This is a genomic window from Vallitalea longa, from assembly GCF_027923465.1.
Lineage (GTDB): Bacteria > Bacillota > Clostridia > Lachnospirales > Vallitaleaceae > Vallitalea > Vallitalea longa.
On sequence record NZ_BRLB01000010.1, the window covers coordinates 57,672 to 115,342 of the forward strand.

The 57,671-nt window shown below is 29.1% G+C and carries 45 protein-coding genes and 1 tRNA gene (2 of these 46 cut by a window edge); 6 read left to right on the forward strand and 40 right to left on the reverse strand.

What is annotated here, in order from left to right; translation table 11 throughout:
- The 6 genes from QMG30_RS15215 to purR form a co-directional block, all read right to left on the reverse strand.
- On the reverse strand, nt 1-385 hold the 5' end (the start) of the coding sequence (locus QMG30_RS15215; protein WP_281816823.1) for a ribose-phosphate diphosphokinase. 581 nt of this gene lie to the left of the window's left edge; 385 of the gene's 966 nt are visible here — the first part of the coding sequence; its start codon is at nt 383-385; its stop codon lies beyond the left edge, outside the window.
- 78 nt (nt 386-463) lie between these two features.
- The gene (glmU, locus tag QMG30_RS15220) at nt 464-1,825 is read right to left on the reverse strand and encodes a bifunctional UDP-N-acetylglucosamine diphosphorylase/glucosamine-1-phosphate N-acetyltransferase GlmU (RefSeq protein ID WP_281816824.1); all 1,362 of its coding nucleotides are present in this window, start codon (nt 1,823-1,825) and stop codon (nt 464-466) included.
- A gap of 275 nt (nt 1,826-2,100) precedes the next feature.
- Nucleotides 2,101-2,403, reverse strand: coding sequence for a septation regulator SpoVG (spoVG, locus tag QMG30_RS15225; RefSeq protein WP_113673174.1), 303 nt, complete (start codon nt 2,401-2,403; stop codon nt 2,101-2,103).
- Nucleotides 2,404-2,566: 163 nt separating this feature from the next.
- A complete protein-coding gene (glgD, locus tag QMG30_RS15230) occupies nt 2,567-3,685 on the reverse strand; it encodes a glucose-1-phosphate adenylyltransferase subunit GlgD (RefSeq protein ID WP_281816825.1) in 1,119 nt (372 codons plus the stop codon).
- A complete protein-coding gene (locus QMG30_RS15235) occupies nt 3,685-4,959 on the reverse strand; it encodes a glucose-1-phosphate adenylyltransferase (RefSeq protein ID WP_281816827.1) in 1,275 nt (424 codons plus the stop codon). The genes glgD and QMG30_RS15235 overlap by 1 nt, the downstream gene beginning before the upstream one ends.
- 291 nt (nt 4,960-5,250) lie before the next feature.
- Nucleotides 5,251-6,111: a pur operon repressor gene (purR, locus tag QMG30_RS15240; RefSeq protein ID WP_281816828.1), complete on the reverse strand. Its 861-nt coding sequence runs from the start codon at nt 6,109-6,111 to the stop codon at nt 5,251-5,253.
- Nucleotides 6,112-6,683: 572 nt separating this feature from the next.
- Between purR and murC the strand changes: the two genes are divergently transcribed.
- The 4 genes from murC (at nt 6,684) to QMG30_RS15260 (ending at nt 10,755) form a co-directional block, all read left to right on the forward strand.
- On the forward strand, nt 6,684-8,063 hold the full coding sequence (gene murC / locus QMG30_RS15245; protein ID WP_281816831.1) for a UDP-N-acetylmuramate--L-alanine ligase: 1,380 nt from the start codon (nt 6,684-6,686) through the stop codon (nt 8,061-8,063).
- 429 nt (nt 8,064-8,492) lie between these two features.
- Nucleotides 8,493-9,572 carry a DnaD domain protein gene (locus tag QMG30_RS15250; protein ID WP_281816833.1) on the forward strand — a complete coding sequence of 360 codons (1,080 nt, stop codon included), beginning with the start codon at nt 8,493-8,495 and terminating at the stop codon, nt 9,570-9,572.
- 21 nt (nt 9,573-9,593) lie between these two features.
- Nucleotides 9,594-10,583 (forward strand): ATP-binding protein, encoded by a 990-nt coding sequence (locus QMG30_RS15255; RefSeq protein WP_281816835.1) that lies wholly within the window; start codon nt 9,594-9,596, stop codon nt 10,581-10,583.
- Between the two features lie 98 nt (nt 10,584-10,681).
- A tRNA-Arg gene (locus QMG30_RS15260) sits at nt 10,682-10,755 on the forward strand.
- 156 nt (nt 10,756-10,911) lie between these two features.
- Here the strand turns inward: QMG30_RS15260 and QMG30_RS15265 are convergent.
- From QMG30_RS15265 to QMG30_RS15290, 6 genes are all read right to left on the reverse strand, one after another.
- Nucleotides 10,912-13,638, reverse strand: a complete 2,727-nt coding sequence (locus QMG30_RS15265; protein ID WP_281816837.1) for an ATP-binding protein — start codon at nt 13,636-13,638, stop codon at nt 10,912-10,914.
- The gene (locus tag QMG30_RS15270) at nt 13,639-14,730 is read right to left on the reverse strand and encodes a metallophosphoesterase family protein (RefSeq protein WP_281816838.1); all 1,092 of its coding nucleotides are present in this window, start codon (nt 14,728-14,730) and stop codon (nt 13,639-13,641) included.
- Between the two features lie 219 nt (nt 14,731-14,949).
- Nucleotides 14,950-16,023: a 6-phosphofructokinase gene (locus QMG30_RS15275; protein ID WP_281816839.1), complete on the reverse strand. Its 1,074-nt coding sequence runs from the start codon at nt 16,021-16,023 to the stop codon at nt 14,950-14,952.
- Between the two features lie 122 nt (nt 16,024-16,145).
- Nucleotides 16,146-16,682 carry a hypothetical protein gene (locus QMG30_RS15280; protein WP_281816840.1) on the reverse strand — a complete coding sequence of 179 codons (537 nt, stop codon included), beginning with the start codon at nt 16,680-16,682 and terminating at the stop codon, nt 16,146-16,148.
- The gene (locus QMG30_RS25155) at nt 16,673-17,278 is read right to left on the reverse strand and encodes a DnaJ domain-containing protein (RefSeq protein WP_281816841.1); all 606 of its coding nucleotides are present in this window, start codon (nt 17,276-17,278) and stop codon (nt 16,673-16,675) included. The genes QMG30_RS15280 and QMG30_RS25155 overlap by 10 nt, the downstream gene beginning before the upstream one ends.
- Nucleotides 17,279-17,304: 26 nt before the next feature.
- On the reverse strand, nt 17,305-18,162 hold the full coding sequence (locus tag QMG30_RS15290) for a DUF5685 family protein (protein WP_281816844.1): 858 nt from the start codon (nt 18,160-18,162) through the stop codon (nt 17,305-17,307).
- A gap of 497 nt (nt 18,163-18,659) precedes the next feature.
- Between QMG30_RS15290 and QMG30_RS15295 the strand changes: the two genes are divergently transcribed.
- Nucleotides 18,660-19,418 carry a GntR family transcriptional regulator gene (locus QMG30_RS15295; protein ID WP_281816846.1) on the forward strand — a complete coding sequence of 253 codons (759 nt, stop codon included), beginning with the start codon at nt 18,660-18,662 and terminating at the stop codon, nt 19,416-19,418.
- A gap of 119 nt (nt 19,419-19,537) precedes the next feature.
- Here QMG30_RS15295 and QMG30_RS15300 read toward each other — a convergent pair whose 3' ends face one another.
- The 4 genes from QMG30_RS15300 to asnS form a co-directional block, all read right to left on the reverse strand.
- Entirely contained in the window at nt 19,538-20,563 is a 1,026-nt protein-coding gene (locus tag QMG30_RS15300) for a M42 family metallopeptidase (protein ID WP_281816849.1), read from the reverse strand.
- 82 nt (nt 20,564-20,645) lie between these two features.
- Nucleotides 20,646-21,500 carry a mechanosensitive ion channel family protein gene (locus QMG30_RS15305; protein WP_281816851.1) on the reverse strand — a complete coding sequence of 285 codons (855 nt, stop codon included), beginning with the start codon at nt 21,498-21,500 and terminating at the stop codon, nt 20,646-20,648.
- 185 nt (nt 21,501-21,685) lie between these two features.
- Nucleotides 21,686-23,524: a transcriptional regulator gene (locus QMG30_RS15310; RefSeq protein WP_281816852.1), complete on the reverse strand. Its 1,839-nt coding sequence runs from the start codon at nt 23,522-23,524 to the stop codon at nt 21,686-21,688.
- 277 nt (nt 23,525-23,801) lie between these two features.
- Nucleotides 23,802-25,193: an asparagine--tRNA ligase gene (gene asnS / locus QMG30_RS15315; protein ID WP_281816853.1), complete on the reverse strand. Its 1,392-nt coding sequence runs from the start codon at nt 25,191-25,193 to the stop codon at nt 23,802-23,804.
- 296 nt (nt 25,194-25,489) lie between these two features.
- Here asnS and QMG30_RS15320 point away from each other — a divergent pair, with 296 nt between their 5' ends.
- Complete coding sequence (locus tag QMG30_RS15320) at nt 25,490-26,605, forward strand: aminopeptidase (protein ID WP_330680754.1); 1,116 nt, start codon at nt 25,490-25,492, stop codon at nt 26,603-26,605.
- A 56-nt stretch (nt 26,606-26,661) separates the two neighbouring features.
- Here QMG30_RS15320 and QMG30_RS15325 read toward each other — a convergent pair whose 3' ends face one another.
- The 24 genes from QMG30_RS15325 to QMG30_RS15440 all read right to left on the reverse strand — a co-directional run.
- Entirely contained in the window at nt 26,662-27,153 is a 492-nt protein-coding gene (locus QMG30_RS15325) for a QueT transporter family protein (RefSeq protein WP_281816855.1), read from the reverse strand.
- A 161-nt stretch (nt 27,154-27,314) separates the two neighbouring features.
- Nucleotides 27,315-27,827 (reverse strand): hypothetical protein, encoded by a 513-nt coding sequence (locus QMG30_RS15330; RefSeq protein WP_281816856.1) that lies wholly within the window; start codon nt 27,825-27,827, stop codon nt 27,315-27,317.
- A gap of 226 nt (nt 27,828-28,053) precedes the next feature.
- Complete coding sequence (locus QMG30_RS15335) at nt 28,054-28,326, reverse strand: hypothetical protein (protein ID WP_281816858.1); 273 nt, start codon at nt 28,324-28,326, stop codon at nt 28,054-28,056.
- 100 nt (nt 28,327-28,426) lie between these two features.
- Nucleotides 28,427-28,666, reverse strand: a complete 240-nt coding sequence (locus tag QMG30_RS15340; RefSeq protein ID WP_281816860.1) for a hypothetical protein — start codon at nt 28,664-28,666, stop codon at nt 28,427-28,429.
- Between the two features lie 623 nt (nt 28,667-29,289).
- Nucleotides 29,290-29,481 (reverse strand): helix-turn-helix domain-containing protein, encoded by a 192-nt coding sequence (locus QMG30_RS15345; RefSeq protein ID WP_281816862.1) that lies wholly within the window; start codon nt 29,479-29,481, stop codon nt 29,290-29,292.
- Nucleotides 29,482-29,574: 93 nt separating this feature from the next.
- On the reverse strand, nt 29,575-29,847 hold the full coding sequence (locus tag QMG30_RS15350; RefSeq protein WP_281816864.1) for a hypothetical protein: 273 nt from the start codon (nt 29,845-29,847) through the stop codon (nt 29,575-29,577).
- A 75-nt stretch (nt 29,848-29,922) separates the two neighbouring features.
- A complete protein-coding gene (locus QMG30_RS15355; RefSeq protein ID WP_281816867.1) occupies nt 29,923-30,540 on the reverse strand; it encodes a nucleotidyltransferase domain-containing protein in 618 nt (205 codons plus the stop codon).
- Nucleotides 30,541-30,550: 10 nt separating this feature from the next.
- Nucleotides 30,551-31,234 (reverse strand): DUF1287 domain-containing protein, encoded by a 684-nt coding sequence (locus QMG30_RS15360; RefSeq protein ID WP_330680755.1) that lies wholly within the window; start codon nt 31,232-31,234, stop codon nt 30,551-30,553.
- Between the two features lie 15 nt (nt 31,235-31,249).
- A complete protein-coding gene (locus tag QMG30_RS15365; RefSeq protein ID WP_281816871.1) occupies nt 31,250-34,021 on the reverse strand; it encodes a C39 family peptidase in 2,772 nt (923 codons plus the stop codon).
- 238 nt (nt 34,022-34,259) lie between these two features.
- A complete protein-coding gene (locus QMG30_RS15370; RefSeq protein ID WP_281816872.1) occupies nt 34,260-35,075 on the reverse strand; it encodes a ZIP family metal transporter in 816 nt (271 codons plus the stop codon).
- A gap of 170 nt (nt 35,076-35,245) precedes the next feature.
- Nucleotides 35,246-35,428, reverse strand: a complete 183-nt coding sequence (locus tag QMG30_RS15375) for a hypothetical protein (protein ID WP_281816875.1) — start codon at nt 35,426-35,428, stop codon at nt 35,246-35,248.
- Nucleotides 35,429-35,685: 257 nt separating this feature from the next.
- Nucleotides 35,686-36,450 carry an N-acetylmuramoyl-L-alanine amidase gene (locus tag QMG30_RS15380; RefSeq protein ID WP_281816877.1) on the reverse strand — a complete coding sequence of 255 codons (765 nt, stop codon included), beginning with the start codon at nt 36,448-36,450 and terminating at the stop codon, nt 35,686-35,688.
- A gap of 126 nt (nt 36,451-36,576) precedes the next feature.
- Nucleotides 36,577-38,355, reverse strand: coding sequence for an ABC transporter ATP-binding protein (locus QMG30_RS15385; RefSeq protein WP_281816878.1), 1,779 nt, complete (start codon nt 38,353-38,355; stop codon nt 36,577-36,579).
- Nucleotides 38,356-38,385: 30 nt separating this feature from the next.
- Nucleotides 38,386-40,104: an ABC transporter ATP-binding protein gene (locus QMG30_RS15390; RefSeq protein WP_281816881.1), complete on the reverse strand. Its 1,719-nt coding sequence runs from the start codon at nt 40,102-40,104 to the stop codon at nt 38,386-38,388.
- Between the two features lie 592 nt (nt 40,105-40,696).
- On the reverse strand, nt 40,697-41,980 hold the full coding sequence (locus QMG30_RS15395) for a peptidylprolyl isomerase (protein ID WP_281816883.1): 1,284 nt from the start codon (nt 41,978-41,980) through the stop codon (nt 40,697-40,699).
- A gap of 131 nt (nt 41,981-42,111) precedes the next feature.
- Complete coding sequence (locus QMG30_RS15400) at nt 42,112-42,558, reverse strand: adenine nucleotide alpha hydrolase family protein (protein ID WP_281816886.1); 447 nt, start codon at nt 42,556-42,558, stop codon at nt 42,112-42,114.
- Between the two features lie 349 nt (nt 42,559-42,907).
- The gene (locus QMG30_RS15405; RefSeq protein ID WP_281816887.1) at nt 42,908-43,204 is read right to left on the reverse strand and encodes a hypothetical protein; all 297 of its coding nucleotides are present in this window, start codon (nt 43,202-43,204) and stop codon (nt 42,908-42,910) included.
- 155 nt (nt 43,205-43,359) lie between these two features.
- Nucleotides 43,360-44,130 carry a hypothetical protein gene (locus QMG30_RS15410; protein WP_281816889.1) on the reverse strand — a complete coding sequence of 257 codons (771 nt, stop codon included), beginning with the start codon at nt 44,128-44,130 and terminating at the stop codon, nt 43,360-43,362.
- A gap of 67 nt (nt 44,131-44,197) precedes the next feature.
- The gene (murA, locus tag QMG30_RS15415) at nt 44,198-45,454 is read right to left on the reverse strand and encodes a UDP-N-acetylglucosamine 1-carboxyvinyltransferase (RefSeq protein WP_281816890.1); all 1,257 of its coding nucleotides are present in this window, start codon (nt 45,452-45,454) and stop codon (nt 44,198-44,200) included.
- Nucleotides 45,455-45,526: 72 nt separating this feature from the next.
- Entirely contained in the window at nt 45,527-46,279 is a 753-nt protein-coding gene (locus QMG30_RS15420) for a YwmB family TATA-box binding protein (RefSeq protein WP_281816893.1), read from the reverse strand.
- A gap of 113 nt (nt 46,280-46,392) precedes the next feature.
- Nucleotides 46,393-47,244, reverse strand: a complete 852-nt coding sequence (locus tag QMG30_RS15425; protein WP_281816895.1) for an S-layer homology domain-containing protein — start codon at nt 47,242-47,244, stop codon at nt 46,393-46,395.
- A gap of 30 nt (nt 47,245-47,274) precedes the next feature.
- A complete protein-coding gene (locus tag QMG30_RS15430) occupies nt 47,275-51,696 on the reverse strand; it encodes a fibronectin type III domain-containing protein (RefSeq protein ID WP_281816897.1) in 4,422 nt (1,473 codons plus the stop codon).
- Nucleotides 51,697-51,707: 11 nt separating this feature from the next.
- Nucleotides 51,708-56,714, reverse strand: a complete 5,007-nt coding sequence (locus tag QMG30_RS15435; protein WP_281816898.1) for a hypothetical protein — start codon at nt 56,712-56,714, stop codon at nt 51,708-51,710.
- A 280-nt stretch (nt 56,715-56,994) separates the two neighbouring features.
- Nucleotides 56,995-57,671: the final stretch of an aldehyde dehydrogenase family protein gene (locus QMG30_RS15440; protein ID WP_330680756.1), read on the reverse strand. The gene runs 745 nt beyond the window's last position; the window shows 677 of its 1,422 coding nt (coding positions 746-1,422); its start codon lies beyond the right edge, outside the window; its stop codon occupies nt 56,995-56,997.

A 57,671-nucleotide genomic window follows, 5' to 3' on the forward strand; every position in this document is an offset into this window, starting at 1 on the left:
CTGCACCAGCTGATTGAATTAGATCAGCAATTAATCTAGCACTGATAGGATCCCTAGCTCTTGTCTTTCTATCTTGTCTTGCATAACCATAATATGGAAGCACTGCAGTTATTCTGCCTGCTGAAGCTCTTCTTAAGGCATCAATCATAATTAACAGTTCCATCAAATTGTCGTTTACAGGGCTTGATGTAGGCTGAACAATGTAGCAATCCACACCGCGAACAATTTCGTCAATCTTCACATATGTTTCGCCGTCACTAAATTGCCCAACATCAGCTGCTCCTAAAGTTAATCCTAAATCAGCTGCAATAGCCTCTGCTAATTGGGGATTAGCATTACATGAGAAAATCTTAATGCCGTCATTGTTCCTTATTGTACTTGTCATATGAATCCTCCTATAATATTTTTAAAACAAGGAAACCATTTCTAAAATTTCTATATAGAAATAATTTCCTTATATGAATTACCGTTTTTTTCTTACCCAATCTTGTATATTGACCTGTCTAGCTCTTCCTATACCCAATGAGTATTCTGGCACGTCTTTCGTTATAGTAGAACCAGCAGCTGTATAAGCATTGTTATGGACTTTTACAGGAGATACTAAATTAGTATTGCATCCTATAAATGCATTATCTTCTATTACTGTTCTATTTTTATTAACTCCATCATAATTAACTACAACTGTTCCACATCCAAAATTAACATTGCTTCCTACATCGGCATCTCCAATATAAGTCAGATGACTTGCCTTTGTATTATTTCCGATATTTGAATTTTTGATTTCTACAAAATCGCCTATTTTGACATTAGAACCTATTCTAGAATTTGGTCTAATATAAGCGTATGGTCCCACATTAGTATTACTATCTATAAAACTATCTAGTATAGTTGAAGATTCGACATTAACATTATTAACAATTCTTGAATTAACAATTTTTGAATTTGGACCAATTATACAATCGCTACCTATTGTAGTTTTGCCTTCTATAATGCAATTAGGATAAATAACTGTATCAGAATCAATAGAAGCATCTTTGCTAATATAAGTATTAGTAGGATTCATTAGTGTGACTCCGTTTTCCATATGCTTATAATTAATCCTTTTTTGCATAATTCGAGAGGCTTCATATAATTGTATCTGTGAATTAACTCCTAATATATCTTCTGGCATATTAGTAATCATAGCATTCACACTTAATCTCTTAGCTATAATAGTCTTTAATGTATCTGGAAGATAATATTCCCCTTGAGAATTATCATTGGTCAAATTATCTAATGCCATATTAAGTTCATGGGAATTAAAACAATACATACCAGAATTGATTTCTTTTACTGTTCTTTCTTTTTCTGAAGCATCTTTATGTTCAATACTCTTTATGAAAGTATTTGATTCGTCTCTAATGATTCTACCATATCCAGTAGGATCTTCCACTATTGTAGATAAAAGTGTTGCAGCATTATTATTATTACTATGATAATTGACCATATCAGTCAATGTGTTTCCTGTAATCAATGGTGTATCTCCAAATAATATAAGTACATTACCTTCATTACCAACAAAATCCTTAGCCATCATAACTGCATGACCAGTTCCTAATTGTTCTTCTTGAAGCACGAATTCTACATCATAGGAAATTTCTTTTTTCACAATCTCGCTTTTGTGTCCAACAACCACACAAATCTCTTCAGCGCCTGCTTCTTTAGCTGCTTCAATAACATAATCTATCATTGTTTTGCCAAGTATTTTATGAACTACCTTAGGTAATTTTGATTTCATTCTTGTTCCTGCACCTGCTGCCAATATAACTGCTTTTAATCTGCTCACTTTTCACACCACCTCTAGGTATTAATTAACCCTAATCATTTTACACCACTTATTAAATATATGCAAGTTAAATAACCTACAAATTAATAAATTAAACTTTGTCCTTTACTGTTATTTTTACTAAGCAAAAAAACATCAAGCAGTAATAATAATAAAGCAACTTATCAACAAGGAAACTTGCGTGCATTTAATTGTTATATCCAGATGGTATTAACTAATCAGCAATATATTACTACATACAAAAAGGCACTTCATATAAGAAGTGCCTAGAAGAATCATTCCTCAAACGATACTGCAATTTCGTCAGCTGTATCATCGTTAGTAAGTACTAGAGTTTCATATTTTTCCAATACGCATTTCTGAATTTTTTCTCTAGTTTCAGAATTGATTGGATGAGCGATGTCTCTAAACTCACCATCAAGCGCTTTGCGGCTTGGCATAGCAATAAATAATCCTTTTTCTCCTTCAATCACTTTGATATCATGAACAACAAATTCATTATCAAAAGTAACTGATACAACTGCCTTCATTTTCCCATCTTTTGCAACCTTACGTATTCTCACATCTGTAATTTGCATGTGTTAACCCCTTTCCGTAACTTGTTGTTAAGGGGAAGAATCCCCCTCCACCTTTACACATAAATTTTTGCTTTAGTGATAACTCACAATAATTATATTACATATTTCAAAAAAGTTCAATGTTTTTTTGTATAATTACAGCTTTTTTAATTATTTATCTGAACTACATATATTTGAATTCTCTATTCACAATTATTTTGATATTTCCTCTATCTATATACGTACAATCATCACCTATAACTGTATCAGTATTAACTATAGAATTTTCAATGCAACAATTATTATCTATATAAGCTCCATCTAATATAATAGAGTTATTAATAAAAGTATTTTTACCAATAAAAACTTTTCTGAAAAGTATCGAATTATTTACTTTTCCATTTATTATACATCCCCCTGATATCAGACTATTACTGATAACGGAGCCCGAATTATATTTAGCAGGAGGCTCATCTTGTACCTTAGATGAAACATATGGAAAGTTCCTGAAAAAATATTTTATATTATTTGGGTCCAGAAAATCCATATTACATTTATAATATGATTCAATATTTGCAATACTGTTGAAATATTCATTATGCATATATGCATATATCTTCTTCTTTTTTCTGTATCTTATGATAATATCATTTACAATATCGTATCTTTCTTGTTCTAGTATTTCTTCTAAAAGTTCAATCAATAATCTTCTTCTAACAACATAAATACCTGTTGATATAATAGTTCCCTGCGGTTCTAAAGGTTTCTCTTCAAAATTGATTATTCTGTTATCATCATCTATCTCAACTATACCAAATCTCCTTAGGTCATCTATTTCATCCTTTTTATCTTTACATACTATAGTTATATCTGCCCTTTTATCTACATGATATTCCAGTATTTTATTATAATCCACCTTACAAATAATATTTCCTGAAGAAATGATAGCATATGGTTCATGACTATTTTTCAGATAATCTATATTCTGATATATGGCATCCGCTGTTCCTCTGTACCAAAAATTGCTATTAGGAGATCTATTAGGACTATAGATAAACATTCCCCCTTGTTTTCTTCCAAAATCCCACCACTTAGAAGACCCTAAATGTTCTAAAAGAGCTCGTGAATTATACTGAGTAATGATTGCCACTTTCTTTATTCCTGAATCTGTCATATTGCTTAATGAAAAATCTATTGCCCTGTAGCATCCTGCAATAGGCATAGCAGCTAATATTCTATTATTAGTCAACTCATGGAGTGTTTGATTTTTACCACCTGTTAAAATAATGCCTATAGCCCTCATTAATCTACCTCTTTCTTAATTACTGATTCGCCACTTGATAAAGCGTTATACCTGAAATCTTCATTCTTTAATTTTCCATATATTGCACAGTTCTTTCCTATATTAATGTTGTTAGGTATACTTGTTCTTTCTCCAACTACAGAAATTCCTGTATTATAAAGTTCTGGATACTCTCTACTGATAATATTTTCTCCTATTCCCAACTTAACGTTTTCTCCTATCATGGAGTCTTCTGATAATATACTTTTATATATTATGGAGTTATTGCCGATTACAGTATTACTCATAATGATAGAATCTTTTATTATCGTATCCTTACCGATACTGACATTAGAACCAATTACAGAATTATATATCTTACCTTCTATTATAGTACCTTCTCCTATGATACATTTTTCGATGTAAGCCTCTGATGATATATATTGAGGAGGTTGGATTTCATTCTTTGTATATATTTTCCAATATGTTTCGTATAAATTGAAATCAGGAATTAATTTTATCAGTTCCATATTCGCTTCCCAATAAGCATGTAATGTACCAACATCTTTCCAGAATCCTTGAAATTTATATGCATATAGATTATTCCCTCCATTTAACATATATGGGATAACATGTTTACCGAAATCATTTTTCGGGTAGATGCTATTAGTGTTTGCTAAAGCGTTTTTCAATATCTTCCAGTTAAATATATAAATTCCCATGGATGCTAAATTATTTTTAGGAATTTTCGGTTTTTCATCAAATTGGTTGATTTTATTGTCTTTATCAGTATTCATAATTCCAAATCTATGAGCTTCATCTATTGGAACTTCAAAAACTGCAATAGTGGCATCTGCATTTTTTTTAATATGATAGTTTAACATTTTCTCATAATCCATTTTATATATATGGTCTCCAGAAAGTATAAGCACATATTCGGGAGAATAGTTATTTATAAAATCTATATTCTGGAAAACAGCATTTGCTGTACCCGAATACCATTCTCCGGTTTTTGTTTTTACAAAAGGTGGTAGTATGCTAACTCCCCCATAATTTTTATCTAAATCCCAGGGTATACCTATTCCTATATGATTATTCAATCTTAAAGGCTGATATTGGGTTAGAACACCAACAGTATCGATTCCTGAATTAATACAATTACTTAGAGTAAAATCTATAATCCTATATTTGCCACCAAATGCTATAGCAGGTTTAGCCACATGTGTTGTTAGAATCCCTAGTCTACTTCCTTGACCACCTGCTAGTAACATAGCTATAATATTTTTTCTTTTCACTACTTCACTCCTAACAACCATTTCTAGATGATTTTTTCACTATTATATTAATACCACTTTTGCTTCAAGTTTATTACTATTTTTTTTAATTCTAAATTTCACTACTATAATTGAATATAATAAAAAAATTTTCTATACTAAAAATAGAGCTGTTCTATTTACCAAACAGCTCTATCTTATATTTAAACAATGTAATATTTATATTCTATTAAACAGTACCTTTATATAGCTTTTTTACACATATATATGAACCAAACACGATTATATTGTAGCTATGCTCTAATATGATATTTAATTATTATCACTATCCATATTATCTTTATGGTTAAAAATCAATTTATTATCTTTTCTATATATGTTGATCTTTTCTTCTTTTTCGTCAATACCATCAAATTCCAATAAAGAATAATAATCATTAATCAATTTTTCTTGTGGTTCTTTTGTTGACATTACTACAGCATTTCCAACCACTTCTGCCTCAAATTCTTTCATCAAGTCTGTGATTCCTTTGGCTGTACCTCCTGCTTTCATGAAATCATCGATGAAAAGTACCTTAGCACCTTTTGGTACTGAACGTTTAGCTAAAGCCATAGTGTTAATCCTTCTTGATGAACCGGTTATATAGTTCATTTGAATAGTAGTACCTTCAGTAAGCCTAGCTGATTTTCTTACTACTATCATAGGTATATTCAATATATTCGCAGTCATAATCGCTAATGGAATGCCTTTGGTTTCTATAGTCACAACAAAATCTATTTTCATATCCAAATATGGTGCTGCCAACGACTTAGCAATCTTCTGTAATATATTTGGATCATAGAAAATATCGTTCATATAAACATATCCACCAGGAATTATTCTTTTTTTATCATTTATTAATGTACATAACTCATCACATATATCTTCAATCTGTTCATCTGACAATCTAGGATTATAGTAAATCCCTCCCGCGGCTCCAGGTATGGATTTTATTTCCCCTAATTTGAAATTATCAAAAACTTCTTCTATTACATCAATATCTTCGCTTAATGTTGATTTAGCATAACTTAATATATCTACAAAATTATTTAATGTGAAAATTTTATTTGGATTCTCTACTAACATCTTAGTAATCACTGCTATCCGATCTGTTCTATTTATTTTTTTACCCACAAAAAATTCTCCTTATCTATTAATATTCTAAAATTATGAACTCATATTTAAATAATAAATCTTTTTTAGGTAATTAGAAATAGTTATGTAAACCTAATTGTAGTTTATTATATTTTATATCTTATAGTATACCACAAAAATCAAAGAATCTGATGATTTTAATATTTTTTTATATTTCCCTTTTAAAACCTATCTTATATAGTTATAATAAGAATTGGGTGAGTAACGATTAATTTAATATTATGTAGAAATTTACTTGAATATATATTAGATTTTAGTATAAGTATTATAATATTCTTACCTATAAAAATAAATAGGAGTATTAAATTATTTTAGTGCCAATTTTTTTATCTATATTATATACTATATATTAAATAAGAGTTTTTTATAAATGATTGTACCACCCTAAAAATCAATTGAACAACCATATAGGATACTATAGAAATTGAATAAGTAAATATATAAATAACTCAACTTTCTTACCTTTTAATTATCTTACCTGATAGAATATTGAAGTGGATAGTTGAATAACTAATGTTTTCATATTATATAAATAAGGAGTGTTTAGTATAATGTATACGATTGACTTTGATAAACCATTGAACGTTCATTTTATTGGAATAGGCGGCATCAGCATGAGCGGATTAGCAGAAATTTTGCACCAAAAAGGTTTTACTGTAACTGGGTCTGATCAAAAAGGTACTCAAATAACTAAAAAATTAGAAAGCCTAGATATAAATGTATTTATAGGACACAGAGCTTGTAATATCTCAGATGATACGGGGTTAGTAATTTATACTGCTGCTGTGAAAGAAGATAACATAGAGTATATAACTGCAAAAGTGAAAAATATTCCTATGCTTGGTAGAGCTGAACTACTTGGACAGATTATGAAAAACTACAAATATCCTATTGGTGTTTCTGGTACTCACGGAAAAACAACTACAACATCAATGATTTCCCATATATTATTGGTCGGAGAAAAAGATCCTACAATTTCAATAGGAGGAATATTAAACGCAATACATGGAAATATACGGGTTGGTCATTCTGATTATTTCGTTGCAGAATCATGTGAATACTGTGATAGCTTTTTGCATTTCAATCCTTTTGTATCCATAATTCTTAATATAGAAGAAGACCATCTTGATTATTTCAAGGACATCAACCAAATAAGACGTTCTTTCAAAGCCTTTGCCAATAAATTACCAAATGATGGATATCTGGTTATCAACACTGAAATAGATAATTATGAAGAGATAATTTCTGGATTGGATTGTAATATAATCACTTATGGTAACGATGAACGTGCTAATTTTTATGCTGATAATATTACTTATAATGAATTGGGTTATCCAACATATGATCTAATATATAATGGTAAAAAAATTGAGGAAATAAGTCTACAGGTAAACGGTATTCATAATGTATACAATTCTTTGGCTGCCATTGCTGCAACTTATTGTTTAGATATGGATATCCAAAATGCCAAAAAAGGTATTATGAATTTCACTGGAACCAATAGACGATTTGAATATAAAGGTAATATCAGAGGTGTAAACGTTATTGATGATTATGCACATCATCCTACTGCAATTTCTGCTACACTATCAGCAGCAACCAAATATCCTCATGATAAATTGTGGGTTGTCTTTCAACCTCATACTTATTCAAGAACAAAAGCTTTTCTTAAAAGCTTTGCGGATTCGCTAAGTTCAGCAGATAATATTATATTGACTGACATTTATGCTGCTAGAGAAAAAAATACTGGCGATATTCACTCTAAGGATTTATTATCTGAACTTACCAAACTTGGAAAACAAGCTTTTTATTTCTCTTCTTTTGATGAAATAGAAAACTTTTTACTCCAAAATTGTCATCCAAATGACCTGTTGATAACTATGGGAGCAGGAGACGTGAAAATTATTGGGGAAGAACTAATTAAGGGATAGTTATCCACATTATCCACAATGTTGTCAACAGGCACATTGTGGTTATATAATGTCCAATCAGTTAACATAACATTCATTAATAATTTTAAAAATATATTTTCAATAGTTGATTTTTAGATGTTATTAAGGTCTATAAACATATGTTAATAAGTTATGTAAAACTTTATCCACATTATCCACAAAGTTATCAACAAGCAAATGTTAATGTTTTGTAAAACAATATACTCTAAATGTTAAAAAAACTATTGAAATCCTTATTTTATCAATAAATTTTCTGACATTTTGTTGATTTTTCTGTTAATATTATTTACCACACAAAACTTGCTTTTTATGTTATACTAATAGCACTTTATATGATTCATAAAACAAATGCTATATAAAACAAAGTTTTAGTTTACATAAAATGTTATTGGAAGGAAGATTTTATTTATGAGTATGATTACTATTTATCCCCCAAATATTAATCAATACACTATGATACCTAATATATTTATTGATGATTATTTATCAGAATCTAATGGAGATTTTGTAAGAGTTTATCTATTAATCAATAGATATGCTTCAAAAAATATGGATTCGATTTCAATGGTAGATATTGCTGATTGTCTACATCTTACAGAAACAGATGTATTGCGAGCTATTAAGTATTGGGAATCCAACAATGTTATGATAGTAAAATATGATGATAGCAAAAATATTACATCCATAAAATTAAATGATCCAAGTAATATAAGTGCTGAGATTAATAATACAGATACAGAGGTACCTAATGAAACTGTTGCCACCAAGCAAATAGAAGCACGAATAAATGTTTCAACAAAACCTCAATATAAAATGGAAGAGATTTCTACTTTTATGAGTAGACAAAACTACAAACAACTGATTTACATAACTCAAAAATATCTAGGCAAAATGTTGACTCAACAAGATATCAATACACTGATTGGTTTTAATGACTGGTTAGGACTTCCTTTTGAAGTTATTGAACTACTTATTGAATATTGTGTTTCCAATAATCATAGAAACATGAACTACATAGAAAAAGTTGCTGTCAATTGGGCTGATGAAGGCATTAATACAGTTGCAAAAGCAGAAAATAGAATTGAGACATTTAATAATAATTATTTTAAAGTAATGAAATCACTTGGTATTGGTGACAGGAACCCTACACCTAAACAGATATCTTATATGAAAAAATGGATTGATGAATATGATCTATCTATGGAAATTATTGTAGAAGCTTGTAATAGAACAATGGAAACCATCCATCAGCCACAGTTCAGCTATATTGATGCTATCCTTAAGAATTGGCATAAGAACAATGTAAAAACCATTAAGAACATTGATGAACTTGATAAACAGCATCAATTGAATTCTAAGACTAAAAAGAAAGAAGATACTAAAAATCAATCTAAATTTATTAATTATGACCAACGCACATATAATTTTGATGAATTAGAGAAAAAAGCTATGGAATTACTTATTAAAGAAACAGATGGAAGCTATTAAAAGAAAGGAAGAGCTGATATTATGGATCTAAAACGTTCTCAATATAAGTTGATCATGCAGAATTATGAGAAGAAACAACTTAATATTAAGCATGAAATTAATAAAAAGAAAACGGAAATATACAAAAGAATACCTCTTATAAAAGTTTTAGATGATGAAATAGCTTCTAATAGCGTTAATACAACCTATTATATTATTGAACATCCAGATGAAGCTAAAGAAAAACTTGAACAACTTCAAGAGAGTAATTTCATGTTATCAGGTAAGAAAATTCGTTTATTGCTTGATAATGGTTACCCTGAAGATTATCTACAGCCAAAATACGACTGTAATTTGTGCAAAGATACAGGATATATAGGCAACGAAAAGTGTATCTGCCTAAAACAAGCAATGATTGATGCTGCATATGAACAATCAAATATTAAGAATATTATTAAAGACGAAAATTTCAGTACATTTTCATTTGATTATTATTCAAATAGTATTGATTCACGTTTCAATTTATCTCCACTAGAAAACATACGTATCATATACGGTAAATGTAAGAAGTTCGTTAATAACTTTGATACAGATTTTACTAATATAATTTTGTTTGGACAAGCTGGTCTTGGTAAAACTTTTCTATGTAATTGTATAGCCAAAGCTTTGCTTGACAGATCTCATACAGTTATTTATTTGACCTCTTTTCAGTTGTTTAAATTATTTGAGGATTATAAGTTCAATAATGATAATGATAAAGTACCAGAAGAACAGATTGAATCTATTTTTGATTGTGATTTGTTGATAATAGATGACCTTGGAACAGAGTTCAATAACCGTTTTACCGGAGTTGAATTATTTAATTGTCTTAACACAAGATTATTAAATAAAAAATCAACTCTAATATCTACTAATTTATCCCCTAACGATTGGTCTAAACAATATTCTGATAGAATCGTTTCAAGGATATTCGGTAACTATGAACCCCTTAAGATATTTGGTTCGGATATAAGATTAAAGAAATATCAATAGGTTATTTAGTAACATTCTATATCAAATATAAATATTGACTATTATATTTTTAGTGATATAATAAGTTAGGTAAAAAACTTAATAACGTTTTTATATACGCACGTGTGGCTCAATTGGATAGAGCATCCGGCTTCGGACCGGAGGGTTGTGGGTTCGAGTCCTACCACGTGCGTTAAAAAATGGGTAACGATTTTATCAGCTTTCTAGCTATCGTTACCCTTTTGTTTTTATATATTTCAAGTAATTTTTAGGTTTTTAGAGGGTCATTAATGTTTTTTGACATACCTTAATATATTTTAAGTAATTGGCTTATTAATCTTAATTCTTACTATAAAGCTATAGAGTTAAACTTGATATCCATATCCGATAACATCTCTTGTTCTCTTTTATGACACGATAATATTATTATCTGTCTGTTTAGTTTACTGATTGTTTCTAGAACCATCTTTAATCGGTTATCATCATATTGTACGAAGCAATCATCTAATATCAATGGTAATGACTTATCCTCTTTAATAATATTTATAAGCCCTAACCTTAATCCAAAATACATTTGGTCAATAGTTCCTTTGCTTAAGTAATCAATATTAATCAATTCATGATTCTCTGGTTCATATGTAAGAATTTCCATATTAGGATTGATTTTTATATCTGTGTATTTCTTGTTAGTGATATTACTAATTATATCAGATACTTTTTCATTAAGTTTTGGTGCAAAGTTATTCTGTATGTCTTTTGATATATCCTCTATTGCATCTCTTGCCATAGTCAGAGCCTTAATTTTCTTATCATAATCTAATTTCTTAGCTGATTTGTTGGATATCTCATCTTCAATATCTACAATAGGTCTAACATTCTTCTGTAAATTAGCTATTTTAGTCTCATAAGAAGTTATATCCTTGTTAATACGTAAAATATCGTCTATCAGATTATCTTGTTCTAGTAATATCTCTTCTTTAGATTTATCTGTAGTCAATGTTGTTGAACTATATTTGACTAATTTTTGTTTCAAATCATCTAGGGTATTTTCGCCTAATAATCTTATCATCATTTCTTTTTTATCATTCAAAGTACTTAAAACTCTCTGATATAGATATTTCTTTTCTTTTACTTGCTTTAATCCGATTTCCCCTTCAACTTGATACTTATCTGTTACATCTTTAATCTCTTCAATCAATTTGTTAATCTCATCATTGCAACTATTAATCTTAACTAATCTAGCTTTTTTATCTTCATTTTTAGCAAATATATTTTTCTTGGTATCTTTAAATATTTCGTATTTTTCTTTTACCAATCTTATATTATCAATATCCAATTGTTCTGTACCTAACAATAAGTTTACATAATGTATCAACTGTTTTTCTTTTTGTTGCTTTTCTTTTTCCAATTTTTTAAAATCACTAATCGCCTTTGAATATCTTTTTTTATTGTCTTCATGTAAAATATTCAGATGTAGCATCTTGTCTTTTAATTTTCTAAGCTCCATTAGTTCTGCACAGTTATATTTTTTAAGTATATCATTTTGCTTTTGTATAATTTCATTTAACCTGATTTGCTTGTCTTTTTCTTCAGATTTTATTTTATCTATCTCATTATGTAGCATATCTGTTTTTCTATTATTTTTCTTGTAAACAGATATAGAATATAATGATAATCCTAAGAAGATTATAGATACTCCTAGTGGTACTATTTCACTTAATACGATACCACTTCCTAATAAACCTGCAAAAATCAATACTGATATTATAGCTATCAATTTGCTTTGTTTATTCTTACTCAATGAATCTTTATAATCTTGTTCTTTTAATGTAATATCTCCTGACTTGCTATACTTTATCTCTTTCCCTTCTTCTTGAAGCTTAGTGTATAGATATTCATCTTCAATAATACTTTTATTTCCTTGGACATCATTAAGACTTGTATCCAACTCAGATATATAATCCTTTAATTCTATATACTTATCTACTATATCTTTGTAAATATTATAATCAGCAACTATACTTTCAATATTGCTTACATCCTCATCTTCTAATATCTTAACTTGATCATATTTTGATTCTTCATCTTTTAGATATTCATCTATTTCTTTTAGTTCAGACTCTAATTCACTGTATCTTTGTTTGCAAGAATCTAGATTATTCAACTTTTTCATAGTAGAGTCAATGAGTTCTATATCTACATCTTTGAATTTCTCTATCTCTTTTATTTCAATTATTTTTTCATCTATTGATCTTTTAAGTTGTAGTCCTTCTTCATATGTCTTTTTTATTTCTTCTTCATTAAGATAATCAATCAATTCCTCATTATCTTTTTTTCTATTTTCCAATTCTTTTAATTTACTATTAATATCATTTAATTGTTCTTGGTTTTCTAAAACCTGCTGCCATATTTTTTCAGCTTGGATTTTTTCTTTCTTTAATCCTTTTATTTCTTCCGTAAGCTTACCATATGGAGTAGTCTTCTTTCTACCAGCTGTCCCTATTTCATCTAATTTTTTATTTAGTTTATCTACAACATTCCTTACTGATATTTCCTCATCCTTGCTTTCACCAAGGTTAATAAGGCTGTCTTTTACCTCTTTCACTAGATCTTCGGAAGTTTTACTACTTAACTGACCTATACTTATAGTATTGTTGAATGTCGATTTGTTGATACTCAGATGCCTAGAAGCCGGTTGATATAATTTTGTTGAACTATCATAGTCAAATATTTCAGTTATGTTTTCACCCGTACTGTTATCAAATATTTCAACCTTATCGCTACGCTTCATGAAATTTCTCTCGATACGGTACTCTTTCCCACTATATTTATAGACTAAAATTCCTTTATATTTATTACTGTTGTTCCAGGGAAGAAACCTGTCATAATCTGGTGTGAACTGCTTATTTTTTCTATATGGTTTATAGAAACCGTAGAACATACCTTCAATGAATTTATGTATAGTAGATTTTCCAGCTTCGTTAGCTCCATATATCAGATTTATACCATCGGTTAGATTAATTTCTTTATCTTGATATTTACCAAAACTTATTACATTCATTTTCTCTATATACAATTAATTCACCTTCTCACTTAGCAAAGCTTCAATGCCTTCATATAAGGCTAATTTGGATATCTCATCTTCTGTGTTCTGTTCTTCCATATATTCAATGTATTTACCAATAACATTGTTCTCATTTTCTTGTTTCAGTTTATCCAGATCATAATCTGGTGTAGTATTATCTAAGATTTCAGCATATATGACATACTCTTCCACTCTATATTTTATGTACTGCGTATCAAATAATATATCTTTGTCCCTTATTCCATTTAGATTGAATCTATATAGATTCTTGAAATCATATTCTCTAACTATTTCTTTTATATTTTCTATTATATTTTCAACTGTCATGTTATCATCAACACTAACATCTATTGAAACGAATTCTCTTTTTGAAAAAGGTAAGAACTTAATATCTAATTCATCTTTGCTAATACTTCCTTCTATAATTCCATGTGTACCTGTTTCGCCGAAATCAAGGGGTTCTGGACTACCGGGGTAAGCAATATTCTTACAAATGAACTCATGTTTATGTATATGTCCAAGAGCAATATAATCAAACCCTTTATTTGCGATACTTTCTCTATCTATTGGCAGATAACTAGATTTTTGATAGATATCCCCATGAGCCAATAGTATATTGATTCTATTCTTATCATCTATCTGTATATTCTCAAACAAATTATCCTTTATCAATTTCTTGTTCCAACTTAATCCATATATATCAACATTAACATCTTCAAAAGATATTTTTTGCAATGTTGTATCTAATATATAAACATTCTCCGCCCAGTCGATTATTTTATAATATGATTTGTTATTTATAATCGGATCGTGATTACCAGCAATTATAACTATTCTAGTATCATTAAGTTTACGGAAATACTTATTTATCTCTTTTATCTCTCCAATTGTTGCGTATTCATCTTCAAATAAATCTCCACTGATCAAAAGAAAATCAGCGTTCATATCTACTGCTCTATCAATAATTCTATAAAAGGTTTCTTTAATTTCATTTCTACGGTCTCTAGCAAATTCACTTCCGAAACTTGCTTTTTTGAATTCCATTCCAATATGTATATCCCCTGTATGAATTAAACTTATCATTATCACACCCCCCTAATCAAGAACATATATTCTATTGTAACAAAGTTTAATTGAAAATGAAACCTATATTTAGTTATTACTCAACTTTCTCATTTTATTATTCTATACAGATAACCCCATAACTATAAATAAAACCTTTTAGCTACCCCATATAAGAAATTCTAGAAACTTATATTATAATCTTTTGTATAATAAAAAAGAGAGTCCTATCACCCTCCCTTAATTTCCAAAACTTGCTCCCACTAATTTACCTGTGCTTATCAACAAATTATCTTTTTCTACTAATTTTAATTTACCTGCGACTTCTTTTAATGGTGTTGCCCATAATTTATTATTAACTACTGAAACTGTTTTTCCGTAATCCCTGTTTGCAATCATCTCTGCTGCATATGCACCAAGTTTTGTTGCTAATATTCTATCATATGGTGAAGGTGAACCACCTCTCTGCTGGTGTCCTGGTATGGTAACTCTTGTTTCCAAACCTAGAGCTCCATTAATCTCTTTAGCCAATCTATATGAAACTGATGGGAACTTCATTTTTTCACGTTCTTTTTTGAGCTCTTTTTTCTTCAATTTAGATTCTTCAACTGATATTGCTCCTTCTGATACTGCTAAGATAGAAAAGTTCTTCCCTGAAGAATGTCTTCTATCCAGTGATTCTATAACCTTATCAATACTATAAGGGATTTCAGGTATTATGATGACATCTGCGCCACCTGCTACTCCTGCATGTAATGTTAACCATCCCGCTTTATGACCCATTAATTCTACTAGCATTACTCTATCATGTGAATCTGCTGTCGTGTGTATTCTATCTATTACTTCTGTAGCGATATCCACTGCACTGTGAAAACCAAATGTTACATCTGTTCCCCAGATATCATTATCTATAGTCTTTGGAAGTGCAATCACATTAAGACCTTCTTCCCTAAGAAGATTAGCATTCTTATGTGTTCCATTTCCCCCTAATGTTATAAGACAATCCAATTTCATTTTTTCATAATTATCTATCATACATTTGACTTTATCAATATTGTCTTCTTCTATTTTTCTCATTTTCTTGAATGGTGTTCTTGATGTTCCAAGTATTGTTCCACCTCTAACAAGTATTCCAGAAAAATCTCGTGGTGTCATAACTTGATAATTGCAATGTATTAAGCCTTTAAACCCATCTTTTATACCAATTATCTCACAATCAAACATTCCATAAGAAGCTCTTGCTACGCCTCTTATTGCAGCATTCAATCCTGGACAATCTCCTCCACTTGTTATAATTCCAATTCTTCGTTTCATCAAACCACTCCGTTATATTTTTTGTATGAATAATATTAATTTTACCTATTAGTAATATATATTATCACCTAAAATATATATTTAAATTCAAGATATTATAACCATTACAGCTAATAACATGTTTATCCTAGATATTTTTTTAGTCTTGGTTTTATCTTGTTTGTATACACATGTAAAAAGTAACCTAGAAAATAATCATATGCAATAAAGAATATCTCCGCTAAAACAATAAGCCACCATGTTGACGTGAATTCCACTGATATAATTGTTACAAATTGGCTAATAGCAAAATAATAAATCACCAACATTATATTGAAAAATCCAAGCTTCAATATAAATTCAACTATCACAGATAAGAACTTACGATTAACCAACATTTCAATCAAATATTTCACTATGCTATATATTCCAAAAAAAGCTATATATGTTATTATCTGAAGTTTATCAGGTACTAGTATAAACGAAAGAAGACTAGAAGCTATATAAAAAGTCACACCGCTAGCTAGATTAAATTCAATAATTACTACACCGATAATGATAGCCGCCAAAGCAAATATAATTAGTGTATTACTAACAAAAATAGTACTTAACATAAGTATAATCTGGTTAATAGCCAATAAAATTCCTAAATAAGCAATTTTTTTTGATTTTAACAACATGATATTAAATCGCCCCCAAGACACTCACACAAGCAGTCTGCACATACAAGTTGTGAACAGCAACCTAAAGCGTCTGAATTATTTGCTCCTCTATTATATTGATATGCTCTAGTATTATATCCATTCTGAACATTTTGAAGCCTTGTCATATGATTTCTATACTCTATATTGTTAGGAGCCATATTAACGGCTGTTTTAGCGTATTCAAATCCTTGATTAGTATATCCTGTACCTACTAGGCAGATACTCATTAAATAGTACCATTCAGCGTTTTTATCACTCATATTATTCAACATGTTCATTGCATCTTGGAATCTTCGTACCTGAATATAACTTCTTATATTCATATATTCTGAAGATGTATACCCAGAACTTTGACTACCTGATGAATAATTAGAATTAGAGTAGTTATTATTATTCATTAGAGATTCATATGCTTCTTGGATTTCTCTGAATTTCTCTTCTGCTAAATCGTTTAATGGATTATCTGCATATCTATCTGGATGATATTTTTTTGCTAATTCTCTATATGCTTTTTTTATTTCTTCTTTGCTTGCTCCTCTTTCTATTTCTAACACTTCATATGGATCTCTCATTGCACTTCCTCCTAGTAATAATCTAATTAGTTTTTTTCGATTTGTTTTTCTATCTTACATTCATTACATTCTTCTCTGCTAAATATAATTTTCATTTTATTTTTAATTCCAGAATATATTATATTATCTAGAATAGGTTTTTCTTTTATTAATGGTAATTTATCCAGTTCATTATCTAAAAATGATAAATTAAGATTAAGTAGATTCTTGGCATATTCTTCAATATTATCTTTTTTACATAGATTAAACGGATTATAGCTATTATTTTTTTTATCTTTTTCTATATCATCATATGCATCAAGAATATAAATATATTTTCCCAAATAAAATCCAATATTATTTAGATATTCTTTCCAGTGGTCATCTTTATAAATCATCAATTTACCCATGAGGTTGCCAAAAACATTTGATACTTTTTCTATATCACTGCAATTACTCTCCTCAAGCTTTTCTAATTCTTTTATAGATTCTATTATAATATTATTCTTCTTAGGATATTTCTTCTTAGCTTTTCTGTAACCTCTATTGAATATCATCATAGCCATAAGGCTTTTTATACTTCTCTCATCTTTCCAGTCATCTTTCAGATTATTATATGCTAACATGATATTCAAGGCTGCGCAATAATCACTCGTTTCATTGATTATCATTAGTTGTTTGTTCTGTGGATGAGCTATACATCTTTTATTACAGCAATTATTTATAGGTTCATATAAAGACGTAAGAACTATTATAAGGTATGTCATATCATAATTTAAAGTAAACCTACTGAAATTACCATAGTTTTTCTTTAGTGCCATACATAAGCCACAGTAATAACCTTTGTATGCCATATATTCTCTAACTTTTAATTCAAGCTTATCTATCTGTACATATCCAAACATATTAAGTCCTCTCTAACGATTTATTTAGAACTATTAAGCCCAAAACAATATACCTATTAAGCTTTTTCCAAATAATACCGATATATCATATACATAAAAGACATTAAAAATCTTAATATTATTAGTATAAAGCATAAGTTATAAAAGCTCAACACCACAATTATTAATTTTTTGTGTACAATTTTCTATGTACTCCTACCAAGGGAAGTTTCTAAAATTAAGCACATTAATATTTAAATACTATATCAAATTTGAATTTAAAGAAATTTCATTAAATATCAAAATCACACTTTATATTTATTAAATATATATTTTCGGGTTAGTTTAGCTTATTTTTAGGACAAAATCGCTAGTATGCTAACATTTTTATATAGCAATATTTAACTATTATAATATTTAATGAAATTATCCCTTGCTTTTTTCTCCAATTATTGTAAAATAGGTGTTGTAGCAGATAAACCTTATACTAAAAATATAATAAAGTAGGGTGATGAATTATGGCAAGTATTGATAGTTTCAAAAAATATACCGTTAACAAGTCGACTCCTATCCCTCTATATTTTCAATTCAAAAATATTTTGATTGAAATGATGAAGGATGAAGTTTTAAAACCAGGTGATATGATACCTACTGAGTTTGAGCTATGTGATATTTATGGTATAAGCAGAACAACAATTAGACAAGCATTAACTGAATTAGTTAATGAAGGTAAGTTTTATCGTGTAAAAGGTAGAGGTACATTTGTTGCTCAAACCAAAATTGAACATGATTTTACTCAGAAAGCGGAGAGCTTTAATAGTGAAATGTTACGAAATGGATATACCCCTAGTACTAAGGTTTTAGATTTTAAGGTAGTAACCGCTACCCCAGAAGTTGCATCTGCTTTAAATCTCGCACCAAACACAGATGTTATCTATTTGAAGAGACTCCGATTTGTAAATAATGAACCACTTAAGATTTCTCAAACTTATTTACCTTATTCGTTTTGTAAACATATTCTCGATAATAACATGAATGAAGAATCTCTATATAGCATACTATCTAGTAATATTAACACTAAAGTCTATAAAGTAGTTAAAGAAATGGAAGCTGTCGTTCCTACTAAGGAAGATTGTGAATTGCTTGAAATCAATAAAACAACTGCAATACAGTTGTTTCATGCAAAAGGTTACAATAAATTTGAGACACCTGTTGAGTACACTGTCTCTAGATTTAGAGGAGATAAAAATCTCTTCTCAGTAGAACAGTTCGTTTAATAACGGTCAATATTTGCAAAAACCTCAGGATTTATCCTGAGGTTTTTACTTATTAAAATATTATGCAATTCATTCCTTCATATCTTACAATATCATGAATATATTACATTGGTTAAATCTTACTTAACATACTCTGATAATAATTTTAATGTGTTCAAGACACCTTCAATATGAGTTCTTTCCATACCATGGGATGCATGTACCCCTGGTCCAATAAGCGCACCTCTAATATTGTTACCTGCTCGTAGTGAAGCAGATACATCGGAACCATAATGAGGATAAACATCTAATGCATAACCTAATTCTTTTTCTTTTGCAATGCTTGCTAGCTTATTGATGATATTATAGTCATATGGACCTGATGAATCTTTTACACATATTGAAACATCATGTTCAGTACAACATAAATCATCACCCATAGCACCCATATCTATTGCTATCATTTCAGTAATATCCTGTGGTATATATGATGAACCATGACCAACTTCTTCATATGTGGATATGAATATCTTTAAAGTATTTCTAGGCATGATATCATTATCTTTTATGTATTTCATCAACCCAAATATAGTAGCTATACCCGCTTTATCATCCAGATGTCTAGATTTTATATAACCGCTTTTAGTTATTCTAACTCTAGGATCAAATGCTATGAAGTTACCAACTTCTATACCTAATTTCTCAACATCCTCTTTAGAAGAAACATTTTCATCTATTCTCACTTCCATATTTTCTTCTATTCTTTTATGTTCAGATGCATCTGAGAATACGTGAACTGATGGTTTAGTGGTTAATATGGTTCCTTCATATTCCTTACCGTCTCTTGTAAATATCTTACAATATTCACCTTCTATGCTATTCATTAAATATCCACCGATACTTGTCAATCTAATGGTTCCATTGGATTTTATTGATCTGACCATAGCACCTAGAGTATCTACATGTGCAGATAATCCAAGAACTTCTTCAGATTTACCTTCAATTTCTATTACTCCACAGCCTTTATTAGTAAATTCCATACTGCAACCCATTTTTTCTGCTTCTTTTTCTATAATACTCATGATGTTATAACAGAATCCACTAGGGCTCTCTGTTTCAAGTATCTTTTTTAGGAAATCGAGAATATACTCTCTATATTGATCCATTTGTTCATCTCCTTTATATTATATAATTATAGTAAACTATAATTACTATGTAAGCTACTTTTATTTGTCATCATAGTTGTTTTTAACCTCTAACTATATTGCCTTTATTATTAACGATATTTACATCCATATGTGGATATGGTATAGAAATATTTTCTTCATCGAATTTAATTTTCATCTGCTCTATTAAATCGAATTTAACTTGTAGATAATCTTTTGTGTTACACCATACCAATACTGCGAAATTAACAGAACTATCTCCATGTTCACTAATATTAATGTATGGCTCTTTATCTTTAAGTATCAAAGGATGTATATCAATAACCTGTCTAATGGCCTTTTTGACCGCATAAGTATCTTCTTCATAAGCTACACCAAAAGTCAAGTCTACTCTTCTTATATCCATAGTAGAATGATTGGTTATGCTACTATTTGATAAGTTTCCATTTGGTATGGTTATTACCTTGTTATCTCTTGTTCTAAGTGTAGTATAGAAAACCTGTATATCTTCCACTATACCTTCATGACCAAATGCTTTTTCTTCAATGTAGTCTCCAACCTTAAATGGTCTTAATAATAATATTAGTATTCCACCAATTAGATTGGAAAGACTTCCTTGTAAGGCCATTCCAACTCCAATACCAGTTGCTCCTATAACTGCAATTAAAGAAGTTGATTCTATCCCTAGATTTTCTATAATTATGAATCCTAATAATATTTTTAATAGTAATCTTGTAGCTGATAATAAGAATTTTGATAAAGAAACATCTAATTTTGATTTTGCAAAAAACTTGTCTATCATTCTAACTAAATATTTAATTATCTTTAATCCAACAAATAAGATAATTAAACTAAATATTATTTTAAAACCATAATTAGTTACAATTTCTAGTGCTTTAATTTTGATTTTGTCTAGTTCTTCTATAAATGTATCCATCTAGTCTTCCTCTCTTTTATATTATATTCTTAATTACTGAATTTCACATAATTCAATATTTCCCATACATGCTTTATTATAAGACATATATAATAAAACATTGAGTTTATATCTATATTTTATGTTAACCTATAGTTATTTTTACCTATGCTTAATTACACAAGAATTGAGTTCATAAGTCTTTGTCAATTAGCATTTTCGCTGTCATCATCTATATTTTTATCTTGTAAGAGTATAAGTTCAGTAATATCTTTCCATTTATTAACTGCTTCTTCTTTCTTATATACTTTATCAATATAAGAATATTTAATTAAGATAACATACTCTTCTTCATTAGTAAGTTTTAATGAAATATATTTACCATCATAGGAACAATACTTTATGTCAACTTGTTCTTTGTCAGAAATAACCTTCTTGAATCTTAATTGATCTAATATAGATGATTTATCTTCATCTGAAAGTTTATAGATTTTTCCTTCAACATAATTATCTGTTATTGTTTTCACATTAAATCCCGGATGGTTAATACTAAATCTGTACAAATCATTTATATTAGTGGCAACTATTTCCCATGTATCCTTTTTTTCCAGAGCAAATCTTTCATAATACTGATAATTATCAGCACTTGATGCAATAACATAAGCATATTTTCCATCAGTATTCATATATCTTATAAATACTTCTGCAGAAAAATATTTGGAAATAATCGCTTCAATATCAGTATCGTAATATACTTTATTTGGTAATGGTTCTTCAAATTGGTAACTTATATATTTATCATAATCAATTACATCATTGTTTTCAACACCAATCACAGCATATCTATCATCATCTATTTTGTATGATACCATGAATTCTTTATTAGTGTAATCAAACATGAAATTCATATTGTTATATATATTTTCAGGTATATTAAGTTTATTGATATCGTTTAATTCTTTTATTGTTAATCCTTGATTGCTATCAATATCATACGGACTATTAAAAGATACAATATATTTATCTGTTGAAAGATTATTAACTGCACTAAGCAATTTTTTACAATCCTCTTGTATACTACCGATAATAAGTTTATTTTTTTCATTGGTAATATTGTCTTTATCAAAATGGGTTATATATTTACTATAATCATCAAAAACTTCATCAACTTTTTTTTCATCTGTTACAATCAATATATTTCTTAATAACTCTTCATCTTCAACGAGTATATCTTTCAATATTAATTCTATGTCTTGATTAGAAATAGAGGGTTTACTGATAAGTTCTAAAACCTTAGTATTAATAATGTCTTCTTGGTCTTTATACATTTCAAATAATTGTTCGTTCTTATTATTAATAATATCTTGTAGTAACTGTATGGTTTTATCTTTATCCAGATTCAAACGTAATACAACATTTTCAGGGTTCATTGTTATAGTATTTATTGTAACTATATCAGGTATATCAAAATCATCTAGATTCATTTTTAATATTTCTTCGTTCTTTACTAATTTAGTCATTATTGATTGTTCAATTTGTTTTGGTAGAGATAACATCTTATTATCACATAACATCATATTATTAAAAGAAATTGTTAATTTTCTTCCACCAACAGCCAAATCAATATCCATTGATATGGGAATATTTATCCCATGTATAGTTGTATTGATGTAAGCTTTACCTTCATCTGTATTGATATAACCTTCATTGATCTTATAACCTTTTTCAACTTCAATTTCTTGTATTTTTTCATTGAATGCTGTTGATATTACATCCTTGGGTATTTCTATAACCACATTATTTTCTTGGATTCTAATAATTTTTTCTAGAGCCTTATCATTAAAATATTTATTAAATTCCATCTCATTAAATGCTACTGTAAATGATGAGTTATGCAAATATATTAGAACGATTCCTATAAATAGTACAAAAAGAGATATAATGCCTAGTCCAATCTTAAGTATTCTTTTGTATATTATTGATTTATCTTTTGTATTAGTATCCTGTTTTTTATCCTTTTCTTTTTGATTTACAATCTTTTTCATTAATTCATGCTTTGTTATTTAAAACAAAGTAAACCTCCTAATATTTTATTGCTATCTTATATACTCTGTTTAGTGGATACCAGTATATTATATAGTCTGTTAAACTATAAAACAAGATAGTTTTATTAAAATTATTGACAATTTTACTTTTATTTACAATAACAATATATAAATTTGGTTTTTCTTATTAATATTAACTTGATTAATTTTTTTATATAAAAATATTTGACATAAAAAATTCCAAAATAAAAAGCAGTCAGATTTGACTGCCCTTCTATTAGATATCACAATTATTAACGGTTCTTGGAAATGGTATGACGTCTCTGATATTGCTCATTCCTGTAATATACATTATGACTCTTTCAAATCCTAATCCGAATCCAGCATGATTACATCCACCATATTTTCTTATATCAAGATACCACCAGTAATCTTCTTCTCTAAGACCTGAAGCTTTCATCTTGTTTAAAAGTGTTTCATAGTCTTCTTCTCTCTGACTTCCACCGATTATTTCACCAACACCAGGAACCAATAAGTCCATAGCTGCTACTGTTTTATTGTCATCGTTTAATTTCATATAGAAAGCTTTTATTTCTTTTGGATAATCAGTAACGAAAACAGGTTTCTTGTAAACTTTTTCAGTAATATATCTTTCATGTTCTGTTTGAAGATCTTCTCCCCATTTTACAGGATATTCAAATTTCTCTCCACTCTTTTCAAGTAATTCGATAGCCTTAGTGTAAGTAATTCTTTCAAATTTGTTATTGACTACATTATCAAGTCTTCCTAATAACCCTTTGTCAATAAATTTATTGAAGAATTCCATTTCTTCAGGAGCCTTTTCTCTAACAAAAGTAATGATATATTTTATCATTTCTTCTGCTAAATCCATATCATCAATAAGATCAGCAAATGCCATTTCAGGTTCTATCATCCAGAATTCTGCTGCATGTCTTGCAGTATTGGAATTCTCTGCTCTGAAGGTTGGGCCGAATGTATACACGTTTCTGAATGCCATAGCATATGTTTCTACATTCAACTGACCACTTACAGTCAGATTGGTTTCTTTTCCAAAGAAATCTTCTTTATTGTTAATCTTTCCTTCTTCATCTTTTGGCAACTCATTTAGATCAAGAGTAGTAGCTCTAAACATTTCTCCTGCTCCCTCACAGTCACTACCTGTAAGAATTGGTGTATGAACATATACGAATCCCTTGTCCATAAAGAACCTATGAATAGCCTGAGCTACAATCGAACGTATTCTGAATACTGCAGAAAAAGTATTTGTTCTTGGTCTTAAATGTGATATAGTTCTTAGGTATTCAAAGGAATGTCTTTTCTTTTGCAAAGGATATTCAGGTGTGGATGTACCTTCTACCTGTACATTAGTCGCTTGGATTTCAAAAGGCTGTTTAGCTCCTTCTGTTTTTATGAATTTACCTTTTACGATAATTGCTGAACCAACATTCAATTTAGATAGTTCACTAAAATTCTCTAAATCACTATTTATTACAACTTGAAGATTATCAAAAAATGTTCCGTCGTTAAGAACAATAAATCCAAATGCTTTTGAAGCCCTAACGCTTCTTATCCAGCCTGATACTGTTATTTCCTTATCTACATATTGGCTAGTATTTCTAAATAATTCTTTAACTAATGTATATTTCATTATTTAGTTCTCCTTCCTTATAAAACTTCTACTTGGTATTATACCATAGTCAAACAAATTTTTTTATACATTAATGAATAATTTTTTACTTTGTAACTTAAATAATTAAAGTCATAATATCCTAAAGTTATATTTATTATAAGTATAGCCAAACAACTTATTTTTTTTACCCAATTATGATATACTAGTTAATAAATCACGGTGATTTAAATAATAATATTATGAGGTCTTATTAATATACATTAAAAATATGATGATACTTTAATACCGTGTCAAAAAAATAAGGAGGAATCATAATGGATTCAAGGATTGTAAAGCTTGCAAAAATCTTAGTTAATTATTCTTGTAAAGTAAAAGAAGGAGATAAAGTTCTAATACAACATGTGGGAGACTCTACATTACCTCTTACTAAACAACTAATAAAAGAAATTTATGCTGTTGGAGGTATACCTTTCGAAAAACATATAGATGAATCTGTCCAAAGAGAAATATTACTTAATTGTAATAAAGAGCAGATTGACCTGATTGCTGAAGCAGATGTAACTATCATGAAAGAGATGGATTGTTATATAGGCATCAGAGCTTCTGATAATGTTAATGAATTAAGTGATGTACCAAGTGATAAAAGAGGATTATACGAAAAATACCATTTTACTCCTGTTCATAGAGATGTTCGTGTTCCTGATACTCGTTGGGTTGTTATGAGATACCCTAATAATTCTATGGCACAACTTGCGAGCACTAGTTTAGAGGATTTCGAAGATTTCTACTTTAACGTTTGTACCTTAGATTATGGTAAAATGTCAAAAGCAATGGATAATCTCGTTACACTTATGAATAAAACTGATAAGGTTAGAATCGTAGGGGAAGGTACTGATATTTCTTTCTCAATCAAAGGTCTTCCAGCTATCAAATGTGACGGTGGACTTAATATTCCTGACGGTGAAGTGTACTCAGCTCCTGTAAAAGATTCTGTTAATGGTGTTATCAGCTATAACACACCTGCTGTATACCAAGGATTCACTTACGAAAATATTGTTTTTGAATTCAAAGATGGTAAAATTGTTAAAGCAACAGCTAATGATACAGAAAAAATCAATGCGGTACTTAATACTGATGAGGGCGCTAGATATATAGGAGAATTCGCTATTGGTGTCAACCCATATATCTTAACTCCATTAAAAGATACTTTATTTGATGAAAAAATAATGGGTAGTATTCATTTCACACCAGGTAATTCATATGATGATTGCGATAATGACAACCATTCAGCTATTCACTGGGATTTAGTTTATATTCAAACACCTGATTTTGGTGGTGGAGAAATTTATTTTGATGATGTAATGATTAGAAAAGACGGTAAATTTGTATTACCAGAACTTGAATGCCTTAACCCTGAAAATCTTAAATAATTCAAGAAACTTTATATTTGTATTCTATTAAAGCGCTAATATTCTTAGCGCTTCTTTTATCTAAATATTTTATTTTTATATTTTTCTAGAACTAACAATAATGGGAATCCAATACCATAACAAGCAATTAGCTGACCTAATCCTAGCCAAGCCATGAAACTTAAGAGTGTAGTATTAAATTCTAAGCTTCCAAATGTACCGAAATAAATTAATGTCCCAACTATTAATGCGTTCACAATTATTGGAGGTATTGGTACCAAGCCCTTTTTCTTTCTTAGACCATAGGATAAATAAGCTGCTATTAACGTAGCCAGAGTACCGAAAACTATATCGACCATACCAAATTTTGATATGAATATGTTAGAAAGCAAACAACCAATAGTAAGCCCCGGTATTGCAGCTGGTGTGAAGAACGGCAGTATAGTAAGTGCTTCCGATATCCTTACTTGCATAAAGTCCGTCCCAAATGAAGCAAACGGTAAAGTGAATACAACATAAATAGCTGCAATTACCCCTGCTTGTGTTAGAAACCTTGTACTTTTATTCATTTTTATGTTCCTCCCTAGTTTTGTTTAGTGTCAGGATGGTTACGAACTGACAACAGCATATTATATCATATTTTGATTTTAAAAGAAAGGCTATATAATCATATTTTTTAGTACCTTTTTTTATTATTTACTATAGTAAATAAAATTAAAAACATCATGGCTTAATTAGTCTTTATCACAAACATATAATCTTTTTTAGTATTTCCTTTTGTAGTAGTAATCATAAAACCTCTATAATAATCTTCAACATTATCAGGAGATATCAGCTTATATTTAGAAATTATATCTAATACTTTATGAGTCTTAACTACAAAATAATATTTATCATTATCATATATAACTGGTACTTCGCATACAATATCATCATGAATAATTTCTCCTTCAGCATTTAATAAATAATCCCTAATTATAAATTCTTCTGAAGAATTATTCCCCAACTCTCTATATATTTTTCCTCCAATATCCACATTCTCAATATACTCAAGATTTTCATCCTCAAAAGCAAACTTGAATACAAAATTATTTGATGTGAAATGATCTTCACATGCTTTATATTTTACAATATGATTTCCTACAGATACAGTTAATTCCGCTTTCCCTTTGATCACACTGTAAATGACCACAATCGAGATACATATTAAAATTATTACTAAAAAAGCAATCTTCTTCTTCATAATATTCTCCTATAAATTATAATCTTTAGTGCTAATAAAAGTATATATATTATAATTAACTATTGACCATTTATAATTAACAGGATGTAAGCTTCATGCTAACTATTTCTTTAGAATTAATATAATACTTCACATAATACATTAACCCTTCAACGACTACTCTGTTACAACCTAATTCCGTCAGTTGAACTAATTCAGCATCATCTATGTTGAGAAAAATATATTTTTAAATAGGAACATTAGCTACATTTCTTGTCCCTGTTCTGTATATTCTTTTAACCTCCATTAATTTCAAAACTTTTTCTATAGGACAATTTTCCATATCTTGTTTATATAGGTAATATTTTTCTAATAAAGATTTTATATTATATATTATATAAATAGATAGAAGTAAAATAATCACTAATTTACTATTACACCTGAAATCGTTAATTAGTATTAATATTAAAACAAAAACTTGAACTATTAGTGACGATATTAAAATCTTTATTTTTTTCATTCTTTATCTCCATACTATTTAGTAATTCTCTAAACATAACGCAAATACATGTGTTTAACTCTACATCAATAAAATTTCTAGATGTTTTACAGTCACCTCTCTAAAATATATCATTTTTGTTATTTTTAAGCATATTATCATATGTAGAATCATCGTTACAAGATATATTAATATTTTTATTTTTATCTATATAGATATCCAGCGCTTTAATACCTCTCTTCAATGCTTTAATCATTAGTACCATAACAAATATAGATAAAACCATTAACCCTATTGTTAATATTACTGATATCAGCTGAATTATTACTGTTACAAAATATGGTGAACTTACATTATACATATTCAACACTTCCCCCTTTGTTCTTAATTAAAATGATAACTCCCTTATGCAATATATATTATAATTATGTCTTGCGCTTTACTTTGCATAAACAATTTATGACATATAATTATATTTTACACTATTAATTTTACAAAGTCACTATATGTTTAGTATAATCAAACAATTATTATATATATTCTTGATATTTTATAAGGATAAAAGAATGTCTATGATAATAATACTATAAGTATTACATGCATATCACATAACAAAAAAAGATAACCCAAATCTATCAGCTATCTTTTTTAAAACTATTATATTTTGCATCAATTAAATAGTGTACAACATTACTGATTTATTTTCATTAAAGGGATTCTATTTGAATGGCAGTTATTAAATAGTGCTTTTGCCCTATTGAGATGAATTAGATAAAAGATTCCAAGGTAAATAGAACTTTCTATTTACAAAAGTGATAAGTAGTAAAATTGTTTAGTAAAAAAATAGTCCGGACTAGTAGCATAAAACCTTACAAAATCTAAGTACTTATGATTATTGTTACAGCGCTGTTAGGTACATTCTATCACAAAATAGTACCTATGGGTTTCTGACTATGTTAATTATAATTAACGATTTTATAATATTTAATCTTCATCTAATAGATCACTTATTTTAACATCTAATGCTATGGCAATTTTCTCTAATGTTTCAATCGTAGGTGACTCTTTGTAATTTTCTATTTTAGATATTGTTGCCTTAGATATACCCGCTTTTTTTGCTAATTGTGATTTATTATACTTCCTCAACTCTCTAATTTCTCTAATCCTAAATAACAATATGCCCACCACCAAAGTCTTTTTAATTATACTTTACAGCAGGCATATATATAATTCATTAGGTAATTACTGGTAATTTTGTTTCATGTTAATCTAATCCTCTATAATTAATTTATATATAAGTAATTTCAACGGTTTGTATAATAACATAATTATAATAAAGATAACAGTATATTTATTCACGATAAGTCCCAGAAAATCACCTGCTGTAAATACTGCTACTGGTCCGTCTCCCCCTCCTATGGATTCTATTCCTTTATTATATTTCGATATATTTACTAAAGTATCAATTATTATGCACATTGATACTATTATTATTGTAAAAATTATATGCTTCATCAAATTCCACTTCTTAACAATGTTCATTCTATCCTCCGATAATTTTTTAGAATAATCATATATTATAATATCGATAAATCGTAATCAAATACTAAAGATTATTTATTTGATTTCAGTAATATATTCAATAATTTTTCTACACTTCTCACTACCTGGCTCACTTACTATTGCTTCTTTAAATAAATCATAACCTGTTTTATCATTTTCCTGCATCCATTTCAAAGAATTTTTAACTCCTAGAAACCATTTCCCTTTTAACTCGAAATATATTTCTAAAGAATCTTTCATCATCCAATGATGTCTATATATACCTTCTATATCTCCTTTTTTAGATCTATTATACATTTTCTTTAACCAATCTCTATGAAATTGTTTTTTATTTTCATCCAGCTTTTCTGGTCCATTTTTATATATTTTATCAATTTTCCCAATAAAATCTTTTGCCATGTCTTTACTATCAAAAAGTATTTTATTGTTTAGTATGTGAAGATAATCTTCTGGATGATTTAAACATTTGGTATCATATATCCATACATCTAATTGCTTTCCATTAAAGACCTCTGTATCATTACAATTATGAGTATCATCTGCAAAGCATATTATATCTATATCACTTTCAGGAGTATAATCTCCTCTTGCATATGAACCATATAATATTATAATATGACAATTATATTTTTCAACTAAATAATTCTTTAACTCTATTAATAACTTATCCACAGTATCACTCCTATTTAATATCAGTATTACTAAATCTAAAATGTCCAATAATAATATCATTATTATACCACTCTAACAGTTTATCTTGTTCTTTTGGGTAATTATAAGAATTGTGTATAATATACGGAACACCATCTTTTCTTCTTTTATCAGAAACTATAGCAATGTGATTAGTCAAAACTACAATATCTCCTCCCTGCCAATTAACAAGATTGTCTTTGTCATTTGGTATAATTTCCGTAGTCAAATCAATCATATATTTTTTTAGAAACGCATATTGATTCTGCACTCTTCTAAAATCGATATTTGCATCTCTTTTATCAATCCTTGGATAGTCTTCAAGATTGGACTCTATATCTTTATCCATGTTATCTTTCAATGAATATCCAGCGTTCTTTAGAGCTCTCCATATTACATCGGTACACACTCCTTCATCTTCTGGAGGATATCCGCCTGCATAATAATTGCTTTTATATCTTGTATGATTCCTTATTTCTAATCTTGCTCCTTGTATTATATCTGCTTGATCATCAATACCATCTCCATCTATATCGCTAACACATTTAATTGTTTCAATACTGATGGTAGGTCTAAAAAGATAAAAAACATCATTGTGCTTATATTTATTATATCCGCCAATACCTATTATGAATATTAATAATAGAAATATTATTAACTTAACCCTCTTCTTCAAATTCATCACCTACTATCAATAAATTAATATTGCTTGTTTCCCCATACTATTCCATCCGTTTTCAAAATCACTGATAAGTTTTTTCCTCAACATGTTCTTTGATGGATCATTGAAATACACATACTTGCTATCATATCCTACAATAAGTACTGAATGAGATGTATAACTTATTTCCTTAATACCCTTAGGTGTTATCCATTGTTGTGTAGAAGAATGTGGAACTGCTGTATATATATTAGGTGTACTTACCCATACTGGATGTCCTAAACCTACATAATATAATACATCTTCAAAATTACTGCCTGTTATATTAAGAACATTGTCAGGAACATATTGCTTTGCTAGATGTTCTATTGGTTCATTATAAACAGAATAACCTTTATTAGATACATTAGCTATATCTCCCACAAAACCAGTATGAGGATCGCCAAAGTTAATCATTCCATCTATTACATTATATTCAGTTATATCTTTTTTAATTTCATCTGCTAATTGCATTTTATCAACTTTATTAGTTATATAATAATTCAGTAGCATAGTAAGGCTGGTTACTTCACATCCACGTGGTAATTCAGGTCTCTGAGGAATAACTGGTATACCTTGTATAATGTTTTGTCTGATGTTATTGCTACAATACATTATTTGATTGCTACTACCCAGCTTAATTACATAAGTATTATCATCATATAGCTCTTTCTCATTTAATGCCTGTTCAATATTATCAAAAATACCCTTTGTTCTACCTTCATTTATTACTGCATAACCTTCCTTAATACTATTAGGTCTATAAACAATTCCTTTTCCTTCATCTATATTTTTAACAGTATATTCACTTTTAGTCTTATCAATAATCTCTAAGTTATCACTTCTGATTATAGTATAGTCATAGCCATATGGAGATTCTATTCTATCTATTAAATAATTATTAACATTACTTTCATTATTTAACGTTATTTCTTGATTATCCATTTTTACAAGTTCAATCTTAGAATATCTAGGATTGATACTAACATTCTTTTGTTTTTTTACTTTTGTCAATCGAATACCACTTTTTGATATTTCAACTTCGCTATAATAATAATTTTGCTCAGGAGTATAATTATTAATAACTTTTCCTTCTGAATTTAATACTTGAATTTTATTATATAGATATGTAATATAACCATTGAGTTTTTCTATTGTATCACATATATCGTAGTAACCCACTACTACATTGTTTTTATAATTTCCTATAAGATTTACATAAAGTTTGTCATCGCATATTGATATTTTTTCTGGTAAATCGTTATTTATAATAATTCCATTTAGTTGATTACTAAATTTACTACTATTGTTTTCACTATAAAAAATAGCTTTTTTATCCTCTGTGGTTATGATACTTTCTTTATTATATGGCATATCACTTGATAGATTATTTATAGATCCTTTCGTAAAATCAATTTGTAATAAGCTGCCATCTAAGATAATATACATGCTATTACTATTTTGTGGTATATAGCTATACTGGTTAATATAATAGTCTATTCTATCAAATTCATATGGTAAGTTAACAAATCCTATGCTTTTATTATTTCCCAGGAAATAATTAAACTCATATAATGCAATCCCATTATCACCTTTATAATTACCAGTATTCATATATCCATATACCATATAGCTTATGTTTCCATCATCATCTATACTATTAATTTTTATATTGTGGTAATTATAATTATCAACAATATAGTCACTATCAAGTTTATCAAATCCAAATATCTTTCTTATATTACCAGTCTCACCATCAAAAATCCATAACTGATTTTCCTTAACAAAAGTAACAAATCTCATGTTAGCTGATTCTTCTTTTTGTATAATACTATTTCTAGTTCCTGTACCTATATTAATCTGTTTATTGCTATTGTCATAATAAAAATCTTTCTTGATAGAACCTGTTCTATTAAATGATTTCAGATTTAACTTTTCTCCACCATTTAACTCATATTCTTCTATAAAATCCCAGTATTCGAATTCGTAATTATTTCTCACTGCTATTGTATATTTTAATTCTACTTCATATTTTTTATTTTTATTATCAATATTAGTTATACGTATTATTGGTTCGTTCATCTTAACAATATCTTTACCGAAATTCCAGATAATATGTTCTATATCAGAATTATTGTTAACATTAGTAAAATCACTGGTAGTATCTTGTCCTATTCCATTTATTAAGTTATTAATTGTTTCCTTATCTTTACTGAAAGTTGCATTATGCAATTGAGTGACTTGTTCATTAATGTCATCTATAACTTTATTATCTTCAACATAGAAATTCTGATAATAGGTAATACTTCTTTTGTTGTTTTCACTATAGGTTATACTTAGAACATATGGATAATCAGCTTTTTCTAATTCAGGAATATTTAGATTAGCTGTCAAATGGTCTCCTTCAACAATGATATTTTTATTATTGATTTTTGATTTTTTTAGCTGTTCGCCAGTAATCAAATTCGTTATTTCATAAGATATATTAGCTGTTTTTTCATTACTTGTTATATATAATTCAACAACTTCATTATCTGAAAAATTAGTGAAACAATCCCCTATCAAAATATCCATCTTATAATTATACGGATACATCACATTATATATAACATCATTTTTTCTTAACATTATCACTGGATCCGTATCCAATCCTTTGGAAACAGTTGATGATGAAATGATATCCTTTTTTTCCATATATGTAAACGAAACCAATATAGAAATCAAGACAATTAACAATACTATCCGAAACCCTAATTTTTTCATATAATCACATCCTAAGCCCCTAATTCATCATTAATAAAAAACTCTTATATAAAAGTTATCAGAGGCTACTACAAATGTCAATTATAATCATAGATTTTTCTACAACATTAGTGAAATAAGACTATTATTCTTATGTCTTTAATATTATATGAACTAGATAAGATGTGAAAAAGAGAGTATATATATTTTTGATCATATCCATTAAAATACCATCAATTAATAAATTGATGGTATTTATTTAACCAAGTGCTACATCTAGTGTCATCATCACTGCAAAACCAATCAATGTACCGATTGTTGCAATATCTGAATGTTTTTCATATTGTGATTCAGGTATTAGTTCTTCAACAACTACATAAATCATAGCTCCTGCTGCAAAAGCTAAAGCATATGGCAACATAGGTTTCATTACAATAACCGCTAAAGCCCCTAGAACACCTGCAATTGGCTCTACAATACCAGAAGCTTGACCATAAAAGAAACTTTTCCTTCTAGAAACCCCTTCTCTTCTAAGAGGTATAGATACCGCTGCTCCTTCCGGAAAATTTTGAATACCAATACCTATAGCAAGTGCAACTGCTCCCGCAATAGTTGCAGACGGTAAATTAGCTGCAACTGCGCCAAAAGCGACTCCTACTGCTAACCCTTCAGGTATATTATGAAGAGTAATAGCAAGCACTAATAAAATGCTTCTCTGCCAACTAGTTTTTATACCTTCAGCTTTATCGGTAGAATTACCTCTATGCAAGTGAGGCATAATCTTATCTACTATCCCCAAAAAAGCTCCTCCAGCTAGAAAACCAATTAATGCTGGTACAAAAGAAGGAAGTGAAGATGATTTTTCAGTCATTTCTATTGCCGGTGCAAGTAAGGACCAAAAACTAGCTGCTATCATTACTCCTGCTGCAAAACCTAACATACCATCAAGAACTTTTTTATTTATTGTTTTGAAGAAAAATACAAGTGACGCACCTAAAGCCGTTAAAAACCAAGTGAATAAAGTTGCTATCAATGCCTGTAGAACATGATCCAAACCCAAAAACCAATTTACCATGATATCCCTCTTTTCTGTATAACATGTAACTGTTGTTATTAATCATATATGTAAATAATAATTATTATTTGTTGACTAATATTATTATATCACAACTTTTATGTTTTGCAACTATTTTATTTATAACATTAAAAGGATATTCAAGAAGCATTCTTGAATATCCTTTCATATTATATATAATACTCGTCATCATCAACATCTTTTAACCATTGGTTTTTATTGACTCTTTTAGCTTTTACCTTTGGTTTACGACGAAAGTCCCTAATCTCTTTTGTCTTACCTTTAGTTTTATTATTATGTTTTTTTATCCTCTGTTCTTTATCAAGCTCTTTTACTACCTCTTTTCTAGGCATCTTTTTTCTTTCCTCCATTGATAATATATTGATCTTGTTATAGAATCATTATACTTTATAAATCTATAAAATCCCCCCAATAAATAATTTTTATGTATAATTATAACGCTATCATTTTATTCTAAGGATTTTTTAGTTCTATTACCTTATATTATACTATTTATTTAAGATTTTTCATAGTAGAAAATTATACATAATTAATAATTCTGATAGCTTATAATTAATTTTTAATTTATCAACTAAGGTATTGACAGTTATTATATAAATTTATCAACATCAGTAATTTGTTTTTCTAATGAATCAACCTTCTTACTTAATTTATCGACTTTTTCCTGAAGTTTCTTAATTTTTTTGTCTGCATTGGAATTAATCTCTGTACTAATAGCTTCAATATTTTTTATACCAAAAAACTGTAGACATCCAATTAAAATACTATCAGAAACTTCTTCTATAAAATCACTATCCCGCATCCATTCTACTTGTTTCTTCAAATCTAGAAAACTTCCATCTATTAAGACGCTAGTCATATCTAATTGTCTTAACAAATAATTATTAGAAGGTTTAACTGATGTACTAAGATAATCAAACTGCTTATTTATTAAACTAGCTAAGTCTTTACTTAGAGAATCACTATTGTAATAGAACATTTTAAGTAGTGAATTATCATCATCATCCCAATTACATGCCTTAGGGTCATATTGTAATGCTATGTAAACAGATGCTCTATCACCCAAATCTTTGTATTTGTTCAAATATGTAGTATAATTCACATTAGCTCTATTTATTCGTAGTTCCAATGGCATATCATATTCCTCTGGGTCAATATTTAATATGACGAATTCCAGATCCTTTGCTTTTTCTATGAATTTATTAATAATCTCATCATTAAAATCTTTACGTTCAATGAAATCTTCATCTTTTACTATAGGTAATGCCATCTTATCCGTGCCATAAATTTGTCCGCTATAACCTCCATCAACAATCACTAAAGGATTATATCCTAATTTATCCTTCAAATTCATATTAAAACCATCCATATATTCTTATTACTAGTATATGCACTGAAATAAAATTATACATATTATTTTATGAAATATCTTATAAAAACTTTGCTACACTCGATAAATTAGGATAATTAATTACATAATCTAGCTTATTGCTTCAAATTGAGCCATATAGAGATTATAATAAATACCTTCTCTACTCATTAATTCATTATGATTACCTGTCTCTAATATATTCCCTTTATCAACTACAAAAATTCTATCCGCTTTTTGTATAGTTGATAATCTATGGGCTATAACAAAAGAAGTTCTACCTCTAAGCAACTCTTCTATTCCCTTTTGGACTAATCGTTCTGTATGAGTATCGATACTGGATGTCGCTTCATCCAAAACAAGGATTTTAGGTTTTGACAACATTATTCTTGCAAATGCTATTAACTGCCTTTGTCCTACTGACAATCTAGTTCCTCTCTCGTTGACTTCCGTATCATATCCATTTTCAAGTTTAACAATAAATTCATGAGCATGAACAGCTTTAGCTGCTTCTATTATTTCTTCATCTGTAGCATTAAGTTTACCATACCTAATGTTATCTTTTATAGTACCTGTAAACAAAAATGTATCTTGTGTCATGATTCCCATCTGACTTCGTAGACTTTCAATCGTTACGTCTTTAATATTAATACCATCAATTTTTACTATTCCTTTATTGATGTCATAAAATCTGCTTATCAAATTGACAATAGTAGTTTTACCTGCCCCTGTTGGTCCTACTAATGCAATAGTCTCACCTTTTTTTATATTGAACGATACATTTTCAAGAACATTGACTTTATTATCATAAGAAAATGTGACATTATCAAATTCAACATTTCCTTTGATAAGAGGCATTACTTCCGCATTGTTAATATCTTTTATATCAGGTTTAGTATCCAGTATTTCAAATATTCTTTCTGCTCCCGCTATATTAGTGATAAGCTGATTATAAAAGTTACTAAGGTTCATGATAGGTTGCCAGAACATACCTACATAAGTAGTAAAAGCAATGAGTGTTCCAATAGTTATCTCATTCTTGGTAGATAGATTTACACCTATAAGAAATACCATTACTGTACCAATACCCCATGATATTTCAACCATAGGCCAGAATATATCATTGAGTTTTACTGCACTAACAAATGATTTTCTGTGTTCACGTAGTAGTTCTCTAAATGTTTTGCTTGTATACTCTTCTGCTGTAAAACTCTGTACTACCCTAATGCCAGAAAAATTTTCATGAGTATATGCATTCATATTAGAATTCTTTTTCCTAAATACTTGCCATCTTCTATGAGCTCTAACCTGAACGAAATACATCCCAAAAACCAAAAATGGCAATAATGCCAATGCTCCTAATGCCAACTTAACATTAAGTATAAACATTATAATCAATACAACAATCAAAGTAACAAAATCAGGAATTAATGAAATTACACTGTTGGTCAAAACAGATTTCAATGAATTAACATCACCAATAACTCTTGCGAGTACTTTTCCTACTGGTCTATTATCGAAGAAATTGAATGATAATTTTTGTAGATGTTCGTACAATTCCTGTCTTATTTCCATAAGCACTTTATTTGATACTTTTGACATAACTAGAATTCTTTTTTTCATACAGAACCTACTTATTAAATTCATAACTACAGCGATAACACCTATCACATATAATCCTTTTGGGTTGAATTTTTTAATATAATCATCCATGGCTATTTTTATCAGAATTGGGTTTAATACGTTAACTGTAATTATTATACCCATAATTAATAAAACATATATTATTTCTTTTTTATATTTTTTCATGTAAGAGAACAATCTTAATATAGTAACTTTTTTTAGTACAGTCTTGGACTGTTCATCTTCTCTAAAATTATTGACTGCCAATATTAACACCTCCAAATATATTCTAATATATTATACTGCGTATCCTTCGTATTGCTCTTTCAATGTATCATAATAGCGTCCTTTTATCTTAATTAATGAAGCATGATTACCTCGTTCAACTATTTTACCGTCTTCAAGTATAATAATCTCATCTGCATTCTTAACTGCTGAAATTCTGTGAGCTACAATTATTTTAGTTATATCACTCTTCTTATCAATCTCTTTTTGTATTTTATGCTCGGTTTTCATATCAAGAGCGGATGTTGAATCATCGAAAACAATAATTTTACACTCTTTGGCTAGTGCTCTTGCAATACTGATTCTTTGTTTCTGTCCACCTGACAAACCTATTCCTCTTTCCCCGATTATTGTATCGTATCCTTCTTCCATATGTTTAATGAAATCATCTGCTTTTGCACTTTGAGCAGAATTGATTACCTTATCATTAGCCATAGATTGTCCGTAACCCAAACTAATATTTTCTTTTATGGTATCCGAGAACAAAAACACATCTTGCATAACTACCGAAATATTACTTCTAAGGCTAATTAAATCAATATCTTTTATTTCTTGATTATCAATTAATATTTCTCCTTCTGTAGTATCATAAAATCTTTCTAGAAGATTGATTATTGATGTTTTCCCAGAACCGGTAGTTCCCATAATAGCTAGAGTTTTACTAGGAGTAATCTCAAAATTAATATCTTCCAATACTTTCTTGCCATCAAGTTCCAATGATACGTTCCTAAACTCGACTTTACCTTTTGGCTCAGCTATCTCAACTGGTCTATTGACATTTTTTATTTCTGGTATCTCTATAAATATTTTATCTATCTTTTTAGCTGAAGCATTAGCTTCTGCCATGATATTACTAAGGAAACCAAATGATCTCATCGGCCAAACTACCATATTCATGTATCCCGTAAATTTAATTAGAGTACCTATCGTCAAGTCTTGACTTATAACCATAGAACCACCAAATACAATAACAAGGATAGGTAATATATTAGTCAGCATTTCGATTCCTGGAAAAAATCTTGACCATATAGTTGCTTGTTCCATATTTAATTTATAATAACTTTCATTATGTTTAAAAAACTTTTTTATTTCATGTCTTTCTCTGGCAAAGGCTTTAACCAATCTTATACCTGCTATATTTTCTTGAGCAGTAGTATTGAGAGTGGCGTTTTGTTCACTTATCTTCTCATATGTAACCCCTACCTTCTTTTCGAGCAAAACAGCCATGTATGCAATTATAGGAAGTGTTATAAATGCAATAAGTGATAATTTGGCACTTATAGAAAACATAAAGATAGTTGCTATAATGAAATATATTATTATCTCAATAAATAACATTAATCCAAAACTAATACCTTCCCAGACTCTATCAGCATCATCTTTAATTCTTGACATTAACTCACCAGTATTTTTTCTATTAAAAAATCCAAGTGAAAGACTCTGAATGTGGTCGAACAAATCTTGTCTTAGTTCACATACGATTTTTGATCCCACAAGGTCAAACATTATTTCCTTAATATATCCAAATATTGCTCTTCCAAGAGTAATACCAATAAGTCCTATTATAAGTCCTTTAAATATATCAATATTACCACCCTCAATTACATCATCTACTATAGTACCTGTTATCATAGGTGTAAATAAATCCAAAACTATACTGCTTAACAAAGCTACGCTACCAAAGAAATAGAGATACCAATATTTCTTCATATACTTTCTAATTCTTTTCATATTTTTTCCTCCTAAAAACCTCAAATAGTAAGATTCTTTAATAATATTACTCTTCCATAAAAACAAAAAAACCATGGCATATTAATCCCATGGTCACTAAATAAATAATAAAATAGCCATAGGTACATAACCCATGGCTCAAATGTCTTATATAGAGAGTTTAATCTACTATCTGAGGCAGGGTCATCTTATAATTGTTGTTATTTATCATATTACTAACTATTCTTATTCTAATTAACATAACGCTACCTCCTTTTCTTATTAATAATTCTTTTATAATATTACACAAATATTTTTAGTTTGTCAAACATTTTTTTGATATTTAATATATTAGTATTATTAATATATATTTTTATTGAATTATGCATCATAATTATTATGCTACGAAATCGTATATATAGCTATATTAAATTCAACAGTTATCATGAACTTGGATTATACTAGATGAATATTGAATACGGATAATTCTCTACTTGAATAAAAATAACATTCCTTATTTGATTACTATAAAAAGCACCTAGTGGTTAGGTGCTTTTTAATATATGTTATGTAATCAGTGTATATAATACAGCTAATTACTCATATTATAATATTATTCATTATCTGTAGCTGTGTCATCTGTTGTTGTATCATCTGTCTTTGAGTCATCTGTTGTTGTATCATCTGTCTTTGAATCATCTGCTTTTGAGTCATCTGCTTTTGAATCATCTGTCTTTGAATCATCTGTCTTAGAATCATCTGTAGCTGATTCGTCGTCTTTATTTTCTTCTTCCTTGACTGCATTTCTAGATTGTATTACTTCAATAGAATTAAATACTTCATCGTTTTTTTCTACTTTATAGTCTTTTATCCATTCTTCATATCTTTTTTGGAATTCTATTTGTTTTAACTGATTGTTAGCTGAATCAAGAATATATTGTTCTTTATCTTTTACAGCCTTAATCTCTTCTTCAGTTGGCTCAATTACTTCTTCTAATTTAATAATATGATAGCCATATTCAGTTTTTACAAGATCACTTATATTACCTGGTTCTAAATTAAAAGCAGCGTCTATAAATTCAGGAACTAAATTTGCTGTTCTGTTAAATACGAATTCTCCACCGTTTTCTACAGAACCTTCATCTTCTGAATACTCTTTTACTAATGTAACAAAGTCTTCACCATCTTTAGCTTTTTGAAGAACTTCTTTTGCTTTAGTTTCAGCTTTCGCGACTTCTTCCTCGGATAAAGGCTGTCTTGTATCATCTACTGTCTTAAATAAAATATGTCTTGCTCTTACTTGTTTAGCATAATATTCTGGTCCATTTTCTTTATAACCCTTATACTCTGGACTTTGATCTAATAACTTATCAAGTTCTTCTTGATTAACTTCAAAATCTTTTAACTCTTGTTCAGATAGCTTTTGGAATAATGTTTGATCATTAAGGATTTTTTTAATTATATCCAAAGTGAAACCATCTCTACTTGCCATATCTTTGTCATATTGATCAATAAAATCCTTAGCTGTCTTTTCATTTTTCTTTATATCTTCATCTGTTAATTCTAAGCCTTTATCTTTAGCTACTAAAGCAACTAAATTAGCGTATTTTACGTTACCCCATGCATTCTCTTTAACTAAATCAATGACTGTTGTACCATCTTCTAATTTTTGATCCCATACATTAGGTCCATACATCATCTCATATTGCATTTCCATTTGTCTTAGGGATAGATTATATTCTCCCAAACTAATTTCATGTTCACCGTTAATTGTTCCTACTACTTTCGTTACTACATCCTTATCATCAGCTTTTGTATCTTTACTACAACCTACAAACATACTTACTACTAATGTAAGTGCGATACATACTGAAACAAGCTTGTTGACTTTCTTCATTATTATTGCCACTCCTTTAATTTTCTTTCGTGAAATAAAAATATAAATATAAATATACTATATATAATATTATATTTCAATCTTTAGGCTTATTATATTTTAAATGATTTTGATAATAAAATCAATTAAAATCAATTGGAAAATAATTTTTTGTCATTAACTAACTTCTTTTGGGTATAATTATTTCTTTCTAGTATTAACAATTCAACTTCTTTTGTTTGGCTTAGAACATTACTTTCAATATCTTTGGTCAATAACCTACGAAGTTTACTTCTCATGGTTTCACCTAATACTAATCTAGTTATACACATTCCTTTAATAAATTCAACTATCTTGCTTGGTACATCCTTGCCGCTTAAGAAATGGACTTCTCCACCTAACTGTTTTCCATACTCGAATAATTCTTCTAACATTTGAATAGATTCTTCATTCTTAAATATACTCATCCCTTTTTCCACATGTAATATATGAAGTTCTCCATTTATTTCATTAGCAACTTCTGCACCTTTTCTTATCAATCTTTTCGAATTCTTCTGTATTGTTATACACACTAACACTTTTTCCCTGTCTTGACTCATCATATACAAGCCCCCTTAATTAACTCTTAGGATTAATAATGCTAAATAACTCATCCTAAGTACAGTGCCATTATAACATGTAATAAAATGTTATTCTACAAATTAAAGAAAACTTCAATAATTGTTAACAAATTATTCATTATTAATTTTTATTTACTTGTAAAAAAATTACACCATAAATAATAAATTTCAGCTTATCTCTATACTTAATAAATAACTTTTATCTCTTTGCTATTTTTAATTAATATCTTGATGTATATTTTTATTGACAAGAAGAAACTGGTTGCACCTCATAAAATTCTTTAAGAAAAATAGCACAAATAATAAAGAACTACATTAAGTAGTTCTTTCATTCAACATTATGATTATGACCCATAATTCTTCCATATTCAGCAGAATCATTGTCATGCTTATATTTCATAGGGAACAATTTACACATTCTATCCATTAATTCTTTATAAAATAATTCTTCCGAATGTTCTGTAGTAAAATCACTGTTTTTTCGTTTAGACCAATTTTTGTATTTCAACTCTTCAGATGATTTCAACTCTGATTCAATTTCTTTAACACCTTTCCATTGACCAGAATTTAATATTTTTTCAATACTACTTTCCAAAGCAAAAACATCAGAATCCTTACACTTCACAAGCTGTCACTCCTCGAATATTGGTTTATAATATCAATAACTATTGAACTATACTAAATTTATATTATTATTCCCTACTTAAACTATATTTATTACTGAGGAAATTAAGTTAGTTGTAAGAAAACATTTTAACCTATAAGGTTATGCCTTTTTATCTATTCAAAAAAGTCAGGGTATCTATAGTAATATGGTTTGGGGTAGCAAATAGTTCTTCTATTGCATCTTCTTCTAGCTCTTTTACATCTTCTATTATACATTTCATTTACCAACATGACTTGTATTGTATTTCTTAACCATTTGTTAGGTTTCCTATAATAGCCCCCACATCTTTTTTTAGAAGTTTCAACTTTTTTATTAGTAGTATCAATATCTTTTTCTATTTTTTCTTTAAATTCTTTGATATCTATTTTATCGTCTTTCTCAACTTTTTCATAGATTTTATCTGTCATCATTTCTATGAAATCTTTTTCTGGATAATCATCATACATGTAACTTCCGCTATAATCCATTTTGTCACATTCTTCTTCAATATAATATTGAATTTTTTTGCAAACTTCTGGATATAAAACTTTCATCTTCTTCTTATCCATTTCATCCATACCATTGTAATCTTCTTGTGGCATTTGAATAGGAACTTGCATATTGGGATTCATATACATACCTTGATCGTATTTTTTTGAATAACCATTTTTATTACATCCGTTTTGATTGTATCTATTTTGCTCATATCTGTTTTGATTATATCTATTTTGGTCATATCTGTTTTGGTCATATCTATTTGTGTTACATCTGTCTGAGCTATATTTATCTGAGCTATATCCATTTCTTCTATACCCATAGTTACCATATCCGAAACCATTTTCATTATTATCAGGAACTGAATAAGGATTATAATAATATTGGTAAGGGTCTTTATATTTCTCCATTTCAAAATCCTCCAATTTATATGTCAATATAAATATATGCGATTAAAATAGATTGGTTCTTAATTAATTAACATTTTTTTATATTAGCTCCTACAGCAACAAATTTCTCTACAACCTCTTCATAACCTCTTTCAATATGACTAATATTATTTATTGTAGTATCACCTTCTGCACATAATGCTGCTAATAAAAGAGCAATTCCTGCTCTTAGATCCGAAGCACTTACATTAGCACCTGTCAATTTATCAACTCCCACTACAATACAACTTCTCCCTTCTACTTTAGCATCTGCACCCATTTTGACTAGTTCATCTACGTGCATAAATCTATTTTCAAAAATAGTCTCAACTATAACACTAGTACCCTCTGCTATTGACATCAATGCGGTAAAAGGAGCTTGCATATCCGTTGGGAAACCTGGAAAAGGTAGTGTAGTTATGTCTGCGGCTTTTATTTCACCATCACTCTTGACTCTTATTTTATTATCTAAAATATCTATTTTCACATTACATTCTTCTAATTTTGCAATTATGGGGTTAATATGATCCAAGATAATATTTTCAATAGTTATATCTCCTCCAGTAATTGCTGCTGCTATCATAAATGTCCCTGCTTCAATTCTATCAGGTATTATCTTATATTTGACACCATGTAGATCAGATACCCCTCTTATGACTATAGTATCTGTTCCTGCACCTTTTATGTTAGCTCCCATTTTAAGCAAAAAATTAGCTAAATCAACTATTTCAGGTTCAATAGCTGCATTTTCTATTATAGTCTTACCCTCTGCTTTAACTGCTGCCATCATTATATTTTCTGTAGCCCCGACACTAGGAAAATCTAAATATATCTTAGTTCCTATAAGTTTATCTGCATATGCCTCTATATATCCGTATTTTTTATTAATCTTTGCTCCTAATGCGGTTAATCCTTTTATGTGAAGATCAATAGGTCTGCTCCCAATTACACAACCACCTGGTAAAGAAATTTTAGCATGCCCTTCTCGTGTTAACATTGGTCCTAACATCAGAATAGAAGCGCGCATTTTCTGTGCCAGGTCCTCATAAGTCATGTCAGTTGATTCTATGTCAAGTGCATTGATCTCTAATATTTTATCATCTTTCTTCCAATTGACTTTCACGCCTATATTTATCAATATGTCCTGCATATTATTTACATCTGTTAAATTAGGAACATCTTGTATACTACAAATTTCTTTTGTCAATATAGTTGCAGCTATAATTGGTAAAACAGCATTCTTAGAACCGCTTATCCTAACATTACCCTTTAGATTACTACTTTTGCTTATCTCTAATTTATTCAAGTCATCTGTCCTCTCAACTATAATGCTGTATTTCGATTGTTACCTATATATTTTATGTTATAGGTATTATATTTAATAATCGATAGTTATAACTGGAATAGCAGCATATAAATATGTCGTATCTTCTAATTCATTATATGTTAATGCCAAATCCACATTTATTTTTTCACCTTCAGTTACTATATGCTCATCAATGTATCTTGAATATCCATAAATACTGTAGATATTATCTGTCTTATAACTATCTTTTACTCTACAACTCATCTTACCAGCAACTTGATTAACTATTTCTTTTGCCTCTGCCTCATTAATCTTCCCCTTGTGTTTACTTGTTATAGTAAGGTTATTTCTAACATCCATATGCATTTCTTTAAATATATCACTTATTTCATCTCTAAAATATAGAATGCTGTTACATTTATCATTCAAAACAAGATTGATAACAATGTAATTATTAACTTTTAATCCATTGTCTGATACTTCTTCAATCAATTCTACGACTTTAATAGTAGTATAAGCTTCTATTGTTTCTTTGCTTATGCTATAGACTCTCTTGAATTCTTCTGAAACATATTCTTCTTTGAAGTCAGGTTCCAATCCCAACTTACTTGCAACTTCAAGTCCAAGATTTTTCATTTCTGACTCATTCATATAACTCTTACTATATTCTCCCCAGATGTTAAGGTCAGTTTCACACAATGTAAAATTCACATCATTAAAAGTGGTAAGTAGTTTTTCCTCTCCATTAACAACTGTCTTCTCCACATTATTGACTAATAGTAAAATACCAATAATCAATATAACATATACTATTTTTTTTCCCATTAAAAAATCCCCCAATCTCATACTTTAATATATTAAAAGTATGAACACTTAGGGGATTTTTTATTCACTTCTTATCTATGAATCATTATGTATTTTTTAATATTTCAATGTTATTATTTCAAACAATAGTTAGTTTGTAAAACTCTTGATAGAAGAGTCGCACATTGTAATCTTGTTGCCTTCATATTAGGAGTATATGGATTATAAAAATCATCTGATTTCCATACTATATCCGCTTTTGCAGTATTAATGAAATTATCGTTACTCCAATGAATCACTGTTGGTTTTATATAATCTCTGGATTGGTCATAGAATGTAAATGTCCTATCTATAATCGCTAAAACCTCTCCTATAGTTATTTCTCCATTGGGATTGCATAATCCATTTCCATCACCTGATACGACACCTTTATTAGCTAGAGTCATTATATACTTCTTACCCCAAAAATCATTATTCACATCACTAAATACTGATTTGGAATCTGTATCTATCTCATATCCCGCTGTAGCAACTAGCATAGCAAAAAATTCTGCTCTTGTTACTTTACTATCTGGTTTAAATGAATTGTCATTGTAGCCGTTAATTATACCTCGATTATATAAGTTAAGTATATCATACCTATTCGTTTTATCATCAGGTAAATCAATCAAAACATCATTATCAACTTTTTGTTCCTGTAATATTATTTTTACTGGGAAATTAATTCCATCTATAGTTCTCTTATTAAATCCATCAGGTACATCATTTCCCGCACGATATGTTACTTCCAAAATATTATCTTTGGTTAGATAATAACTTATTATTTGTATATTTTCATTATTATCTTCTTTCCAAGTAAGTTGAATTTCACCGCTAGTATCTGAATACTGAGTAAAATCATATATAACTCTATTTGCTGCATTCACAAAAACCGTATTAATTAGTAAACTGCTAATTACAACTAGCAATATTATAGGCTTTTTCATCAATTAATATCTCCCCTCTAGAACATTTTGCTATTCTATTATAGACCATATACTAAACATTTCTCCAAATTTCATACTATCTTTTGCTCTGATCTTCTTAGGATCACTAATCAATCCAAGTTTTATAGCTTTTGCAACACTCTCTTTGAACTCAGAACCTACAGTTGAATCATTATGAATATTATTGAGGATATCATTATCATATTTAACCACTTCATCGTTAATGATTTCATAGGTTCTCACAAACATGTTGAAAGCATCTTCTCTTGATATAGTTTTCTTATCAAAAGTACCAGTTTTACTTATCCCTGAATTATTTAATTGTCTAATGGTGTTCTTATCTATATATTTATTTACATCAATGTCTCTTTCATCTGTTAACACACCATACAAAATATTCAACATTTGTTTTTCAGTAATTTTATTTTCTGGATCATAGTTATCAAGTCCGCTAATGTTATATTTATTAGCTATTTTTTTTCTGGCATTTTCGGACCAATGAGTTTTTACATTAGGTTTTGCATTATCTATCTTATCTTGGTCAGTAACATATATACCAAATACTCCTAATGAACCAGTACTAAATGTAACATCTCCTGAATAAGTATCATACTTGCCATTGACCACTTGCCACTTGTTATACTTTGAATCTTTTCTATAAGTAATAAGGTCTTTACCATATAGCGAATATCTAGGCTTAGCTTTAACATTCATTGTCATTTCTTTATCAGTGTTCTTAATTTCACTGGTACCTTTATCAGTAGAAACATATATTCCTAATTTTTGTGGAATGCCTACTGATACCAAAGCATCTTCTGGCATAAATTCTTTTACATAAGAATTATTAAACTGCTCAAAGTTGATATTCAATGTTGGAACAGCTGCATAATTATCTACCTGCTTATCAATATTACTTTTTAGAGATTCGTAAGGTATCTCAAGAGTCATATCTCCTGTATTTATTATAATATTAACTTTATGAGTATCAAAAGCTTTCATTACAGAATATGGTATAAGTATTTTTCTCTTGGTAATTGGATTATCCTTAAACTTGGATACATCTATTTTATAAACATATGTATTATGCTTAATCAAGTTAGAAATAAGTCTCTGGTCCACATTATTATCTGCCATATTGTCTTGTCCAGTCTCATCACTTCTAAATCTATAGGTCAATAGTTTTTCATCTTTATCGTAAACAAGCTCATAATCTTTACTTGGCAATATTTCTAATTCTGGATCAGTATGACCGTCATATTCCGAATTGGAGAATTTCGTCAAAATCCTTATTGGATTAGAATAACCTGATGAATCCTTAATGATTAACTGACCTTCTTCTTTTCCAGTAACTATTACACGAGTTTTCATTCTCACATAATAGAACCTGTTTCCGATAAGCTTATTTATCTTGACTAAATATTTTTCAAGTATTTCTACATTGCTTGGTTTTATATCTCCTTGACCACCATCTACTTCTATGTATATAGGATCAATAAAAGAACCATTATCTGCTACTTCCATGAGATATACAAAATGTTTATTTATGCTAGATTGATCATCTTGTGGCTTCTCTTTATCATCTTCATTCAAAAGCCATTCTATAGATATATAATCTTCTGTTACACTTGCATCATAATTATGTTTCTTCATAGATTCACTGGAAGCAACCCCTATACCCCTAGGTGGCAATGGATTAGATATATCTTTTGTGGTACCTATAGCAGCATTACTCCATGGTGATTCATGATTGGTGGTAGGTTGTTTACTTCTAATCCAAAAATAATATTGTGTATCAGGGAACAGGTCATCCACTGTTACTTCATAGTAAGACCCATCAGTAGGATATAATGGATCTAATGGATTATCTGGTAATTTCCATTCCCATACCTGAGCATCTTCTACATTTTCTGTAAGTGAATATCTTATTTCATATTCAAAATTAGTATTGTATTTCCATGCAAGAGTCATAGTAGTATCCGTATAATCACTTATATAAAGATTTGGTACCGTTGGATCGGGGTTTACGGTTGAATCTTCTGGTTTAGTTGCAACTACTATTGGAGCAGGATAATGTGCTGATATTACTTGTCCTGAATATAACTGCCTATATGGATATACCATAAATAGATATAATGTATTCGGTAATAATGCATCTTGTTTATAATATAGATATGCTTCATCATCTACATCCTTAGTAACTTCTATATCCTGCCAAGCAATTGGGCTGATTCCATTTTTGTCATCACTTATCAATTTCTCATAATAATCCACAAAAGAATAATCAGGATTATCTTTTCTTTTTATATTAATTTCTTTTTGTACTAGACCATATGGAATCTTACAAAATTTGTATTTTACATCTGATACACCGAATTGGTCTGCACCTAGATCAATCTTTCTACTGATCAACTCAAAATCTTTATATTTTACACTATCTATGTTTTTAACATAATCAACTAATCTTTTTACCTCTTTCTCATCTTCATAAATCTTAAAATATTCTGCTCCCTCTACATATTTAGTATAGATTTTAGCAGTATTATTTTCATTGACAACCCATACATTATTAGCCCATCGTGATAATTCATTATACTTAACAGTATCTTTGGCGATTACTTCCCACCATTTTTCTTTCCATATAACAGCAACGTCAGTTGTTGTAGTATCTTTATCCTTTATCTTCAATGGGGGTTTTGAAATTGCTGGAGGTTCAAAAGCATCACCATTGTACCCGAAATAAAGTGATACGATAGTAGGCTCTGATATATTTTCCTCGTTACCATATTTTTTCTTAGCTACAATTTTAATATAATATATATTGCCAGGTGTTATCCTTTGTAAGTCAGTCTCATCTTTATCATAGTAATATTCAAGTGTTTGTTTATATCCAACTATTTCATCTTTCGAATTCTTTAAGATATTAGTGGAGCTACTATCAGTATATTTCTTAGTATCAATTATCTTTTTAGCACCTGCTAATGATTCCAGATCTCTGGTCACATAGATATCATAATAAACATCTGTATCTGTGATAACATCGCCATATGTAGATGAAGTACTTAACACATCTTTTCTTTTGAAAGCTCCCCAAACGAAGTTTATTGAATCCTTATCTTCTATAACATTAAAAGTTCTATTAGCTTCTAGAAGATCACTGATATTATCATTATATGAATCTCCTGGAACCAGATAAAATTTTTCAAGTTCATTATTTATAACTTCAAGAGGTTTGTCTTTCAATGTATTGAGTATTGACTTTGTCATTAAATTAGGAACTAAAGGTTTAGTTGGACTTATATTTAATGCCTGGGGTACGAATGGAACTTTTTCTGATTTTGGTTCTATTGGTATCTTACTAGTATCTCCTACAGCCTTATAACATAATTGCAATTGATATTCAACTGGATGATTAGGTCTCCTTACACGATAATATTCCATAGTAGCAGCATCTTTATTGAATATTGCAATGTTACTAGGTTGATCATTAACATATTCTAGTAAAGTCGCATTAACTAATTCATATTCGCTCTGATCTTGTCCTACTTTAAAACTTGCAGGAATATTCCATTCTAATCTTACATATTCTCCATCTTCATAAACTTGAAGGTCGATATTGGTTGAACATGTCCATATGTAAGGATAATTAACATTCTTAACGATTGGTTTACTATTATAATATTCTGTTACTGGTTCTACCATTATAGAATATATTTGACCTGGATATATATTTTGTTCTAATTTGTAGGAAAGTCGACTTCTCTTTTTCACTGTATCATAGAATTTATCTATCTTACCTGATTCTACAGAAAGGTTATTAACTTCACCTTCCTTGTTATTCAACAATTCCTGCTTAGATTTATTAGAATAATCACCAACTGCATATACGATTCTGTAATCAAAAGAATCCAATCCGATATCATCCCATACAACTTCTATACTATCATCTTCTGGTCTCAATTCAACATTTAAATCAGTGATGCCATATACTTTCTTGGCAGCTCCTGTTGAAGGTGCAAGAACTTGTGTAACCTCTCCATCAATAATTACCTTATGATAATGGTAAGGGTTAATGGATAGTTCATATAATGATCCTGTATCAAGAACTATTTCATCATGAACATTGATAGCTTTATCATTGAATTCCTGTGTACCTGAATCTATTTTTATAGTTTCCCCTACTCCAGATGTTTTATTATTGACTCGTAACTCATAAAAATCTGGTTTATGTACATCCTTAGGATCTGCAGCGGTTCCCCATTTATCTGGTTCCTGCCAACTGACAGTCATTGTAGGTCTTATAATTGGTTTACCTGTTACGATGTCTTGTCCAATAATATAAAAAATATCGTCTATGGATATATCTTTAACCGGTATCTGGATATTAGCCATTACACTTATTGGTTGGACAATTATGCATATTATTATACTTAAGCATATCAATCTTTTCTTCATATATTTTCCTCCTACCAATCAATATTATTATCTATTCTAGTTAACATTTCCAAAACTGTTTCCATAACCACTTTTTCATTAGGTAATATCCTACCATCTATTAATTTGATTATACCTAGATTTGCCCCTTTAATAAGTACATCTCTATATTCTTCACTTACATCATTGATATCTTCTATAATATTGTAATCTGTAATATTAATACTATCTATATTAATATCGTTCTTAGCTGAATAAGCCTGCATGAATATATAATAGGCTTCATCGTTTTTCATATGTCCATACATATCACTTACAGGTACATCTATATTCAATTCTTCCAGCCACTCTTGATTATCGTAACCTTTTGATGCTCCTAGAATTCTCGCTGTTGCAGATAAAAGCTGATAATTATATACTTCGTAATCTAGATTACTCAACTCTTTACTACTAAAAATTTCTTTCAGACTATACTCTGTAATAATATCTGTAACCATACCATTATAATTTTCATCTAAATTACCATATATAGTAAGATTTGGCGCAATTATGTAAGCTCCCGTCTTATCAGTTTCTATATTATATGTATTGCCGTAGTTATCAGTATCAACTGCCACAAATTCTATTTTTTCTTTTCTATAGCCTTGAAAAGTTTCATTAAGTGATTTTACATTGAATTCTATACGTACTTGGTTATCTAACTCTTCTACCCTATTATAATCGTCTTGTATATTTTTCTCTATCAATCTCTTGACATTATTTCTATGCGATTTCTTAACTAATTCCAAAGTATCGTTTACTATCTTTAATAGCTTAACATCATCCATACCAGATTCCAATTCCTTATCAAGTTCATTCATCAGATAAGTCTTTTTACTTTCAACTACTTTATCAAATTCTGAAAGTATTTTACCCTCTAAATCAGATTCTGATATATCGCTACCAACTACTTGAATATCAAAATTGACTAAATTAGTTGTTGGCTTTCTTCCATCAATTCTTGCTTTGTATTCTCCTATATTCACTACTAACCTAATATAGTAATCTCTTGCAGAACTACTGTATTTATTTATTTCATCAATCTTTTCTAATATTTCAGTTGTTGTATCTTTTGATAATGCGTATGGTCGTATACCTAGATTACCTTCAGGGAACCTAACCATTATTGTTACCCCATTATTATTAGCGGTTTCAATCATTTGTGCAGGTAAATAATAATCTTGTACACCTTCTATAGCATCTAATAAATAATATTTACCTTCATTAACATATTTTAGATCTCCTATATTATAATCTTGTCTATATTTCAATACTTGTTCATTATCATCTTCATCCACTATCCAATAAGGAGTTTTTAGAAGTTCTTGTGCCTTATCTTTATAATAATTTATATACTCTATATATTTATTCTCTCTATCATAATCCTTTTGGTCAAACTCTGTACGCGTACTGACTCTTTCAGAGAAACTTGACCTTGGATAGACTCTATCTCCATTTGGAAGAGTATCTCTTGGTTTAGTTCTATCCTGTATCCTGACTTTAATATTATACGTTGTACCAGGCTTCAATCCACTAACTTTATAATATACTCTTGTATAACCATCATTAGCACCTTCTATTTGTCCTAGATAATCACTATTATATCTTGTATCAGAATAATCAAGGTCCTTATCCCCTTTTACAAATACATCAATACCATAGTCTCCTGTAGAATAATAATCATCTGGAATTGGAGCATCGAATCTGATTACTGTTTCTCTTTTAGAGTCATAAGAATACTTGGAATTATGATCTATTATCAGATTAACAGGTCGTTTAATAGGAGCTGTCGTTAAAGAATCTGCCACCCATGCTGAGACAGCTTTTGGAACCTCAGATTTAATTTTAATTGTTCTGGCATAATAATAATATACTTTATTCGGTAAATTATTATCATCTATAATAGTAATTTTATTGCCTTCAACTTTATATGTGTTAGATGCGTTAATCCATCTTTTATTATTTTTATCATAAGATTTTAAGATGTATTCCCCATCTTTTACATATAGTCTCCATCCTTCTATTATTGTATTTTTCAATGAATCCGAAGCAAATATATCCTGTAGCATTTTCCCTCTAGAAAGTGAATCCGGTAAAGACTTGTTCTCTATACTAATAAGTTCAAATCCATATTTATCTTCCACTAACTCTATTTCTGTAGGAATTTCCCATGTTATCTCTCCAGAAATCATATTTTCATCAAAATGAGTAACATCCATATTTTCTGGTGCCAAAGGTACTAATTCTTCATCTCCCGGATTTGTAGGCACTACAGGTGATGTAACACTTATCATCCCTGATGGCTCAGAACGTCTTGTCTCTACTACGATACTTGTATCAATAGAATCTGATATATCCAGCATAGTAACGATTCTGATATAATAATTAGTATTAGGGTCAAGATTCAATAATTTCAGCTCTTCACTTCCAGCATCTGTAGGTCTGGTACTAATATCACTATATAACACATCATCTGACCTCAGTCTATTTAGTTCTTCTTCTGTTAACTCCACATCATCAGAAAAGTCTTCTGTTTTATAGAATCCATTGTTATTTTTTCTTGTTTCCCCTGAAGTAGTATCTTCCAGGTCAAGTATTTTTTTAACGTCATTTTCATCATCAGTAGTCATCAATGATTCAAGGTTCAATATCTTTTTCTTATCTTTTGAAATGTATATTCTGTAATTAATATTATTGATGTTCTTATTAAGTGGTGTTACCATATAATTATCATAATTTCTGATATCAACTAGATTAAATCCTACATTTATCCCTACTCTTGGTTCTGATTCAGTAGTAATACGAGGAGTATATTGTATGTTTGAAGCTCTAGGAATATCGTATTTCAACATGCTAAGAGAAATACTGTCCGCTATAGAGCGGTCACTTTCACCGACCCCTCCTGTAACATTATTAACATACAGAGATCTCATTCTGATGAAATTGATACCAGGAAATTCATAATCATATTCATCATCTTGAGTTAATGCTTGTTTATAAGGTTCATCTTTATTAGTCACGTCTTTTCTTACTGGCTTGGACCATCCATTGTTATCTTTTATTACTACATTTCTAATTTCAAATAAATTTTCACTTTTGTTATATCCTGATAGAAAATTGCTTACATCCAAAGTTGTTCCAAGAGATTTTCCAGTATCAACTTCTTGGACCTGAATTCTCTTTACTTCTTTTCCATCAACTATTTCAGGATTACCTTCCTTATCTAATACTGTTCCTTTGAATACTTTAAAAACTTTAGTTATGGTATATGGATTATTTGTTTGTCCGATTGGAATATCATTAAACAATAATTCATAATATATTGCACTATTCTCATCTGACAACATACTTTCTAATAAATCCCTATCTGGAGCATGCCATGCTAAATCAAATTGAACTTTTTTAGGAATATTAGAATCATCATCATTTGGAGGTACAACTGCCAAATTCTTAACTCCCTTTATTCTTGGTACTGGAGGTGGCACATCTTTATCAGCATTAGGCACATATTTTATAGTCTGTGACTTAATGGGTGTACTTGCAAATTGTACTCCTACCTGATAGAATTCTTGACTACTACCATTTGCAAAAGGTACAGGAATATATATATTAAGATCAGAATTCTTTTGATTGTGATAATGTTTCAACCATACATCATCTTTCCCAAATATTGACTTTTCTGTTTTACTATGATAAATAGTATATTCCAAGTCATCTGCGTTACTTCCTGCATATGGAACTATGTCAAGATAAGCGTCATCCATACTTGCTCTTTTAACTATATAATCTAAATATGTATATGCGTATTTATTAATAGGCTCATATTGATTAAATATATAATTAGGACTTTCTTCCAAAGTTATAATAGCAGTATATACTCTACTGGAATCTAGATTATCCCATTGAAGGAACTCTGTATCTCCATTTTTGAGATTCTCTCTATCCTTAACTAATTCAATCGTATAAGTTCCTGTAGTATCATCGTAATCGTATTGAACATTGGTATTGTCATCACTAGTTTGAGGGGTATTAATAAATTTACCGTCCTTATCATCAAGAGCTAAGATAATATCCGTATTATCTCCGTTATCTCTGATATCCTTTAACGCTAATACCGCATTAATCAAATCACCATCAGCCTTTGTCAATTGACCGCTTGCAGCTATTTCATATTGTGCACTCTTAACATTAAATATTTTTGGTCTATCAAAAGTAATTCTAAGACCAGGTTTACTTCCTGGACGTACATCCGAATCATTTGGGATGATTAAAGTTTTTTTATCTTCATTAGTGTTGGTTTTACTATCTTTTACCCAATGTGTCGGCTCTATTTTGAAGTTATCAAATGTTCTAAGTAGTTGTAACTTACATTTCGTATTGTCCGGTGTAGTTAATTCAAAAGGTACGATACATCCTTTTTGTACACCCTTCGTTAGAAAGCTTATAGTTTTTGTCTGCATATTCCATTTGAATCTCACAGGTAAATTATTAATTACAAAAGAAGCCCCCGGATATTTGGAACTTGCTCCTCTAACGATTTCAAATTCAATGGAATCTCCATCGAATAAATTTGTTTTATCAGTTATTGTCTCTAATTGAGGTACAAGCAAATCATAATTCATCATTGCGAATGATTTATTGAATTCGGATTCTGTAATACTTGTTTCTGTCCCAGAATCTGTATCAATCCTTATCATATTATATTTGAATGTTACTTTGTTGACTTCATGTTCAACAATAACTTGCGTTTTTACTTTATCAGTCAAATAATATTCTAACTTATATTCTCCATAATCTTCAAGATTCCAATTTATAAGTACCTCATCATTACCAGCCTTATTATTGACTATCTGCAATAACTCATCCATAGTATCATTCTTTTTCCACTCAAATCCCTTATCGGAAGCAGCTCTAATTCTAGTGCTACCTATGTTAAAAATAGTAAGAGCTAAAATCACAAGACACATAGAAGTTATCCACAATATATTCTTTTTCTTCATCATTTATCCCCCTTAGTCACAATTTATTGTTAACAACCATTATAAATTATATCTTATAAAGTCAATACCTAACTTAACAATTATGTTAAATAAACTATTAACACTAAAAAACATAATTAACATATTAATATATATAAACAGGTTTCAATTATATATCGGCAGATACTTACTAATAGTTGATAGAATAAGTAATAACTTTACCTAATTAATAAAAAAACAGCATAACTCGATTTTAACAAGTTATACTGCCTGATTTAAATCTAATATTGATTTTATGCTCTTATACTCTTAAAGAAATTCTTTTTAATGTAAAATACTCTTCAAGACTATATTTTGAACAATCTTTTCCGATACCACTTTGTTTTACTCCACCATGAGGTTGATTGATAGCATAATATGGCTCATTTACACACACTGTTCCTGCATCAATAGCTTCAGATAATTTCATTACTTCAGATAAATTCTCTGAGAACACATATGAAGTTAAACCATACTCAGTATCATTTGCTTTTTCAATTACTTCTTCAATAGTGTCAAACTTAGCAATGCCCATAATCGGACCGAAAATCTCTTCTCTATATACTTTCATATCTTTATCTACATCTGTGAGTATAGTAGGTAACAAATAATATCCTTTATCATGGTCTTCTGGTTTTTTACCGCCTGTTATAACTTTTGCACCATGGTTGACAGCATCTTCTATAAGTCCTAACATTCTTGTTCTAGCTCTATCAGTTAGAAGTGGCCCCATCATGGCTCCTTCATCTGATCCTGCTCCCAATACAACTTTCTCAGCAAATTCTTTAGCATATTTAATAAATGTATCATATACACTGCTATGAACAAAAATTCTGTTAGGAGATACACATACTTGACCTGCATTAGTAAATTTCAAGTCAACAAGTTTCTTGGCTGCATCTTCAATCTTAGCATGTTCAGTTACAACAGCCGGTGCAT

Coding starts and splice junctions, on each gene's coding strand:
- QMG30_RS15430 (WP_281816897.1), bottom strand. CDS start 51,696: ATGAAGAAAAGATTGATATGCTTAAGTATAATAATATGCATAATTGTC.
- QMG30_RS15365 (WP_281816871.1), bottom strand. CDS start 34,021: ATGAAAAAATTAGGGTTTCGGATAGTATTGTTAATTGTCTTGATTTCT.
- murC (WP_281816831.1), top strand. CDS start 6,684: ATGTATACGATTGACTTTGATAAACCATTGAACGTTCATTTTATTGGA.
- QMG30_RS15400 (WP_281816886.1), bottom strand. CDS start 42,558: ATGAGTCAAGACAGGGAAAAAGTGTTAGTGTGTATAACAATACAGAAG.
- QMG30_RS15310 (WP_281816852.1), bottom strand. CDS start 23,524: ATGAAAAAGATTGTAAATCAAAAAGAAAAGGATAAAAAACAGGATACT.
- QMG30_RS25155 (WP_281816841.1), bottom strand. CDS start 17,278: ATGAGAGATCCATATGAAGTGTTAGAAATAGAAAGAGGAGCAAGCAAA.
- QMG30_RS15250 (WP_281816833.1), top strand. CDS start 8,493: ATGAGTATGATTACTATTTATCCCCCAAATATTAATCAATACACTATG.
- QMG30_RS15350 (WP_281816864.1), bottom strand. CDS start 29,847: ATGAACATTGTTAAGAAGTGGAATTTGATGAAGCATATAATTTTTACA.
- QMG30_RS15375 (WP_281816875.1), bottom strand. CDS start 35,428: ATGCCTAGAAAAGAGGTAGTAAAAGAGCTTGATAAAGAACAGAGGATA.
- QMG30_RS15330 (WP_281816856.1), bottom strand. CDS start 27,827: ATGAAGAAGAAGATTGCTTTTTTAGTAATAATTTTAATATGTATCTCG.
- glgD (WP_281816825.1), bottom strand. CDS start 3,685: ATGAGGGCTATAGGCATTATTTTAACAGGTGGTAAAAATCAAACACTC.
- QMG30_RS15295 (WP_281816846.1), top strand. CDS start 18,660: ATGGCAAGTATTGATAGTTTCAAAAAATATACCGTTAACAAGTCGACT.
- QMG30_RS15410 (WP_281816889.1), bottom strand. CDS start 44,130: ATGGAGAAATATAAAGACCCTTACCAATATTATTATAATCCTTATTCA.
- QMG30_RS15425 (WP_281816895.1), bottom strand. CDS start 47,244: ATGAAAAAGCCTATAATATTGCTAGTTGTAATTAGCAGTTTACTAATT.
- QMG30_RS15275 (WP_281816839.1), bottom strand. CDS start 16,023: ATGAAACGAAGAATTGGAATTATAACAAGTGGAGGAGATTGTCCAGGA.
- QMG30_RS15320 (WP_330680754.1), top strand. CDS start 25,490: ATGGATTCAAGGATTGTAAAGCTTGCAAAAATCTTAGTTAATTATTCT.
- QMG30_RS15255 (WP_281816835.1), top strand. CDS start 9,594: ATGGATCTAAAACGTTCTCAATATAAGTTGATCATGCAGAATTATGAG.
- QMG30_RS15420 (WP_281816893.1), bottom strand. CDS start 46,279: ATGGGAAAAAAAATAGTATATGTTATATTGATTATTGGTATTTTACTA.
- asnS (WP_281816853.1), bottom strand. CDS start 25,193: ATGAAATATACATTAGTTAAAGAATTATTTAGAAATACTAGCCAATAT.
- QMG30_RS15280 (WP_281816840.1), bottom strand. CDS start 16,682: ATGTTGTTAAAATCAAAAAAAATTGCTTATTTAGGAATTTTATTGGCT.
- QMG30_RS15300 (WP_281816849.1), bottom strand. CDS start 20,563: ATGGATCAATATAGAGAGTATATTCTCGATTTCCTAAAAAAGATACTT.
- QMG30_RS15370 (WP_281816872.1), bottom strand. CDS start 35,075: ATGGTAAATTGGTTTTTGGGTTTGGATCATGTTCTACAGGCATTGATA.
- QMG30_RS15305 (WP_281816851.1), bottom strand. CDS start 21,500: ATGGATACATTTATAGAAGAACTAGACAAAATCAAAATTAAAGCACTA.
- QMG30_RS15290 (WP_281816844.1), bottom strand. CDS start 18,162: ATGTTTGGATATGTACAGATAGATAAGCTTGAATTAAAAGTTAGAGAA.
- QMG30_RS15325 (WP_281816855.1), bottom strand. CDS start 27,153: ATGAATAAAAGTACAAGGTTTCTAACACAAGCAGGGGTAATTGCAGCT.
- QMG30_RS15335 (WP_281816858.1), bottom strand. CDS start 28,326: ATGAAAAAAATAAAGATTTTAATATCGTCACTAATAGTTCAAGTTTTT.
- QMG30_RS15340 (WP_281816860.1), bottom strand. CDS start 28,666: ATGTATAATGTAAGTTCACCATATTTTGTAACAGTAATAATTCAGCTG.
- QMG30_RS15395 (WP_281816883.1), bottom strand. CDS start 41,980: ATGAAGAAAGTCAACAAGCTTGTTTCAGTATGTATCGCACTTACATTA.
- QMG30_RS15390 (WP_281816881.1), bottom strand. CDS start 40,104: ATGAAAAGAATTAGAAAGTATATGAAGAAATATTGGTATCTCTATTTC.
- QMG30_RS15270 (WP_281816838.1), bottom strand. CDS start 14,730: ATGATAAGTTTAATTCATACAGGGGATATACATATTGGAATGGAATTC.
- QMG30_RS15435 (WP_281816898.1), bottom strand. CDS start 56,714: ATGAAGAAAAAGAATATATTGTGGATAACTTCTATGTGTCTTGTGATT.
- spoVG (WP_113673174.1), bottom strand. CDS start 2,403: ATGCAAATTACAGATGTGAGAATACGTAAGGTTGCAAAAGATGGGAAA.
- QMG30_RS15380 (WP_281816877.1), bottom strand. CDS start 36,450: ATGAATTTGAAGGATAAATTAGGATATAATCCTTTAGTGATTGTTGAT.